Annotated in this window: 27 protein-coding genes; 19 read left to right on the top strand and 8 right to left on the bottom strand. The window is 67.6% G+C overall.

All coding sequences use genetic code 11. The annotated features are described in order from the left end of the window. Positions 1-395, top strand: a 395-nt coding sequence (locus tag LGM42_RS32010) for a DUF3400 domain-containing protein (RefSeq protein ID WP_226234327.1), incomplete at its 5' end; no start/stop codon positions are given. Positions 396-445: 50 nt separating this feature from the next. Here the strand turns inward: LGM42_RS32010 and LGM42_RS32005 are convergent. Continuing rightward, entirely contained in the window at positions 446-1198 is a 753-nt protein-coding gene (locus tag LGM42_RS32005; RefSeq protein ID WP_226234326.1) for a thioesterase II family protein, read from the bottom strand. A gap of 303 nt (positions 1199-1501) precedes the next feature. Between LGM42_RS32005 and LGM42_RS32000 the strand changes: the two genes are divergently transcribed. The 7 genes from LGM42_RS32000 to LGM42_RS31970 all read left to right on the top strand — a co-directional run bounded on the left by LGM42_RS32000 (position 1502) and on the right by LGM42_RS31970 (position 7918). Further along, positions 1502-2212: an ABC transporter ATP-binding protein gene (locus tag LGM42_RS32000; RefSeq protein WP_226234328.1), complete on the top strand. Its 711-nt coding sequence runs from the start codon at positions 1502-1504 to the stop codon at positions 2210-2212. Continuing rightward, complete coding sequence (locus tag LGM42_RS31995; RefSeq protein WP_226234325.1) at positions 2209-3600, top strand: ABC transporter permease; 1392 nt, start codon at positions 2209-2211, stop codon at positions 3598-3600. The genes LGM42_RS32000 and LGM42_RS31995 overlap by 4 nt, the downstream gene beginning before the upstream one ends. 61 nt (positions 3601-3661) lie before the next feature. Next, positions 3662-4096, top strand: a complete 435-nt coding sequence (locus LGM42_RS31990) for a FixH family protein (protein ID WP_226234324.1) — start codon at positions 3662-3664, stop codon at positions 4094-4096. 59 nt (positions 4097-4155) lie between these two features. Beyond that, positions 4156-5298, top strand: coding sequence for a DJ-1/PfpI family protein (locus LGM42_RS31985; RefSeq protein ID WP_060967281.1), 1143 nt, complete (start codon positions 4156-4158; stop codon positions 5296-5298). A gap of 109 nt (positions 5299-5407) precedes the next feature. After that, positions 5408-6190 (top strand): outer membrane lipoprotein-sorting protein, encoded by a 783-nt coding sequence (locus tag LGM42_RS31980; protein WP_059642217.1) that lies wholly within the window; start codon positions 5408-5410, stop codon positions 6188-6190. Further along, positions 6187-7458: a hypothetical protein gene (locus tag LGM42_RS31975; RefSeq protein ID WP_226234323.1), complete on the top strand. Its 1272-nt coding sequence runs from the start codon at positions 6187-6189 to the stop codon at positions 7456-7458. Before LGM42_RS31980 ends, LGM42_RS31975 begins: the two co-directional genes overlap by 4 nt. A 67-nt stretch (positions 7459-7525) precedes the next feature. Beyond that, positions 7526-7918, top strand: a complete 393-nt coding sequence (locus tag LGM42_RS31970) for a RidA family protein (protein WP_226234322.1) — start codon at positions 7526-7528, stop codon at positions 7916-7918. Positions 7919-7937: 19 nt separating this feature from the next. On the opposite strand, the gene LGM42_RS31965 is transcribed toward LGM42_RS31970, so the two are convergent. The 6 genes from LGM42_RS31965 to LGM42_RS31940 form a co-directional block, all read right to left on the bottom strand. After that, positions 7938-9164, bottom strand: coding sequence for a cytochrome-c peroxidase (locus tag LGM42_RS31965; RefSeq protein WP_226234321.1), 1227 nt, complete (start codon positions 9162-9164; stop codon positions 7938-7940). A gap of 58 nt (positions 9165-9222) precedes the next feature. Then, a complete protein-coding gene (locus tag LGM42_RS31960) occupies positions 9223-10185 on the bottom strand; it encodes an amidohydrolase family protein (protein ID WP_060315601.1) in 963 nt (320 codons plus the stop codon). Continuing rightward, entirely contained in the window at positions 10182-10844 is a 663-nt protein-coding gene (locus LGM42_RS31955; protein ID WP_059583843.1) for a GNAT family N-acetyltransferase, read from the bottom strand. The genes LGM42_RS31960 and LGM42_RS31955 overlap by 4 nt, the downstream gene beginning before the upstream one ends. A gap of 13 nt (positions 10845-10857) precedes the next feature. Beyond that, entirely contained in the window at positions 10858-11883 is a 1026-nt protein-coding gene (locus LGM42_RS31950) for a PLP-dependent cysteine synthase family protein (RefSeq protein WP_059583841.1), read from the bottom strand. A gap of 160 nt (positions 11884-12043) precedes the next feature. Next, positions 12044-13885 carry an alpha/beta hydrolase gene (locus LGM42_RS31945; RefSeq protein ID WP_226234320.1) on the bottom strand — a complete coding sequence of 614 codons (1842 nt, stop codon included), beginning with the start codon at positions 13883-13885 and terminating at the stop codon, positions 12044-12046. 10 nt (positions 13886-13895) lie between these two features. Beyond that, positions 13896-14162 (bottom strand): acyl carrier protein, encoded by a 267-nt coding sequence (locus LGM42_RS31940; RefSeq protein ID WP_060010806.1) that lies wholly within the window; start codon positions 14160-14162, stop codon positions 13896-13898. A gap of 172 nt (positions 14163-14334) precedes the next feature. On the opposite strand from LGM42_RS31940, the gene LGM42_RS31935 reads away from it, so the two are divergent. The 11 genes from LGM42_RS31935 (at position 14335) to LGM42_RS31885 (ending at position 41294) form a co-directional block, all read left to right on the top strand. Further along, the gene (locus LGM42_RS31935) at positions 14335-15081 is read left to right on the top strand and encodes a TenA family transcriptional regulator (RefSeq protein ID WP_059583837.1); all 747 of its coding nucleotides are present in this window, start codon (positions 14335-14337) and stop codon (positions 15079-15081) included. Positions 15082-15094: 13 nt separating this feature from the next. After that, a complete protein-coding gene (locus tag LGM42_RS31930; protein WP_060315612.1) occupies positions 15095-16603 on the top strand; it encodes an AMP-binding protein in 1509 nt (502 codons plus the stop codon). 67 nt (positions 16604-16670) lie between these two features. Beyond that, a complete protein-coding gene (locus LGM42_RS31925) occupies positions 16671-18944 on the top strand; it encodes an AMP-binding protein (RefSeq protein ID WP_226234319.1) in 2274 nt (757 codons plus the stop codon). Positions 18945-18991: 47 nt separating this feature from the next. Continuing rightward, a complete protein-coding gene (locus LGM42_RS31920; protein WP_226234318.1) occupies positions 18992-24601 on the top strand; it encodes a type I polyketide synthase in 5610 nt (1869 codons plus the stop codon). Continuing rightward, entirely contained in the window at positions 24598-29265 is a 4668-nt protein-coding gene (locus tag LGM42_RS33295) for a condensation domain-containing protein (RefSeq protein ID WP_226234317.1), read from the top strand. The genes LGM42_RS31920 and LGM42_RS33295 overlap by 4 nt, the downstream gene beginning before the upstream one ends. 57 nt (positions 29266-29322) lie before the next feature. Further along, entirely contained in the window at positions 29323-33684 is a 4362-nt protein-coding gene (locus tag LGM42_RS31910) for a thioester reductase domain-containing protein (RefSeq protein WP_226234316.1), read from the top strand. Between the two features lie 314 nt (positions 33685-33998). Continuing rightward, positions 33999-34775: a hypothetical protein gene (locus LGM42_RS31905; RefSeq protein WP_226234315.1), complete on the top strand. Its 777-nt coding sequence runs from the start codon at positions 33999-34001 to the stop codon at positions 34773-34775. Positions 34776-35235: 460 nt separating this feature from the next. After that, positions 35236-36486, top strand: a complete 1251-nt coding sequence (locus tag LGM42_RS31900; protein WP_226234314.1) for a metallophosphoesterase family protein — start codon at positions 35236-35238, stop codon at positions 36484-36486. 3 nt (positions 36487-36489) lie between these two features. Continuing rightward, positions 36490-39960 carry an ATP-binding protein gene (locus LGM42_RS31895; protein ID WP_226234313.1) on the top strand — a complete coding sequence of 1157 codons (3471 nt, stop codon included), beginning with the start codon at positions 36490-36492 and terminating at the stop codon, positions 39958-39960. 122 nt (positions 39961-40082) lie between these two features. Next, positions 40083-40607, top strand: a complete 525-nt coding sequence (locus LGM42_RS31890) for an HD domain-containing protein (RefSeq protein WP_060315638.1) — start codon at positions 40083-40085, stop codon at positions 40605-40607. Positions 40608-40616: 9 nt separating this feature from the next. Then, positions 40617-41294, top strand: coding sequence for a DUF429 domain-containing protein (locus LGM42_RS31885; protein ID WP_226234312.1), 678 nt, complete (start codon positions 40617-40619; stop codon positions 41292-41294). Positions 41295-41413: 119 nt separating this feature from the next. Here LGM42_RS31885 and LGM42_RS31880 read toward each other — a convergent pair whose 3' ends face one another. Beyond that, positions 41414-41851 (bottom strand): ATPase, encoded by a 438-nt coding sequence (locus LGM42_RS31880; protein WP_226226106.1) that lies wholly within the window; start codon positions 41849-41851, stop codon positions 41414-41416. Between the last annotated feature and the right edge of the window lie 357 nt (positions 41852-42208).

The raw sequence follows: 42208 nt of genomic DNA, 5'->3' as shown, positions 1-42208 counted from the left end.
ACGAGCTGATGGGTTCGGAGAAGGACGGCTACAAGATCGAGAAGAACGATCGCTGCTGCGGCGAATCGGGCACGCTGGCGGTCACGCGGCCGGACATCTCGACGCAGGTGCGCTTCCGCAAGGAAGAAGAGATCCGCAAGGGCGCGGCGAAGCTGCGTGCGATTCCGGTGGTGGCGGGCGATGCGGCGGCGCCGGCGGCCGCGGCCGGCCCGGACGTGAAGATCCTGACGAGCTGTCCGTCGTGCCTGCAGGGGCTGTCGCGCTACGGCGAGGACGCGAATCTCGAAGCGGACTACATCGTGGTCGAGATCGCGCGCCAGGTGCTCGGCGAGAACTGGATGGCCGATTATGTCGCACGGGCCAACCATGGCGGGATCGAGCGCGTGATGCTGTGACGGGATGACCTCGCAGCCGATGCCGGCGCGACCGGTTCTCGGTATCGTGGCTATGCCTGTGCGGCCAGCGTCGCGACCACGCGATCCTGTAGCTCGCGTTCCCGGGCATGGATGAAGAAATGATCGCCGTCGAACCGATGAAGGGAGAACGGTCCGTCGCTGTAGCGGCGCCATTCGCGCAGCGCATCGATATCGACATGCGGATCGTGCAGGCCGCCGAATACGGTCAGCCCGCACCGCAACGCGAATGGCGCATCGGTGCAATATCCTTCGGCGAGCGCCAGATCGGCGCGCAGCGCGCGCAGGAAATGCCGAAGCCAGTCCGGCTCCGACAGCAACGCATCCGGTGTGCCGCCCATCGTTTTCAGCCAACCGATGAGGTCCGGTTCCGGCAACCGATGAATCGAGAGCGGACGCGGTGCGACATGCGGCGCGCGGTGCGCTGCACAGAACGCATGAACGGGCCCGCGAAGCCGTCGTCGATCGAGTTCCTTCAACCATTCGATACCGACGACACTGCCGAAACTGTACCCAAAGGTGCCGAATGGCTTGTCGAGGAGCCCGCTCGCGGCCGTGGCCAACGCATCCGTCATCGCATCCAGCGACGTGGGCGGCGCTTCGGAGAAACGCGTCTGGCGTCCCGGCAGTTCGACCGCGACGACTTCGATCCAGTCGGGCAGATCGAGCGCCCAGCGCCGATAGAGCAGCGAGCCGGCACCGGCGTACGGGAAGCAGAACAGCCGGTGCGTGGCCGCGGGTTGCGGGCGATGCAGGACGAACCAGGGCGTGATCTTGACTGGCATGCCGATTGGGAACGGAAGTCGTGACGAGACGCGGCCGCGATTCGATCCGGGGCGGCGCGCCGATGACGGTGCAGCGTAATCGCAAGGGCCGGCGACGTGTGCCGTCCGACGGTACAGGTTGACGGTCCCTCCCGGCCGTGATTGTTCGCGAATGCGGGACGCGACATGCCATCCCGGCATCGCGTTCGCGCCCGGACGCTGCCCCAACGAACAGGTTTTTCCGTACACGCAAGTTGGTATTCTGCGCTGCGCGATCGTCCTGCACCGTGCTGTCGCGGCCTGCCAACTTCGTACATCGAGACCATGAACGCCGTAATACTCGAAACCGTTGAAAAGTCGTATCTGATGGGCTCCGTCAACGTGACCGCGCTGCGCGACGTCACGCTCGACATCCGTGACGGAAGACTGACCGTCATTGCCGGCGCGTCCGGCAGCGGGAAGTCGACGTTGCTGAATCTTGTCGGGTGCGTGGACCGGCCCGATCGCGGCCGCATCGTCGTGGCGGGCGAAGAGGTCGGCCGTTTGTCGGACGACGCGCTGTCGGATTTTCGTGCCCGCCGGCTCGGTTTCGTCTTCCAGAACTTCAATTTGCTGCCGGTGCTCACGGCGCACGAAAACGTCGAATATCCGCTGCTTCTCGCGGGCACGCGATTGACGGAGTCCGAGCGGGCGCTGAAGGTGCGGGACATGCTCGATGCGGTCGGCCTGGCCGACAAGGCGCACCATCGTCCGGGACAGATGTCGGGCGGCCAGCGGCAACGGGTCGCGATCGCACGCGCACTCGTCGCGTCGCCGAACCTCGTGCTGGCGGACGAGCCGACCGCCAATCTGGACAGCAAGACCGGCCAGCAGATCATCGCGCTGATGCGGCGCTTGCAGCGGGAACGGCGCGTCTCGTTCGTGATTTCGTCGCATGATCCGCAGGTCATCGCGGCGGGCGACGACGTCGTCCATATCGCCGACGGGATCGTGTCCGACGTGACCCGCACGGACGAGCAGGAGGCGTTCGCATGAAGACATTTTCGCTCGCGCTCCGCAATCTGCTGCGCAACCGCCGTCGCTCGATCACGACCTTGCTTGCGATGATCGTCGGCGCGCACGCGGTGCTGCTGTTCGGCGGCTATACGCGCAACATCACGTATGGTCTGCAAACCGATTACGTGAAGTACGGCGGCCACCTGCAGATCGAACGCAAGGGGTTCTACGAGTTCGGCAGCGGCAATCCTTCCGAGTACGGGATCGACAACTACGAAGCGATCATCGACGCGGTGAAGGCCGACCCGGTACTGGCGACGATGGTGCTCGTCGCGACGCCCACGCTGCAGTTGCAGGGCATCGCGGGCAACTTCGACGCGGGGTTGTCGCGTACCGCGCTCGCGCTCGGCGTGCGCGTGGACGACCAGAACCGGATGCGCGCCTGGAACGACTATCGCTTCCCCGTGACGATCCCGCCGATGGCGCTGACCGGAACGACGGGCGACGCAGCCGTGATCGGTACGGGCCTCGCGCGTGTACTCGAACTGTGCGGGCCGCTCAAGGTGCCCGACTGCAAACCGCCCAGGAAGTCCGTGGACGCCTCGCCTGCCTCGCCGCTTCCGGGCGATATCGCGGCCCTTGCCGAGGGAACGCGCGCGGCGCCGGCCGCCGGGACGAGCGGCCGGCGGATCGAACTGCTTGCGGCGACCGCGCGCGGTGCGCCGAACGTGGCGGAACTGCAGGTCGTGAAAGCGGAACGACAGGGCATCAAGGAATACGACGACATGTACGTCGGCCTGCATCTCGCGCAAGCGCAACGACTCGTGTACGGCACCGAGCAGCCGAAGGCCACGGCGATCGTCGTCCAGTTGCGCCACACGTCGGAATTGCCTGCCGCGAAGGCGCGGCTCGAGACGCTGCTCAAAACGAAATTCGCCGGTACGGACACGGAAGTCGTGGATTACACGGTGCTGAACCCGTTCTATGGTCAAGCGCTTGCGATGTTCGCGACACTGTTCGGTTTTGTCGCACTGCTGATCGCCGCGATCGTGCTGTTTACCGTGGGCAACACGATGAGCACGGCGGTGTTCGAGCGCACGGTCGAAATCGGAACGCTGCGCGCGATGGGGTTGCGCCGCGCCGGCGTGCGGCGCCTGTTCCTGTGCGAAGGGCTGCTGCTCGGCGTGATCGGCGCGGTGCTCGGCGTCGCCAGCGCGGCGCTGCTCGCCGGCGTCATCAATGTCAGCGGTCTGACGTGGACGCCGCCGGGCCGCTCGCCGGTGCCGCTGATCATTCGCGTGTGGGGCGAGAACGACCTGATCGTCGGCACCGCGATCGGCCTGCTCGTGGTGTCGATGCTGTCCGCGTTGCTGCCCGCGCGCCGCGCGTCGCGCATGGAGATCGTCGATGCGCTCCGCTACGCGTGATCGAGCGGCCGGATCGGGCGTCGATGAAATGTCAATGAAATCGATTCGTCGGCGGATCGTCATGTTAGCCTTCGCCGGGAGCTGCATCGCCATGCTCGGCGCATGCGGCGCACCGGCCGAGCAGTCGGTTCCCGCGGGTCTGAATCTGTCGTTGACGCGAGCGACGGCGTCGGGCGCGTACGTCGTGACGCTCGAGCCGCCCACGACACCGCCGCCGCTGAACCGGATCCATGTCTGGACGGTTAGCGTGAGCCGTGCGTCGGGCGAGCCCGTGCGCGGTGCGCGCATCGACGTGAGCGGCGGGATGCCGCAGCACGGGCACGGTCTGCCGACGCGCCCGCGCGTGGTCGAGAGCGACGGAAAGGGTGCGTATCGGCTGCAGGGGATGAAGTTCAGCATGCCCGGCTGGTGGACGATCACGCTGAAGGTCCGCGACGCGCAGCGCGACGACGACGTGACGTTCAACGTCGTGTTGCCGCCGGCGGCGGCGTCATGACGGCCGGCACGGGCGCCATGCCTGATTACTGGATGAGTTCCATACACGGAGAGGCTTCAATGCGAAAAGTCATGCTGTACTGGATGATGTTGCTGCTCGCGCCGCTTGCATCGGGCATCGCGAACGTTGCCCATGCCGGGCCCGCGAGCGAAGCGTCGGCGCCGGCAGCGGCCGCACCCGCGGCGGCACGCGCCGACCGGCTGCCCGCCTATCAGCCGCGCTTCGGGCGCACGCGCCCGATCGTCGCCGTCGTCGGCGAAAACTACTATACCGAGCTGACCGACTACGTCGTTCCCTATGGCATCGTGGCCGAATCGGGCGCGGCGGATCTCGTCGCGCTCGCGACGAAGCCGGGCCCGATCCGGATGTTCCCGGCGCCGATGAACGTCATTCCGGACGAAACCACCGCGCAGTTCGACGAGCGCGTGCCGCAAGGGGCCGACTACGTGATCGTGCCGGCCGTGCATCGCGACAGCGATCCGGCGCTGCTTGCATGGGTGGCCGGGCAGGCGAAGAAGGGCGCGACGATCATCGGCGTGTGCGACGGCGTCTGGGTCGTTGCACGCGCGGGGCTGCTGGAAGGCCGCCGCGCAACGGGGCATTGGTACTCGATGAACGATCTGCGCAAGAAATTCGCCGATACGCGCTGGGTCGACGGCAAGCGTTACGTTGCCGACGGCAAGGTCGTCACGACGACCGGCGTCACCGCGACGATTCCGGTATCGCTGGCGCTCGTCGAGGCGCTCGCCGGGCACGAACGCGCGCTGCAGGTCGCCGAGCGGCTCGGACGCCCTGCATGGTCGTCCGAGATCGCGACCGACCGCTTCAGCCTCGGATTGCCGGCGATGGCGACGATCGCAACCAACTATGTATCGTTCTGGTCGCACGAGGATTTCGGTATCCCGATCGCGCCGGGCGTCGACGAAATTGCGCTCGTGCTCGAGGCCGACGCCTATTCGACGACGTTCCGCTCGACCGCCTACACGGTGGCCGCGAGCCGCGAACCCGTGCGCACCCGGCGCGGGCTGACGATCGTTCCCGATCGTGTGGCCGGCGTCGACGCGCCGACGCGGATGCTGTCCGCACCGGTCACGCGCTATCCGTTGCATGCGCTCGATGCATCGCTGAATGCGATCTCGTCAGAATTCGGCAAGCGCACGGCCGCCTGGGTCGCGCTACAGATGCAGTATCCGGGCTACTGAGCTGCGCGTCGCAGCGTCCCCGTACGTCCTCTAGCCAGTCGGTTCTCCGCCCGTTCCGGGCGGGGGCCGCACTCGTCCCCGTCATTCCGTATTTGCCCCGGAGATTCCGATGCAGACGCATTCGATGGCGCGCCTGGGCGCCGCCGCGATCCTCGCACTCGCCTGCTGTACCGCGCACGCCGCGCCCGATCCGCAGCGCATTCTCGCCGCGAGCGATGCCGTTCGCAACCCGAGCGAACCGTTCACGCTGAATGTCACGCTGACCCAATACACCGATGGCAAGCAAACCGATTCGAACGCACTGACCGCCTATTCGCGGATCAACCCGGCGAGCGGCCAGTTTCGCAGCCTGATTCGATTCGCCGCGCCGGCGCGCGACGCGAACAAGCTGATGCTCAAGAGCGGCAACGATCTGTGGTTTTTCGATCCGGCGAGCAAGGCGACGATCCGCATTTCGCCGCAGCAACGGTTGCTCGGGCAGGCGTCGAACGGCGACGTGGTCACCGTCAATTTCGCGCAGGGATATCGTGCGCAGGTCGAGGCGGAGGAGGATGTGCAGGACGGCGAGCGCCAGATGCGCCGCGCGTACCGGTTGAAGCTCGTCCAGAGCGTATCCGACATGACCTATCACTCGATCGAGATGTGGATCGATACGACGGATTCGCGCCCCGTGAAGGCACGTTTCTTCAGCGAAAGCGGCAAGCTTCTCAAGACGGCCTTCTATCGACGCTTTCAACAGCAGCTCGGCGCGTTGCGGCCGACCGAGATCGTGATCATCGACGGGCTCAATCCGAATCTCGTGACCGTGATGCGATACGCGGACTACGTGGCGCGGGAGATTCCGGATGCCTGGTTCCAGTCCGATTTCATGGCGCGTTTCCAGCCTGAATGATGACGCGAATCGGCATCGCCTGTATCGCGTTGGCCGGCATGGCGGGCGTATGCCATGCAAACGATGCGGAAGAGGCCGGACTCGCGCTTGCCGACGCGACGCCGGTGCAGAAGGTCGACGACGGCAAGTACCAGTTCAGTCTCGAACCCGGCTTGCGTTTCGCCACCCTGCGGCCGGGCGGCACGCGCACGGCCACGCGCCTGTCGCTCGACCTGAGTGCGCGCCATGCATTCTCGAACGGCTGGGGCGTCAGTTTCGCCGATCGACTCGACCTGAACGGTCCGTGGCGCTTCGACGGCGACTCGGGCGCGATCAACACGCTGAAGGAACTGTATGTGGACGGTCGCGTGGGCGGCGGTAGCACGCTGCTGCAGGCAGGCCGCGTCAATGTGCGGCTCGGTGTCGCCACCGGCTACAACCCCACCGACTTTTTCCGCGACAACGCGGTCCGTTCGGTGACGTCGGTGGATCCCGCGAGCCTGCGCGAGAACCGGCTCGGTACGGTGATGCTGCGCGGCCAGCAATTATGGGCCGACGGTTCCGTCAGCGCGCTCGTCGCACCGCGGATCGCGGATCGCGCAACCGACGCGTCGTTCTCGCCGGACTTCGGCGCGACGAATCAGCGCACGCGCTGGATGCTCCAGTTCAGCCAGCGCGTCATCTCGGATCTGTCGCCGCAGATCGTGATCTACGACGACGGGAAGCCCGGCAGTTCGCCGCAGTTCGGCGTCAATCTGGTCCATCTCGTCAACAACGCGTGCGTCGGGTACGTGGAGTGGTCGGGCGGGCGAGGGCCGTCGACGCTTGCACGCGCGCTCGGGCAGCCGTACAGCGACGTCGCGTTCCGCTGGAAGCTCGCGACCGGCGCGACCTGCACGACGTCGCGCAATCTTTCCGTCACGCTTGAGTACGACCGGGACGGCGCCGCGCTCGATCGCGCGGGCTGGCAGGCGCTGCGCAATGGCTCGCCGGCCGGCTACGCCGCCTATCGAACGCTGGCGGCCGCCCAGCAGGACCCCACGACGCGCGACGGGCTCTTCGCGATGGTCAGGTGGCAAGATGCCTGGATCCAGCGTCTGGATCTGTCCGGTTTCGTCAGGTTGAACCTCGCCGATCGCAGCCGGCTCACCTGGCTCGAGGCGCGTTATCGCTTCGCTAGAACCGATGTCGCGCTGCAATGGCAGATCAATGCGGGTGCGTCGTCGACCGAATACGGCGCGCTGCCGCAGTCGAATCTCTTTCAGTTGCTCGTCAAGCACTATTTGTAACGCGGGAACGGATGCCCGTACGTATCGCGTGACGGGCAGCACCGCCCGATTCGAGGAGAGGAAGCGCATGAAACGCTATGTGACGTCGGGCAACGATCTGCCGCAGTGGCCGTCGCCGATCAGCCATGCCGTTGTCGCCAACGACACCTGCTATCTCAGCGGCCAGCTTTCGCTGGACCCCGACGGCCGCTACGTGCCCGGTACGCCGGCCGAAGAAGCGAGACGCGCGTTCGCGAACCTGTTCCGTGCGCTCGAAGCGGCGGGATTCAGCCCAGGGGATCTCGTGTTCGTCGACATCGCATTCTCCGACATCGGCGCGCTCGCGGAAGTGAATGGCGTGTATGCCGATCTGTTTCCCGCGGATCGCCGGCCTGCGCGGACCGTCTATCAGGCGGCTGCGTTGCCGTTCGGCGGCCAGGTCAAGGTGATGGGCGTCGCCGTGCGCGACGCATCACGCTGACGCGCGGCGGCGCGGACGATCAGCGCTCGACGACAGGGCCGGAAAACGCACCGAGCAGCGCGACGAGCTGCCGTTGCTCGTCGTCCGACAATGCGATCCGCTTCAGTTCGCTATGCCCGATCGCGGCCGCGGGTGCGTCCGCGTAGTGGCGCATCACGGCGTCCAGCGACGCGAATTGACCCGCGTGCATGTACGGCGGCCGCAGTGCGACGTTGCGCAGGCTGGGCGTCTTGAATGCGCCGAGCATCTGCGGGTCGTCGGTCGAGATGAATTGCAGCTCCTCGCACTGCTCGGGCTTCGCATCGCTGAACGGCCCCATGCAGTTGAATTCGTCGTGCAGCACCTTGTCGACCGCCGCCGCGCGACCGGTATCGGCAGCCGTCCCGCTACGCGGCGGTACGCCGATGTTGTGAAACTGACGGTCGCTCAGCATGGGCCCGGTGTGGCAGGTCATGCATTGGCCCTTGTTCATGAACAGGCGCAGGCCTGCCTTTTCGGTCGGGGTCAGCGCGGCCAGCTTGACCGGATCGCCGGTCCGGACGCCGTCGACATAGGTATCGAAGCGTGAAGGCCCGTACTGTAGCGTCGCTTCGTACGCCGCGATCGCCTTGCCGAGATTCGCGAACACGCGCGACACGTCGGTGCGGGTGCGTTCGTCGAGCCCCTGCCAGACAGCTTTCTCCGCGTCCGTGCCGAGCGGGCCGCCGTCACGGGGCAGCGCGCTCAGGTCGGGCAGCGGTCCGAACAGAGGCTCGTAGGCGTCGCGGTAGTGCTCGGCCAGCACATGGGCGGCGCGCAGCCGGGTGCCGCCGTGCTCGTTGTGATCCTCGATCGGCCCGATCGCCTGCGACCACAGGCTGTCCTTGCGGCCGTCCCAGAACAGCCACGGTGCATCGGTCGCGCCGACGACAGGCATCGTGCGGCGCACGCCGACGCCCACGCCGATCGCCAGCGGCCGCCCGTCTTCGAACTGGCGATCGGGGGCGTGGCAGCTCGCGCAGGCGATCGCGCCGTTTCGGCTGAACCGGGGGTCGGAGAACAGACGCTTGCCTAGCTGCGCTGCTTGTGCGGACGTGGCCACGCGATTCGACGGGTCAACCTTGACGCCCGCTTTCGCGGGCAGGCGCATCGATTCGAGCTGCGCCCGTTCGTCGGCGCGCCAGTGGTCAAGCGTGTCGGCGGTTTCCGCCATCGCGTCGGCCCGATGCCCGGGCCACGCGGTCCAGACGAGCAGGGCGCCGATCATCGAGGCAGCCGCGAGCCCGTAGTGCGTGCGGGACGGCCGTCGCACGCGACGGCCGGAATCACGCCATCGCATCGATCGTGCGCGATGCCGGCAGCAGTGCGCGCGCATTGCCCGACATCAGCCACTTGCGCTGTACCGGCGCGACCGACGCGAGCGGGCCGTCGGGCGCGAGGAACTGCTCCATGACCTTGCGATGGCCGCCCGAGTTGCGAAAGACCGGCCAGTCGGTGCCGAACAGAATCTTGTGATTGATGTTCATGCGGAACAGCTCCGCGAGCGCGACCGACCACCCCTGCGGATGCTGGGAGCCGAGAAACGCGCTGACGTCGAGATACACGTTGGGCCGATACGCGCACTGTCGCGCGCAGGCGTCGACGTGATGAACGGCGCCGTGCGCCAGGATGAAGTTCACGTCGGGGAAATCGAACGCCGCGCGGTCGAGCAGATCGGGGTGCGAGTACGCGAACTCGAGCGCCGGGCTGGTCGGACCCACGTGCAGAAGAACCGGCAAGCGATGGGCGCGACAGATTTCGTACAGCGGGTAAAGGCGCTTGTCGCTGGGGCTGTAGCCGCAGGGCGGGTACAGTTTCAATCCGGAGAAGCCGTACTCGGTCACGCCTTTCTCGAACAACGCGACACCGTCCGCTCCCCAGCGCGGATCCATGCCGCCGAACACGTGAAAGCGCTCGCCATGACGCTGCAGGATCGCATGATGCTCGGCATACATCTCGGCGATCGTGAGATCGCTTTTCATCACGTACGTGAAGTCGGGCAGCAACAGCACGGCCTGCCCGATGCCGGCCGACGTCATGTCGGCCACGAGTGCATCGCCGAAGTGGTCCTGACTTTGCGCGAGGTAGGTATCGAGCAGTTCCGATCGCGATTTCCGTATGCCGTTGGCGACGAGCCGCACATGGATGTTGGCGCAGAATCCCTCGAGGAACGCCGTGGGAATGAAGCGCGTCGATGCGATGTGGCAGTGCGAGTCGATGATCGGCCCGGTGTAGAGGGCGTCGCTCATGCCGATGCGCTGGCGGCGGTTCGATTGGCGTCGCGGCCCATGAGCATGCCGAGCGCGCGTTCCTTGAGGTCCGCCACGCGCTGCATCATGAAGTGGCCGGCATGGACCTTCCCGTTCGCACGGGCGTAGTCGGGCAAGGTGCCCCACGTCTGAAAGCCGTAGTGTTCCCATACGCGATGAGCGGGCGTGCCGTCTCGCACGTCGAGCGTCACCAGTTCGACATTGTCCCGATCGCATTGCAACGCGATCTCGACGAACGCGGCAGGCAGCACGCCGCCGCCGCGACAGGCGTCGTGGATCATGCCTTTCGCGAGATCGGTGATATGGCGGTTGTTGGGATTCACGTTGCGGCGCAGCGTGCACAGGCCGATCAGTTGCCCGGTGTTCGCGAAGATCGTCAGCAGGCGAACCTTCTCCGCGGCGAGATTCGAGCGCAGTTCGTCGAGATAGCGGTCCGCTTCCGCGTCCGTGATGGTCTCGGCGAAGCCGATGATCGGCGCGCTTTCGCTCGTGCGCCGCATCAGTTCGACGATCTGCGCGCCGAGCGCATCGTCGACGCCGTTGGTCCAGCGATACGTGACGTGTGTGATGTTGGCCTTCGGCAACGCGATCGGATACCGTGCGCCGTCGGCAAGCAAGGTGCGGATGGAGTCGTTCATGGGTGTCCCTGGGTCACGTGGTTTCGAGGGCCACTGCGCTTTCGGCGCGTGGCGGTGTCGCGGAGGTGCACAGGTCGTCGAGCACGGCCTGGAGGCCGTGATCGATCAGCCACTGATCGTCGTAGATCGTGTCGAGATACTTGGTACCGCTGTCGGGGAACACGAGCACGATGTTGGCCGGGCCTTGCAGGGTGGCGACGTAGCGGCGTGCGGCCTGCGCGATCGCGCCGGACGAGCCGCCGAGCAGCAGGCCTTCGTCGAGCGCGAGGCGGCGGCAGCCGATGAACGCATCGCGATCGACGATCCGCATCGTGTCGTCGACGAGGTGGATCAGGATGTTTCCGGGCTGAAAACTGAGCCCCGCGCCGTTCTGCAGATGCGGCCGGTACGTGCCGCCGAACACGACCGAGCCGTCGGGCTCGACGCCGATCACGCGCGTTGCGGGATCGCGCTCCTTCACGTAGCGGGCGATTCCGCTCAGATGGCTGCCGGTGCTGGCGGACACGATCACGGCGTCGAGCCGGTCGGCGAGTTGCGAGACGATCTCGGGCCCGGTCGAGTAATAGTGGGCGTCGATCGCGGCCGGATTGTTGTATTGATCGAGGTTCACGCAGTTCGGCACGCTCGCGGCGATCGCTTTCGCGACCGCAATGCGCTTGCGCTGATAGCTGCCCGTTTCGTCGGGGTGTTCGACCATCTCGACCTCGCCGCCGAATGCCCGCACGAGATTGGCATTCGTCTTCGGTGTCTTCGGATCGAGCACGCAAATGAAGCGATAGCCGCGCGTGGCGCACAGCATCGCCAGCGCGTGTCCCATGTTGCCGGACGTCGATTCGACGATCGACCAGCCCGGCTTGAGGCCGTGGTCGCGCTCGGCCTGGCGCAGCAACTGAAGCGCGCTCCGGTCCTTGACGCTGTTGCCGGGGTTGTAGCACTCGAGCTTTCCGTACACGCGGATTTTCCTGTGCTCGTTCGACAGGCTTTTCAGATACAGCAGCGGCGTATCGCCGATCAGTTCGACAAGGCTGTTTGCGTACATTCGAAATCTCCGACCAGCAGGTTGGCATTGGCTTGCGCGTCGTTCGCGAGCGACACGACGCGATCGGCCGCGTGGGATCCGGCTTGCTGCCACAGTGCGACTTTAGTGATCGATGCCCCGGGCCTGTAACTGTCCGAACGGGCATCGGAAGGCTCGTGCGTCACAGTTCGCCCGACTCCATTTCCATCTCCATTTCGACACGGTCGGCCGCCGGGACGATTCGCAGTCTCGGATGCGGCAGTGCGTCGGCTGTCACGGCCGGAGCGTCGACGAAAGTGCCGACGAGCCTTGCCAGGAGCGCCGCATTCTGATGAACCATGTGATGACTGCCGCCTTGAAGCTCGACCTGGATCGGACGAAGCTGTGCCGACGTAATGGCTCGCGCGCGGATCGCGCACGTCATTTCGTCGTATTCCCCGGTCACGAGCAGCGCAGGGATGCCGGCGATCGACGCGTCGCGTTCGGCCTCGATGCGGTGCGCGCGGAAATTCAGCAATTGCCCGCTGTACTCGATCATGTTCGCCGCCGACACGAACGGCGCGTGCAGCCAGTGACGGGTCGCCGAATCGGGTAGCGCGAACATCGACGCATGGCCGCCTTCGAGCGCGTCGTTTCGCGCCCGCTTGTCCAGAAGCCCCGTCATCGATCTGGCCATGCTGTCCGCGGCCTTCGGCATGCGCGCGACGAGCGAGCACATCGTGTTGAGATTGTTTTCGTAGGCGCTGTCCGCGCCGTCGTAGTCCTGAGCGCCGGCAAACGACGGGGCGATCAGGCTCATCGACGCGATGCGGCCGGGCAGGGCGCGGGCGAGCGCCAGCGCATATCGGGCGCCCCCGCACCAGCTCGCGACATGAATCGCGTCGATTCCCTCCACGTCGAGCAGTTCAGTCACGCTTCGCGCGTAGCGCTCCGGCGCATCGGGGCCCGAATAGTACGCGCGTGTCAGTCCTGCGTCGGCCGGTGCATCGCCGGCGTCGTCCGCCAGATAGAGCGAGAAATCCGGCGCCAATCCGGCCGCGAAGTCGTGCCATACGTCGTGCGGGATGCCGAATGCGTTGATCAGCAACATGGCGCGGGGGCCGCGCCCGGCACTCAGGTACGCGTGCCCGCTGCCGGTCGTGATCCGGCGCGCGGACGGCAGGTCGACAAATCGGGGCGCGTCGCGCCGTTCGTGCCGGGCGGCGTGAGCGGCGACGCGCGCGGCGATCCGGCCCTGCCAGTCGAAGCCGTCGCAGCGCAGTCGGTGAGACGGGATGCCGGGTGGCGGTACGTGCGCGCCGTCCGCGTACCCGAGCATCCGTTCGGCATGCTTCAGATTCGTTTCGAGCAGCGCGAGAACGGCGTCCGCTTCGGCCTCGGCAGCAGCGGTTCGGGTCGGAATCGGCACCCGTCGCGCGACGGTTTCGGCGAGTTCGCGCCACGCAATGCGCCGCTCGCCATGCACGACGTGAAGGCCGGGCGACGCTTCCGTCGCAAGCCACGCAAGTACGGCTTCGGCCGTCAGCAGGCAAGCCGCGCCGGCAGCGTCGGCAGGCAATGCCAGCGGCGCTTGCTCGAAGTACGTATCGATACGGCGGCGTACTTCGAACACGGTGTCGGCAACCGCGTCGGCGAGCGTGTCGACGGACGATAGCGATGACGCGTCCGCGTCGCCGAAGGCCGTCGTGCCATCGGCGAGCGCATCGCCGAGCACGACGATGCATGCGTTCGCGACGGATGCCGCCGCGACGTCGAGCGCGGCCGAAAGGGTTCGGGGCAACGACGCGAATTCGCGTGTGCGACGAAGGTCGGGATCGTCGATCACGATGGCGAGCCGCCCGGAACCGGATGCGTTCAATGCCTCGCGCAGTTTCGCGAGGCGTGCGTACGTGCCGGGTTCCGTCGTCGCATTGCCGTCGGCCGCCGCGCGCAGCGCGTCGAGGTCGTCGGCATCCAGCAGGCAGACGCGGCCGTAGCCGCTGGCCGACGGCATCATGCGTGCATCGAGCGGATGATCGTTCATCGTCATCTCGTTACGCTTTCACGGACAACAGCATTTCCACCAGATCGACCGCGTCGCCGATGGTTTCGAGGTTCGCGACCTGTTCCGTATGCGATGCAAAGCTGACGCCGAGCCGATCCTCGGTCAGCGCCATCAGCGACAGCAGCGAAATCGAATCGAGCATCAGATCCGATGTGAGCGACGTTTCCCGCGTCAGCATGTCCGGCGCGATATCGAGCGCGGCAATCTGCGGAATCAGTTCGGTAAGCGTAGCGAACACGGTCGCGTGATCGTCCATCGGATTCTCCAAGTGCCGTAGGGGTTCCGCTTTATAGCGTCATGCCATCGCACTGCCTACCTGCACTGACGTACAGGGTTGGCGTACAGGCGACACACTCGCCCGAACGGACAGGTTTCAGCCTTGAAAGCCGCCATTACATTGCCGGTTACCTCACCGACAGGGAACGATCATGACCCTCACTAACGAAGCCGTGCTGATGGACAAAGCGACGTTTTCCCGCGCGTTGCGCGACACGCTGGACGAGCAGCTCACGCTCGATCACCCGATCTTCGCGGAGTTGTTCACGCCTCAGAAAAACTGGCGGTTGCTGAAGATCATCACGCTCGAGGGTTACCAGATCACCCGGTACTTTCTCGAGTACATCGAGAATCTGTACTTCCGCTGCCCGTTTCCCGACCACAAGCGCCGGCTGCTATACAACCTGTTCGAAGAGGAAACCGGGCGCTTCTCGAAAACGAAGAACCATGTCGAGCTCATGGAAGACTTCATTCGCGCGCAAAACATCAGCGACGAGGAGCGCGACGCATGGACGCCGTCCGCGGCCACGCGTGAATTGATCGACTATCGCCTCGAGAACTGCAAGGGCGAGGGCACCTACCATATCGGCGCCGCCGCGGTGATGATCGCGAGCGAAGGGCAGAGCCTGGAAACCCGCGCGGGCGACGCGCGCCACTCCATTCTGGCGAAGTGCTACGGGCTCACCGAGGAGGACACGCGGTTTTTCTCGGTTCACCAGAAAGAGGACGTCGCGCACGTCGCCGAGGGCATCTCGCTCGTGACCGACCTGTGCACGACCGCGCAGATGCAACAGGAAGCGCTGTTCGCGGTGCGCCACACGTGCAAACTGTTCTGGAACATGTACGAGAGCGCCGCGCAAAAGTACTACGCGTCCGCGGAGGGCGTCGCGCACGCTTGACGGGAAAACGCCGATGATGACCTTCGATGATCTCGTCGCGCGTTTGCGCGGCAGCAGTCATACCCTGACCTTCGTCGACGACAAGGGCGCCGAAACCGTCCGGACCTTTCACGACCTGTTCGAGGACGTGCTCGCCACGGTCGAGCGCGGCAAGGGGCTCGGCCTCGTACCGGGCGCGCGCGTCGGCATCGCGGCGCCGAACGGCTATCCGTGGATGGTGTGGGATCTCGCGTGCATCGAGCTCGGCTGCGTGTCGGTCGCATTCCCGAACGACGGCCTGCCCGACACGTGCGGCGCGTTGATCGAGCGCTACCGGCTGAGCGCGCTGGCCGTCGACGCACGATGGCTCGATGCCGCCGAGACGATCGGCGGGCGGATCGTGGACATCGATCCGGCCGGCCGGGGCGATTCGCACACGCGTATCGAGCCGGTGCGCGTCGAGCATGTGCCCGATACCCATTCGCTCGTGTTCAGTTCGGGCACGACGGGCAGGACCAAGGGGCTCGTGATGAGCCGCGGCGGCACCGCGCACCTGCTCGGTCTGTATGGCGACGCATTCGGCGTCGCGCCCGGCGAGCGATTCCTGACGTTCCTGCCGTTCGCGAACTATCAGCAACGGATGACGTACTACTTCTGCCTGTATCACGGGATCGATCTCGTGTCGGTGCCGTTCCACGGGCTCTTTCCGGGGCTCAAGCGGCACCGGCCGACGTTCGTGATCGCGCCGCCGGTGCTGTACGAGACGCTGCATACGCTGGCGCGCGCGGCTGCCGGGCCCGGCAGCGACGCATCGGCGCTCGCCGAGCGGCTGAGCGCGCTGACCGGCGGCAACATCCGCTACATGGTCACCGGGATGGCGCCGATCAAGCGCGCGGCGCTCGATTTCTTCTGGGATTGCGGGATCGAGCTGTACGAGGCATTCGGGATCACCGAAGCCGGCATGGTCGCGTGGAACAAGCCCGGACACGTGCGCGTCGGTACGGTCGGCCAGCCGGCCGAGCCCGGCAGCGTCTCGTTGCTGGAAGACGGCGAAGTCGTCGTCACGCGAAACGCCCTGCTGTCGCTCGGCTACTTCGATGCGCCGGAAGAGGATAGTCGCGCGACCTTCATCGCGCCGAATGCGGTCGCGACCGGCGACATCGCCGAGTTCGACGGCGACGGTTTTTTGCGCGTCGTCGGCCGCAAGAAGGACGCGATCATCACGAGCAACGGCGAGAAATTCCATCCCGAGCCGATCGAGGCGCTGCTGTATCGCGATCCGCGTGTCGACGTAGCCGTCGTGATGGCGGGCCCGCAGGCGGGGCTCAGTGTCGTCATCGCGACGCGCTGGCCGGACGATCCCGAAGTCACCGACGCGCTGCGCGAGCTCGTCCGCGCGGTCAACGGCACGCTGCCGGCACAACGGCAACTGGTGAAGGTGATTTTCACCGACCGCGCATTCGACGTCGAAAGCGGATTGCGCACGCGCAACCTCAAGCTCAATCGCCGCGCGATCGCGGACGCATTCCTGCGAGACGCGTGAGATCACACCCGTGCGCGGGCTGCCGCCGTCGCGCGGCGGCTCGTACGGACCTCATTCTGGACACACCATGACGACGCATCCGAATCCGAACGTGTTTCAGATGGAAATCGAACCGACCTCCATCATCGAGACCCTCGCCCATCACACCGAGCGGGACCCCGATCGTTTCGCGCTGACCATCCTGCGCGACGGCGAAGCGATCGAAAGCGAAAGCACGTTCGGCGATCTGCATGCCGGCATGATGCGGGTTGCGCGCGGACTCGCGCAACTGACCGAGCCTGGCGCGCGCGTGCTGCTGCTGTTGCCGACGAGCGCCGAGTTCGTCTGCACCTTCTATGGATGTCTGGCATCGGGGCGCGTCGCCGTGCCGGCCTATCATCCGCAACAGGTACGCAAGGTCGCGCAATGGGCCAAGCTGCACGCGATTGCCGACAATTGCGGCGCGACGCTGATCGTCGCGCCGGCGACGTCGATCGCTACGCTCGAGACCCTGCGCGCGACGCAGCAGCTTTTCACCGGCTGCCAGCTCGTCACGTACGAGGCGCTCGTCGAGGCGGGCGCGCGGGATACGTCGGCGTTGCCGCGGCTGCCGGCGTCGGACGATATCGCTTTCCTCCAATACACGTCCGGATCGACGGGCACGCCGAAGGGCGTGATGATCACGCACGGCAACATCATCGACAATCAACGGTCGATCGCCACGCTGATGCAGCATGACCGCGACACGCGCATGCTGTCGTGGCTGCCGCTCTATCACGACATGGGACTGTCCATGCCGTTGCAGCTCGCGTCGATCGGGCTGTCCGTCGTGCTGATGTCGCCCGTGGCGTTCGTCCAGCAGCCGGGCCGATGGTTGCGCGCGATTTCCGCGCACCGTGCGACGACGTCCGGCGGGCCGAATTTCGCGTATGCGCTGGCCGCCGCCGCGCTCAACGGAACCGACGACGGGGCGCGGCTCGATCTGTCCAGCTGGCGCGTCGCCTTCTGCGGCGCGGAGCCGATTCATCGCCAGACCGTCACCGATTTCATCGACGCCGCACGCCCGCACGGCTTCGCGCCCGGGTCGTTCTATCCGTGCTACGGGATGGCCGAGGCGACGCTGATCGTATCGGGCGTGCCGTGTGGCGAAGGCGCCTACTATCTGGACGTCGATAACGTGAAGCTCGCCGCGGGCATCGTCGAACCGGTTCGGCCCGGCGACGCGAACGCGAAGAGTCTCGTGTCGTGCGGCGGCACGCCGCCCGGCACCGAAATCCGGATCGCGGGCACCGATGGCCGGCCGGTGGCCGACCCGAACGGTGTCGGCGAGATCTGGGTGCGCGGCGGCGCGATCGGCGTCGGCTACTACGGCAACCCTGAAGCGACGCGCTCGACGTTCGGCGCGCACTTCGACGACGAACCCGGCGCCGAACCCGACGCACGTCCGTTCCTGCGCACGGGCGACCTGGGCGCGATCGTCGACGGCCGCCTGTACGTGACCGGCCGCGTGAAGGACATGTTGATCGTTCGCGGGCGCAACCTGTATCCGCAGGATATCGAGGCGTGCGTGCAGGACGCCGTGCCGGCGTTGCGCCGCGGATGTGGCGCCGCCGTATCGGTGCAGGCGGACGGGGAAGAGAAGCTCGTGATCATCCAGGAAGTCGGTCGCACCGCGCGCCGGACGATGGATCTCGACGCAACGCTGCGCGCGATGGTGGTCGCGATCGGCGAGGACTTCGGCGTCACGCCGCACGCGATCGTGCTGGTCGAGCCGGCGACCATCGAAAAAACCTCCAGCGGCAAGATCGCGCGCGCGCTGTGTCGCCGTGCGTACCTGCAAGGCGAGTTGCGCGCCGTCGCCAGCTGGACCGACGGCGCCTATGCGAAGGATGCCGGCGCTTCGCGGGACGGCGCGGTGGCGCCGAGCGTTTCCCCGGCCTCGACCCTTTCCGGACCGATGCTGCTCGAGCGCGAGATCGCGGACCGTATCGTACGGATCGTCGCCGAGCGGCTCAGGATCGCCGAGACGCAGGTGTCGCGCACGGCCGCATGGGTCGAGATGGGATTCGATTCGATGAGCGCGCTCCAGTTTTCGTTGAAGGTGCAGCACGCGATCGGGCTGACGTTCGACGCGGCCGTGCTGTGGGACTGTTCGAACGTCGAGCAGCTTGCGGCGCACCTGGCGCGGATGCAGGGCGCGGCGGATGCGTTGCGATCGAGCGACGCGCCCGCGTCGGCCGCCCCGCACGCGGGTTCCGCGCCGGTCGACGGCGGCGCCGAGGCGCCGCACACCGCGGAGCAGCTTGCGGCGCTCTCCGACGAGCAGGCCGAAGCGCTGCTGCTCAAAGCGCTGCAGCGCTGAGCGCATCCCCCGGCAGTCCCGTTCCGCGAACGTCTGGAGTTGTACACATGATCGAGTCCAATCGGGCGCCTGCCGCGCCCCTTACCCCCGTGAAGCAGGCGCTGCTGAAGATAGACGCGCTGCAACGCGAACTCGCGCAGGCGCGCAGCGCGATGAACGAGCCGATCGCCATCGTCGGCATGGGCTGCCGCCTGCCCGGCGGCGCGGATTCCGCCGACGCGCTCTGGTCGATGCTCGCGGCCGGCACCGACGCCGTCGGCCCCGTGCCGGCCGACCGATGGACCGATGCGGTCTACGATCCGCGGCCGGGCCGTCGCGACACGAGCTACAGCAGGCATGGCGGGTTCATCGACGACGTCGATCGTTTCGATGCGGGATTCTTCGGCGTGTCGGAGCGCGAGGCCCCGCACATCGATCCGCAGCAGCGGCTGCTGCTCGAATGCACGTGGCGTGCACTCGAAGACGCCGGCTTTTCGCGAGAAACGATCGCGTCGTACCGAACCGGCGTGTTCGTCGGCTCGTCGGTCGACGACTACGCGCGTGTCAGCGAGAGCGTGTCGGGCGACGCGCTCAGCTATGCGCAGACGTCGCTCGGGACCGCGCGGCCCTTCGCGGCCGGACGCATTTCTTATCTGTTCGGATTTCATGGCCCGGCGCTGCATCTCGACACCGCGTGCTCGTCGTCGCTCGTCGCCGTTCATCTGGCGTGCCACAGCCTGCGCACCCGCGAGTCCGATGTCGCATTCGCGGGCGGCGTCAACCTGATGCTGTCGCCGGAGATGACGATCGCGCTGAGCGAGCTTCAGGCGCTGTCGCCGAGCGGTCGCTGCCGGACCTTCGACGCGGCCGCCGACGGCTACGTGCGCGGCGAAGGCTGCGGCGTCGTCACGCTGATGCGGCTGTCCGATGCGCGCGCGCAGGGCAGGCCGATCCGGGCGGTGATCCGCGGCTCCGCCGTCAATCACGACGGGCGCAGCAACGGGATGACGGCACCGAACGGCCGTGCGCAACGCGACGTGATCCGCGAGGCGCTCGAGCACGCCGGCGTTTCGCCGGCCGACGTCGACTACGTCGAGGCGCACGGCACCGGCACGCCGCTCGGCGATCCGATCGAGCTGCGTGCGCTCGAGGACGTGTACTGCCGAGATGCGAATCGCACCGGCGACCTGTACGTCGGCAGCATCAAGACGAATATCGGGCACCTCGAGTCGGCCGCCGCGGTCGCCGGGCTGATGAAGGTCGTTTGCGCGCTGCAAAAGGGCGAACTGCCGCGGCACCTGCATTTCGATACGCCGACCGCGCACGTCGACTGGCATGCCAACCGCATTCGCGTCGCGACCGAGCATGCGGCATGGCCGTCGTCGCGACCGGGCCGGCGCGTGGCGGCGATCAGCTCGTTCGGCATGAGCGGCACGAACGCGCATCTGATCGTCGAGGCGTGGGAGGAGGCGCGCGCTGCGGAACCCGATGCGGACGTCGCGCCAGGCGGGCACGCGCGTCACGACATCTGGCCGTTGTCCGCACACACGGCGCCGATGCTGAAGCAGACGATCGAAGACTGCGCGGCGCACGTGCGGGCACACGCATCGTTGGCGCCCGATGCGGTCGCCAGCGCGCTGCGCGTCGCGCGCGACAATCATCGACATCGCGTGGCGATCGTCGCGGATTCTCGCGACGCGCTGCTCGATGCGCTGTCGGACGCGGCGCGGGCCACGGCCGTCTTGGGCGGGCAGCCCGGCGGCGCGCGCGACCGCCTTGCGTTCCTGTTTACCGGCCAGGGCGCGCAGCGCGCCGGGATGGCTCGGCAGCTCTATCGGGATTTCGCGCCGTTTCGAGACGTATTCGACGCGTGCGACGGTCATATCGAGGCGCAAGGAGAACTGTCGCTCGCGGACGTGCTGTGGGGCGACCATCAGGACCGGATAGACGACACGCGTCACACGCAGCCCGCGATGTTCGCGCTCGAAGTCGCGCTCGCGCGCTTGTGGATGCACTGGGGCGTCGTGCCCGACGTCGTGATGGGCCACAGCATCGGCGAGTACGCGGCTGCGTGCATCGCCGGCGTGTTCTCGATCGAGGACGGCTGCCGCCTCGTGGCGGCGCGCGGGCGCTTGATGGATACGCTCACCGCGCCGGGGCGCGCGCTCGCGGTGTTCGCCAGCGTGCGTCACGTCGCCGATGCCGTGCGCGACTACCCCGGACGGGTCGCGATCGCCGCGGACAACGCACCGGAGAGCGTGCTGGTGTCGGGCGACCCGGACGCCATCGAATCGATCGCGCGGCTGTTCGCGTCGCGCGGCATCGCGACGAAGGCGCTGGCGGCATCGCGCGCATTCCATTCGCCGCTGATGGAGCCGATGCTGGCCGAATTCGGCGCGGTCGCCGCGACCGTGCGGTATCGCGCGCCGGCGATTCCGATCGTGTCCAACGTGACGGGGCGATTCGAGGTCGAGCGCCTGTGCGACCCCGCGTACTGGGTCGAGCACGTCCGGGCCACGGTGGCCTTCCGCGCGGGTGTCGGCGCGCTCCTCGACGACAAGGTGACGACGCTCGTCGAGATCGGGCCCGGCAAGACGCTTTCGAGCCTCGTCACCGCATGCATGGCGGAGCGGGCAGACCGTGACAACGTGATCGCGCTGCCGTCGATGAACAGCGACGGGCGCGAGACCGAGCAGTTGTTGCGCGCATTGGGCCATGTCTACATGTGCGGCCGTCGTGTCGACTGGCACGCATACGAGCGCTCCCGCACCGGTGTGCCGATGCGGCAGGCCGCGCGCCGCGGCGTGCTGCCGCCGTACCCGCTCGAAGCATCCCGTTACTGGGTGAATGCGCGGGAGCCGGCGCAGCGGGCGCACGTGCTGACGCGCGCGGCCGACCCGCGTCGGGCCGCCGATCGCGGCGTGCTGGGCCGGCGCCTCGCGATCCCGGGATCGGACCCGCGTCGCTACGAGAGCCAGGTGTCCGATCGGCATCTGCCGTTTCTGGGCGGCCATCGGGTGCATGGGCAACTCGTTTTCCCGGCGGCAGGGTTCGTCGAGGCGCTGCTCGATGCCGCATCGCGGCGCGATGGCGCCGACGCGGCAGCCGCGGCCGGCCGCTGGCTCGTCGCGCACGCGGTGTCGTTCGATCACGCGCTCACGCTGGAGCCGGGCAAGGCGGTGACGTTCGGCACCGTCGTGCACGCGGCCGGTGCCGAACAGCCGGGCGACGAAGGCGCGCGGATCGACATTCACGCGTGTCACGACACGGCCGTCGCCGAGCCCGAATGGACGCTGCAATGCGCCGCGCGGATCGGGACGGCGCAGGTCGTCACCGACGTGCCGGCGCTCGACGCATGGCGCGCGCAATGCCGCGACGCGTTGCCCGTCGACGGCTTCTACGCGCGCTTGCATGCGACCGGCCTCGCGTATGACGGCGCGTTTCGCTCGATTCGCGCGCTGTCGCGAGGCGGCGATGCGGCGCTGGTCCGAATCGACATGGAGCCGGATGGCACGGACGACCTCGTCCGCATCGTTCATCCGGCGCTGCTCGACAATGCGTTTCAGGCCGTCGCGGGCGCGCTGTGGGATGCGGAGCTGAACACCGCCTTCGTGCCGATCGGCATCGAACGGATCGCCTGCTTGCCGATGGCCGGCGTGCGGGCGGCGTGGTGCGCGGTGCGAGCCCGGGTGAAGCGAAGCCTGGCCACCGCGGATCTCTGGTTATACGACGACGCGGGCTGCTGCGTCGCCGTCGTCTCCGGACTGCGGCTGATGGCCGTCGACTCGCGCCGATTTCAACCGGCCGCGCGGCCTGTCGCACTGAACACGCTCGTCTGGCGCCCGCTTGCGCTCACGCATGAAGCGGCCGGCGCACGCGCGAACGTCGTGCTGATCGGCAACGGTTCCGCGCTGGATGCGATGCTGCCGCATGCATGTGAAGGCGCTGGCGACGCATGTGCGATCGCGGCGCTGCCGGCCAACGACCCGTTCGATGGAGAGGACGGCGCCCGGCGCATTCGCGCCGCGCTCGACGAGGCGCTCGCAGGCCTGGATGCGCGACCCACCGTGCTGCTCTACACGTGGCCGTCAATCGACGATGCGACATCGGAAGACGAGCTCGCCGCTGTCGGCGCAGCTTACCGGCGCTTCGCGAACGTCTGGCGCGAAGTGCAGTCGGCCCGCTGGCCGGAGGGCCCGCCGACCGTATGCATCGTGACCCAGGCGGCGCAGCGCGTGCCGGGCATCGACGTGCGCGTGTCGCCGTTTCAGGCGGCCGCCTGGGGCATCGCCCGCAGCCTGATGCACGAGAGCGGCGACATGCCGGTGTTGGCGGTCGATCTGCCGGCGCCGGATGCGACGTCGTGCGCGAACGCGCTGGCTGCGCTGGCGGGCGCCGCGCAGAGCGGCGAGACGCAGTTCGTGTCGCATGGCGACGCCGTATACGTCCCGCGGCTCGTCGCACGCGACGCCGGCGCGGCGCAACCGCTCGCGCGCGGCGCCTATCTGGTGACGGGCGGGCGCGGTGCGATCGGCACGCGGGTGATCGAGCAGTTGATCCGCAACGGCGTGCCCAAGATCGTGTCGGCCAGCCGTCAGTTGCCCGCCGACAGCGAACGCGCACGGCTGGCCTCGATCGCCGATGTGCACGGCACGATCGTCGAATTCGTGGCGGCCGACGTCGCCGCGGCCGCCGACGTGCACGCGCTCGTCCATGCGCTCGAGGCGGATTCCGCGCATCCGCTCGTGGGCGTCCTGCATGCGGCGGGCATGCTGGACGACGGCCTGCTTGCCACCCAGCCGATGACCGACGTATTGAAGGTGCTCGCGCCGAAAGTCGCGGGAACGTTGAATCTGCATCGCGCGACCGCGCATCTGCCGCTGCGGCACTTCGTGTCGTTTTCGTCGATCGTGGCCTGCATCGGCTCCCCGGGACAATGTGCGTACGCCGCCGCGAACGCCTACGTGGACGCGCTGACGGCGTTGCGCAACCAGGACGGCCTGCCCGGACACACGATGAACTGGGGCCTGTGGGGCGGCAACGGGATGGTCGATCAGCTCGACGCGCGGCAACTGCGCCGCATCGCATCGTTCGGCCTCGAGGCGATCGAGCCGGACGTCGCCCTGCGCCTGTTCGACACGCTGGTGGCCGAGCCCGACGGGCAGACGCAGATCTGGAGCGTGGATGTCGATACGTTGATCAAGCGCAGCCCGAGCCGGGCGATGGGGACGCTGTTGTCCGCGCTCGTGCCGGCGGCGCCGCCGGCGCATCGCCCGGCCGGTGCCGGCCCCGACTTGCGCGAGCGCATCGCGGGGTTGCCGGACGACGCGCGCATGCAGGTGCTGCGCGGACACCTGACCGATGCGATCGCCGCGACCCTGCATACGTCGACCGAGCGGATCGCGCCGGATATCCCGCTGATCGAGCTGGGGCTCGATTCGCTGATGGCCGCGGAATTCCGCAATGCATTGCGCGGCGAGCTGGGCGTCGACGTCCCGTTCGGACGGTTGCTCGAAGGCGCGACCATCGACGACGTCGTGCGCACCATCGTGGCGACGCTCGATCGCGGCGAGCCGCGGGCGCTCGATGGCACATCGCCGCCGCGCGCCGTGGACCGGATCGACGTGGTGTCCGCAGAAGCGACGTTCGGCGTGGAAATGGAAGGAGGAGAGCTGTGAGCTCGATCGAATTCATCAACGAACTGGCCGGGCGCGGAATCGAGCTGTGGACCCAGGACGGCAAGCTGCAATACAAGGCGCCGAAGGGCGCCGTGACACCTTCGCTCGTCGACGAGCTGAAGACCCACAAGGCGACGCTCATCGCGCTGCTCGAGCAGTTTGCGGGGACGGCGGGCACCTACCCGCTTTCGTTCGCGCAGAAGTCGCTCTGGTCGCTGCATCAGCTCAATCCCGACAGCGCGGCATACAACGTGACATACGCGACGCGCCTCGACGACGACGTCGACCTATCCACGCTGCGCCGCTGCGTCGACTATCTGATCGCACGCCACCCGATCCTGCGCACCGCGTACCGCGTGATCGACGGCGAGCCGCGTCAGCAGGTAGGGTCGCAAGCGCGCGCCCAGTTCTCGGTCGATCGCGTGTTCGTGGCCGACGAAGCCGCCATCCGCCGGTGGATCGACGAAGAGTCGAATCGCCCGTTCGACCTGACGCAGTCGCCGATCCGGCTCAAGCTGCTGCTGAACGAGCACGACGGCGCCGACGCGATTCGCGTGGTGCTGCTGTTGAACGTTCACCACATCGCCGCCGATTTCTGGTCGCTCGAGATCCTGCTCAACGAGCTGCGCGCGCTTTACCGGCTCGCCTGCGCGGGAGAGCCGCTGAAATTGCCGCCGCTGCCGGTGCAGTACAAGGATTGTGTCGAACACGAGCGCGCGCGGCTCGACGGGGCGGACGGCGAGCATCTCGCGGCGTTCTGGCGGCGCGAGCTGGCACACGGATTTCCGGTGCTGAGCCTGGCGACCGACCGGTCGCGCCCGCCGCGCAAAACCGAGCATGGCCGCGTCTACGACCGGCCGCTCGGAGCGGCGCTTTCGCATCAGGTGCGCGACACGGCCAGGCTGCTGCGGGTGACGCCGTACATGCTGCTGCTCGCCGTCTATCAATTGCATCTTCACCTTCATACCGGGCAGGCGCGCTTGATGATCGGCGCACCGACTTCCGGGCGCAATGCGCCGGGCAGCGAATGCGTGGTCGGTCATTTCGTGAACACGGTCGTGCTCGCGTGCGAAGTCCGGCCCGAGGATTCGTTCGACGCGCTGCTGCGACGCACGCGCGACATGATGCTGCGCGTGCTCGATCACCAGGACTATCCGTTTCCGCTGCTGGTCGATGCACTGCGTCCGGCGCGTGATCCGAGCCGATCGCCAATCTACCAGGTGATGTACAACTGGAACCAGGCTCGCGGCGATTTCGCGGCCGAAGGCGGCAGCGGCGCGCCGTTCTATCGTGAGCGCCTCGCCGCATCGAGCACCGGTACGCGCGGCGCGACACACGACCTGACGCTCAACGTGCAGGATCTCGGCGACGACTATCTGACCGCCTGGACGTTCAATACGGATCTGTTCGACATCGGAACGATCGAGCGATTCGCGAGCCAGTATGCACACCTCGTGGGACAGGTGGTGGCCGATGCGAGCCGTCCTTTGCACCAGTACGCGCTCGCGGCCGAGCCTGTCGACGATGCGCGAAACCGCATTGCCGCGGCCGATGCGTTCGTCGGCCCCGCCGGTTGCGCCGAATCCGATATGACGCAGGATGCATCGCGCGTGGTCTGGCAATTCGACGATCGCGCGATCCGCCACGGCGAGATTCACGATGCGGTTCGCGCCGTTCGTGCGCAACTGGATGCCGCCGGGATCGGTGTCGGCAAACGCGTCGAGCTCCGGATGCGCAGTGTTGCCGAGCGCGCGGTCGCGTTGCTCGCCATCCGCGCCGTCGGCGCGTGCCATACCGTGTCGGGCGACACGGCAGACGCCGTGTGCCGCGGGCGTGGCGACGGCTGGTCCGGGTGGGAGATCGACGCGATCGACGTGGTGCATGCGCGCGATGTCGCCGCGCGTGGCGACGGCGTTGCCGCGGGCGAAGCGTCGGCGGTCGAGCCGCTGCTCGACTATGTCGGTCAATTGCTCCATCTCGACGCCCACGCAACGGTGCTCGTTCCGCAGGGCGCGCATGGCTGGCTGTCTGCAGCGGCGCTGGCCCGGGCCGTGGCGGTCGGCGGCGCGGCGCGACTGTCCGGGCGGGCGTCGATCGAAGCGCTTGCTTCCGGCGATCCGGCGGTCGCGAACCTCGCGTACGCCGAACTCGACCGCTTGCTCGCGGACGGCCCGTCGCTCATCCTGCCGTCGCTTCTGTTGCAGCGTGCCGATGTTGCCGGCATCGGGCGAGCACGCGCGCTCGTGGCTTACGGCGAGCATCCGCACCCGTTGACGTCGTTCGCCGCAACCAGCCGGGCACCCACAGCGGCGTACTTCGTCCCGGTGCGGTGCGCGGACGCCGGTTCGGCGCTGTGCGCGTTCGCGGCGGGGCCGGCAGGCTGGCAATTGCTGGCGCCGTCGTATCCGGGGCGCATTGCGTTCGCGCTCGGCGCGTCCGGTACGTTCGCCGACGATCGTCAGGCCGGAACACTGCATTTCTTCGACGGCGCGTCCGTCCGCGCGTCGGTTGGGGGAGCTTCAATCGAAACCGCGCCACCGGACCGGATGTTGATACCCACCGGCGTGCCGGTCGTCCGCCGCGGCGACGCCCTGCTGTGCGTGGATCCTTCGCTACGGGTGGCGCATCACCGGCCCGTGCCGATCGCGATCGGCACGGTCGAGCAGGCCATCTCCGCGGTCCCCGGCGTGGCCGCCGTCGCATGCGCGTGCGTCGTTCAGGACACACAGGAAATGCTGGTCGCCTATCTCGTCGCGGATGATGGCCACGCGGATGCGCATGCACTCGAAAACGCGGTTCGTTCGGCATTGAAGCATGCGTTGCCGGATTCGATGCACCCTGACGCGATCATGGTGCTCGACCGGCTGCCGCTCGACGCGGGCGGCGCACTCGATGCAAGCGTGCTTCCGCCGCCTCGCGCGCGCGAGCGGGGCGACCGTAGCGCGTCGACCGACATCGAACGCAAACTCGCCGCGATCTGGGCCGACGTTCTCGGCCAGCCTTCGGTCGGCGTCGATCAGGACTTCTTCGAATTGGGCGGCGATTCGATTCTCGCCGCGGTCATCGTATCGCGGGCCGCGCTCGACGGCATGTACTTGAAGCCGCAGGACATCTTCCTGCATACGACCGTGGCGGGTCTGGCGACGGTGGTGCGCGAGACGCCGGGTCTCGACGTCGATCAGGGGCCCGTGCACGGCGAGACGGTGCTCGGTCCGGCGGCGCAATGGTTCGTCGAGCGCGTCGACGTCGATCGGTCGCACTTCAACCAGGCGCTGCTCGTTCCGCTCGGGGAGACGCCCGACGCGAACATCATGGCCGAAGCGCTCCGCGTCGTCGTGCGCCATCACGACGTGCTGCGCTCGCGTTTCGTCGCGCACGGCGACGGGATGCGGCACGCGTTTGCCGGCGACGGCGGCGCCGAGACCGTCGATTTTGCGATCGTTCCGTGTATCGACTCGGCCGGCCGGCATTGCGAACGCACGTGGCGCGCGGCGATCGACGCGGCGCAGAGCGGCCTCGACCTCGAGGGCGGCCGGCTCATGGCGGTCAGGTGGCTCGAAAGCACCGGCGTGTCGAGCAGCCGGCTACTGATCGTCGTCCATCACATGGCGATCGACGGCGTGTCCTGGAGCATCCTGCTGCAGGATCTGGCCGATTGCTATCTGCGGCTGCGTGCCCGCACGGCGGCGGCGTTGCCGCCGAAGACGAGCTCCGTGAAAGCATGGGTCGACCAGTGGCTTGCCCTGGCGCAGGGCGATGCGCTCGACGACGATCGTCGCTACTGGCGAAGCGTGAACGCACGGGTGCACGACGTGCTGGCCGGGCCGAAGCGAGTCGCGCTGATGCGTCACGGGCTGACCTCGATCGTTCAGCATGCTTATCAGGAATCGTCGCTCAGTTGCACGATCACGCTCGATGCCGATCTGACGCACGCGTTCCGAACCACGGCGCCGCGTGCCTATGGAACCGACGCCAACGATCTGCTCATTGCCGCGCTGCACGCGGGCTTTCATGCATGGAGCGGCTGCGACGCGCTGCTGGTGGACGTCGAGGGGCACGGCCGGGACGCACTCGACGACGCGATCGACCTGAGCCGCACGGTCGGCTGGTTCACGTCGATCTATCCGGTACTGATCGACACGCCGGCTACCGTCGCGGATCCGTCGAGGCTCATCAAGTCGGTCAAGGCACGACTGCGCGAGGTGCCGCGCAAGGGCGCGAGCTATGGCGTGCTCCGCTATCTCGACACGAAGCCGCAGGCTGGCGACGAGGCACTGACGTCGTTTCCGCGGGCGCCGATCCTGTTTACCTACCTCGGTCAACTGGAGCAATTGTCGGGGCCGTCGTCGCCGTTGTACGGCGGGCCGCCCGAGCCGGCACCGGGCATCCGCAGCCCGCGCCAGCGGCGCACGCACCTGCTGGACATCGTCGCGTACGTGTCGCGCGGCAGGTTGACCGTGGAGGCCGGCTTCTTCGGGGTGCCGGGCGTCGACGAAAGCATCGGCTGCCTCATGTGCCGCGTCGAGGAGGCGCTGACGACGCTGATTCGTCATTGCAGCGCCGACGGGGTGGGCGGCCTGACACCCGACGACGTTCCTCAACTCGATGTCGATCAGGATGCGCTTGACGCGCTGTTGAATGAAATCGACGCACTCGAGCGCTGAACGAGGCGGCGCGCGATACCGTGCGTTCGTCGAGCATGACCGCAACAGGAATTCAGGATGACCCGAAACGTCGACACGATTTACCCGCTCACGCCTCTTCAGCGAGGCATGCTCCACCATTCGCGACTCGATCCGGCCTCCGGCGTCTACGTCGAGCAATTTTCCTGCGTGCTGCACGGCTCGCTGGACCTCGAGCGATTCCGCGGCGCGTGGGAGACGGTCGTGCATCGCCACGACACACTCAAGACCTTGTTCATTCGCCTGCATGAAGAGCAACCGTTGCAGGTCGTCCGGCATACGGTCGGATTGCCGTTCGAGGTGATCGACTGGCGCGATCGGGCGGCCGACGAGCAAGCCGACCGATTCGAACAGTTGCTGGCGAGCGATCGTGCGCGCGGCTTCGATTTCAGCGTCGCGCCGCTGATGCGCGTCACGCTGATCCAGCTCGGTCACGAGCGGCATCGATTCCTCTGGACCTATCACCACGCGATCCTCGACGGCTGGTCGATGCCCTTGCTGCTCGGCGAGGTCTTTCAGCGTTATTCACGCCCCGACGCGCCGCTTCCAGCGATCGCGCGCGACTATCGCGACTACGTTGCGTGGCTGCGCACACGTGATGGCGACGGTTCGCTCGACTATTGGCGCGATCTGTTGCGCGGCTATCGCACGCCGGCGGGATTCGCGCCGTCGGTATTTCCGGCGCCGGCAAGCGATGCCGCAGCCGGCGCCGAAGCGCGCCGCACGCGCTCGACGCGGGTCGAGACGATGCCGGCCGAATGGATGGAGACGGCCGGCCGGGCATGCCGCGTCGCCCGCGTGACGCTCAATACGCTGTGCCAGGGGGCGTGGGCGATGCTGCTCGCGCGCTACGGCGGCTGCAACGACGTCGTCGGCGGCATCGTCGTATCGGGGCGTGCCGCGGAGGTGGACGGCATCGAACGCATGGCCGGCTTGTTCATCAACACGCTTCCGTGGCGCGCGATGCTCGACGGCGAGCTCGATATGGCCGACTGGTTGCGACGCTTGCAGGCCGATACGCAACGGCTGGAACAGCATGCGCACAGCGCACTCACCGACGTATTGAAATGCAGCGAAGTGCCGCGCCAGCAATCGCTCTTCGACACGCTCTACGTATTCGAGAATTACCCGGGCCGCGATGCGTTCGATCGGCTCGCCGCGGGTTGCGGGTGGCGGATCGACGACCCGCGTGCCGTCGAGGAAACGAGTTACGCATTGGCGCTCGTCGTATTGCCGACGGATACGCTGACGTTCCAGTTGACCTACGATACGGCCCGATTCGATGCGGCGTTCATTGAGCGCATGGCTGCGCAATACCGCGGGCTACTTCAAATGCTGGTCGGCGCGACCCCGCGCAAAGTGGGCGATCTCGTGCTCGATGCAGGATCGTCGACGGGGGCCGGCAGGGCGTCCGACGCGTCCGAACATGCGTCGATCGGCGGCGCGACGTTGTCGGCGCGGATTGCCGCGCATGCCGCTCGCGCGCCGGACCAAATCGCCTTTTCCCGGCTGGACGCCCGCCATTCGCCGGTCGGCGCGCACGGCGTCACCTATGGAATGATGGCCGATCGCGTGCAGCGCGCCGTTCGCCAATGGCGGCGTTTCGGCTATCGGCCGGGCGAGCGCGTGCTGATCGCATGCGACGACCCCGTCTCCGGGCTGGTGTTGCTGCTGTCCGGGCTGACGTATGGCGTCGATTGCGTGATGACCGACCCGAACCTGCCGTCGTCCGCGTTCGATGCGGTCGTCGATGGCGGTTGGTCGCCGGAACCGCTGCGAAGCTGCGTGACGACCGCGCAGCATACGCCGTTGACCGGTGTCATGTGTTACGTCTTCGACGAACACGATCCGATGTACGGGCAAATCGACGGTACGCGCGACGATCATTCGGATCCGGGGCAGGGCGCCTGTTCGTTGCTGCGGCGCGATGTCGATGGCGACTGGCGCGTCATCCGTTATACGCACGCACAACTGATCGAAGCCGCGCGCGCGTTCGAACGGACGTTACCGGGCGGCACGTCGCGCGATGTCGCGTTGGGCGAGGGGCCGCTGTCCCATACGGCGTTGTGGGCGGTACTGCGCGCGCTGAGCGCCGGGCTGTCGGTGCATCAGCTCGCAAGCGCCGGCGATCCCGCGTTTCTGCCGCGAGCGGCGTCTCCGGATGCGCACTGGCACGGTATCGTCCTGAGTCCGGAGGCGACGCGTCACATCGTCCGCGCATCCTCCGCCCTGTCGGCCGGCGCGCTTCGCACCGACTGGGTCATGGCCGACGCACGCTCGCTGACGCGTGCGGACGCCGCGCGACTCGCCGAGCTCGCGCCCCGCGCGCAACGCTTCCGGCAATTGTGCTGGCCTGCGTGGTCGCTTCCGCATGCGGTTTCATCTGCCGACGAATTCGATCGCTTCGAATCGGGCGTGGTGTCGGCGGATGAATCGGTGTTCGTCGCCGACACCCATCTGAACCGGGCCGGTACGGACGCGCTCGGTACGCTCGTCGTCTCGGGGCATTCGGTACCCGATCTGATGTTGCGCAACGGCAAGCCGGACCGTGGCAGCCTGACCGTCACGCGCGACGGTACCTGGCTGCGCACGACGCTTGGCGCGTGGCGGACGGAGCGCGGCTGTCATACGTGGCTGCCCGACCGGAGCGCATGCTCCGAAGAATGGACGGCGGACTGGCTGGATGTCGAAGCCGACATTGCACGGCGCGCGGGTGTCGACGAGGTCGCGCTCGTGGAGCGGATCGCCGAAAGCGGAGAATGGGACTATGCGCTTTTTCATCAGGACGCGACGGCCGACGCCGCGGACATCGCGCGCCGGCTGGCCGGACAGCGCGGCGTGCCGGCACTGTCGGCCGGCGCGATCGTCGCGCTCGCCGCTTTGCCGCGTTCCGCGACAGGAGGGATCGACCGCGTCCGGCTCCTGTCCGGCGACGTCGAGGTGCGCAAGCACGATCGCCATGCGGCGCCTCGCGACATGGTGGAAACGGCGATTCACGAAATCTGGTGCGGGTTGCTCAAGCAGCAACGCATCGGCATTCACGACAATTACTTCGATCTCGGCGGGGATTCGCTGCAGGCAACCGTGATGCTGTATCAGATCGGCGAGCGGCTTCAGCATGCGATCGACATGGAAACGCTGCTCGCCGCGCCGACGATCGCCGGTCTGGCTGCCAGTATCGCGAACGGCAATGTGCGTCGCGATACGGCGATCGTCGATTTGCCGGGCGAAGCCCGGCTCGACCCGGCAATCGAGACACGGCAGCCGTATTCGTGGCGCCCTTATCGCACGGTGCTGCTCACCGGCGCGACGGGATTCCTGGGCGTGCACCTGCTTCATACGCTGCTCGCGACGACCGATGCACGCGTGATGTGCCTGGTTCGCGCCGACGAGCCAGCGGCGGGCGTACGGCGCATTGAGGCCGCGATGCAGTCACATGGCTTGTGGGAAGCGCGGCACCGCGATCGGATCGTCGCCGTGCCGGGTGACCTTGCCGAGCCGAACCTCGGTTTGTCGGCGGCGGCATTCGACGCGCTCGCCGCTGAAATCGACGCGATCTACCACAACGGGGCGTTGGTCAACTTCGTTTATCCGTACGCGACGCTGAAGCAGGTCAACGTGCTGGCGACCCAGGACATCGTCAGGCTGGCGAGCCTGCATCGAGTGGCGCCGATTCACTACGTGTCCACCGTCGGCACGCTCGACCGTTATTCGGACGCGTTGCCGGAAACGCTCGCCGTGCCGTTCCACGAACACCTGACGAGCGGCTACGAACAGAGCAAATGGGTCGCCGAGCAATTGCTCGCGCAGGCGCACGCGCGCGGCGTTCCCGTCACGGTATATCGTCCGGCGCGGATCGTCGGGCACGCGGTGAGCGGGCGGATGAACCTGGACGACCTGTTCTGCCGATTGATCAAGGGCATCATCGTGTTTGGAAAGGCGCCGCGCGACGTCGGGTTCGACAACATCCTCCCGGTCGACGTCGTCAGCCGGATCATCGTACGTGCGTCGCTCGACCCGACCGCCGCGGGGCAGGGCGTGCATGTGATCAACCCGCGCTGGAACTCGCTCGACGCACTGGTCGATTTCATCGAGGACGAAGGGTTCGCGATCGAACGCATGAGCTACGACGCGTGGCTCGCGGCGCTGGCGGAACATGTCCGGCAGGACCCGGCGCATCCGCTTTCGATGCTGATCCCGGTCCTCAGAAAATTGAACCCCGTTGCGGATCCGACGGTCGGGCGCATTCTTCCGATCGACGTCACCCAACTGAAGCGGCTCGCGGGTGACGTGCTCGCATCGAGCCTGCGTCCGGCAAACGACTGGTTGCGTACGTTCTTCGACTACTTTTACGAAGACGGTTTTCTCGAGCGCCCGCATGAAAGGCTGGTCACCGCATGACGGGCGACTCGCCGGCGCGGCCGGGCGCAAGACGATGAGCCGAAGCCGGCGCCGTCGGGCCGCGACGAGCGATCCTCGTCGAATGGCGGGTGCCGGGAAGTATTGCATTCGATCCATCCCCGGATCGGGGCACCCCCTGCCCATTGCCCGCGCGCCATGCTTAAATAGCAGGGCTCCCCGACAGCCGGCCGCCGCGATGGCGGCGCCGGCCGGCACGGGCCGGCATGTCCGATCGATACCGTGACGACAGACGATACGAAAACGCCGTTCCGGCCCGCCCGGCGCGGTCCGATAACATTCCGAGGCATCACGTCATGACCCTCCTGTTCCGTCTGCTCGCGCTCGCCTGCGCGCTCTGGCTGGCCGCCTGCGCGGCGCCGCCGTCGTCTGCGCCATCCTCCAGCGCCGCCGCGCCGGCCGCCGCACCGGACGCCAGCGAACGCCGCGGGCTCGGTACCGCGTGGGGCGAATCGGTGCGATCCGAAACCCGGCAGGTCGAATTCGAACGCGCGGATCCGGCGAATCCGACGGATCTCGCGTCGGTCTACTACAACGACGCGCTGCCCGGCCATCTTTCCGCGTCGCAGGTGCGCCGGCTGCCGACCCGCGTCGCGCTCGCGAACGGCGACATCGCGCTGTCGTTTACCGACGAGAAGGGCGCGCCGTTGCGTCTCGCGCGCAGCAACGGCCGCTGGCACATGGCGGGCGTCGAGGGCTCGCGCTATATGATCGTGTTGCGCAACCAGGGGCGCCGCGCGTTCGAAGTCGTGTCGACGGTCGACGGGCTCGATGTGCGGTCGGGGCGGCCGGGCAGCTATACGAACGGCGGCTACGTGCTGTATCCGGGCCGTACGCTGACGATCGAAGGCTTTCGCAAGAGCCGCGACGAAGTCGCCGCGTTCCGCTTTGCGGCCGTGCCCGACAGCTATGTCGCGAACGCGAAGTACGGCGATGTCGCGAACGTCGGCGTGATCGGCGTCGCGCTGTTCGCGCAGAAGGAAAACGACGAGGACGCACTGCGCCGCAATGCAAATCCGTTTCCCGGCAACGACAACGGCTATGCGCCGCCGCCCGTTCCGCGCGGCGAGTAACGGCATGTAGCCGGGCGCCCGCGGGCATCGCGCTGTCCGCGGGCGATCCCGTGAGTTTTCCTGCTGCCCGTTCCGTGCTGTGCCGTTACCGTTTCGCTTCGCTCGGAACACACTCCGAAGCGCAATCGCCCCTACCGGACGCTCGCGCGGCCACCGTTTCGTGAGCGGCCCGTTCCGCGGCGCGCGGTTTTGCCGTCGTCCGCCCGTGCTGCGGCACAATGTCGGTTCGCGCCGGTATCGCGTGCTTGCCCACCATCCGGACCGACGCGGAACGGCATGTCGCGACCCGCTTTCAGGTACCATCCCGACCCGCTTGCAACGGGCGGCATGATCCGGTCCGGCCGCCGCGCCGCATGTGTCGCATGTGTTGCGGCGGGCCCCGCGGCCGGCGGGACGACGATGGACGGGACGAGCCCGTGCGAGCGGCGTCGGCCCTTCGCCATGAAACAGAGGAACCTTCGTGAAGTTCATCCACGCGGCAGACATTCACCTTGACAGCCCGTTGCACGGCCTGAGCGCGTATCCCGACGCGCCGGCCGCGCAGTTGCGCAACGCGTCGCGCGAGGCGCTGCGGCAACTCGTGGATCGTGCGATCGAAGAGGAAGTCGCGTTCCTCGTGATCGCGGGCGACCTGTACGACGGCGACTGGAAGGATCACAACACGGGCATCTTCTTCGGCCAGCAGATGGGGCGCCTGCGCAGGGCCGGCATCCGCGCGTTCGTCCTCGGCGGCAACCACGACGCCGAAAGCGAGATGACGAAGAAGCTGACGCTGCCCGACAACGTCACCGTGTTCGGCCACCGCAAGCCGGAAACCTTCACACTGCCGGAATGCGACGTCGCGCTGCACGGGCAGAGCTTCAAGGACAAGGCCGTCGTTGACAATCTCGCGATCGGCTATCCGGATCCGGTGCCCGGGTACTACAACATCGGCGTGCTGCACACGGCGCTCGAAGGGTATGCGGCGCATGCGAACTACGCGCCCTGCACGCTGGCCGAACTGCACGCGAAGGGTTACGACTACTGGGCGCTCGGCCACGTGCACGAATTCCAGCAATGGACGGGTCCGTCCACCGTCGTGTTTCCCGGGAACCTGCAGGGGCGCCATATCCGCGAGACGGGCCGGCGCGGCGCGGTGCTCGTGACGGTCGAGCGAGGCAGGACGCAGGTCGAGCGCCTGTATCTCGACGTGCTGCGCTGGGAAGCCGTGTCGGTCGATGCGTCCGATTGCCTGTCGGTGGCCGATCTGTCGAAAAAGATCGGCCAGTCGCTGGAGGCGCTGTTGACGGTCGACGGCCACGTGCCGCGCGCGGTGCGCGTCACCGTCACCGGGCGCACGCCCGCGCACGGCCTCTTTTTCGGCCGCGCACCGCAGTTGCGTGCGGAGGTACTGAACCAGATCGGCATCATCGGCAACGAGCGGCTGTGGCTGGAGAAGGTCCGGCTCGCGACGTCCGCCGCCGATCGGCAGCCGGGCGAAAGCGAGCCGCTCGAAGCGCTGGAGGACCTGAAGCAGATCCTGGCCGACGCCGCGCACGATCCGGATTTCCTCGCGCTGCTCGAACGCGACCTGAAGCCGTTCGTCGGCAAGGTCCGCAGCGACGTGAAGGAGGACGTGCCGTTGCTGACGCTGGCGCGCGCGGGCGAACTGACGGCGCTGGTCGAGCAGGTCGGGCCCGCGTTGCTCGCGCGGCTGGCGAGGGGGGAGTAAGCGATGCGCATCCGCCAGCTCGATCTGATCAAGTACGGCAAGTTCACCGACGAGACGCTGCGTTTCCCGTCGGCCGGCGAGGATTTTCATGTGATCGTCGGGCCGAACGAGGCCGGCAAGTCGACGATCCGCACGGCCGTGTCCGAGTTGCTGTTCGGGATGAAGCTGCAGACGCCGCTCGATTTCCTGCACAGCACGCCCGAACTGCGGATCGGCGGCGTGCTGGAGAGCGGTGCGGGCGAATTCGTGTTCCACCGTGCGCGCGGGCGCAGTCCGTTGCGCACGCCTGCCGACGACAAGCTGCCCGACGACTATCTGGCGTCGATTCTCGACGGCGCGACGCGCGAATTCTTCGAGCAGATGTTCGGGCTCGATCACGGGCGGCTGGTCGATGGCGGGCGCAGCATTCTCGACGCATCGGACAAGCTCGGCCAGGTGCTGTTCGAATCGGCTGCCGGCGTTGGCAGCCTCGGGCCGGTGCGCGAGGAGCTCGACGCGCGCGCGCTCGAATTGTGGGCGCCGCGCCGCAGCGGCAGCGTGTTTGCGCTGGCCGAAACCGCATTCAACGAAGCCGTGACCGAACTGAAGGCGGTCCAGGTGCGCACGCGCGACTGGGTCGATCGCAAGGAAGCGCGCGAAGCGGTCGAGCAGCAGATCGAGCGGGCGCGGGCGGAACAGCGCCGGCTCGAAGCGCTGCGCTCGAAGCTCGAACGCGTGCGGCGGCTCGCGCCGTACCTGAAGGAGCTGACGGTCAAGGATGCGGCGCTGGCCGAACTGGGCGCGGTGATCGAGTTGCCGCCGACCGCGTATGCCGATCTGCTGAAGGCGCAGGGCGATCTCGCGGCCGAGCAGAAGGTGCTCGAGGAGCGGCGGGCCGACCTCCTCGCGAAGCGGCAGGCGCGCGATGCGATCGCCGCAGACGCCGACACGCTGGCGCTCGAAGCCGATATCGAGGCGCTCGATCGGCTGCGCTCGGCGTGCACGAATCACTCGCAGGATCTGCTGTTGCTCGGCGCGGACGTCGAGCGGCACCTGTCCACCGCGTTGTCGGCGGCCGCGCAGCTCGGCTGGCCGGCGGACGAAGCGTCGCTGCGCGCCGCGTTGCCCACGGCGCTGTCGCTGAAGACCGTCGCGAACCTGCTGCGCGAACACGGCGCGCTGCACCAGGCGCTCGCCGGCGCGCGCGAATCGCTCGACGAGCGCACACGCGAGCTGGCGCAGGTGCGGGAACAACAAGCGCGCCTGTCGACCGTCGACGTGCCGGAGGCGTTGCGCGCGGCGCTGGCTGATGCGCAGGGCTTTCGCAACAGCGGCGCGCGCGAGCAGGCGCTGGCGCATGAAATCGCGGCCGCCGAACGCACGCTGGCCGGCGCGCTCGACGCGCTCGGCCAGTGGCGCATGCCGGTCGATGCGCTGCGTGCGCTCGACGTGCCGTCGGCGGCGCGGCTCGGCGCGCTGCTCAAGGAAGACAGCGAACGTGCCAGCGCGGCTGCTGCCGCGCGCGACGCGCGGGATGGCGCGCTCGAAGAGCTCGAACGGCTCGAACTGCAGGAGAAGCATTTCGCGGAGAACCACAAGGTCGTCACGACCGCCGACGTGCTGGCGGCGCGTGCGCGTCGCGACGGCGCGTGGGGCGATATTCGCAGCGGCGCCGTCGAGCTCGCCGCGGGCGCACCGGCGCTCGACGACGCGATGCGCCTTGCCGACGAGCTCGTCGATGCGCAACTCGGCGCGACCCAGGCCGCGGCGACGCTGCAGTCGCTGCGCCAGCAGGTCGAATCGGCGCGGGCCGGCGTTGCACGCAGGCAGGCCGCGCTGGACGAACGCGAGCGCGAGCTCGCCGCGCATCGTGACGCATGGGCCGCGCTCGCGACGGCGGCCGCGGTGCCCGGCATGCCGCTGGCGGCGATGGGCGACTGGCTCGCGAAGCGCGATGCGGTGTTCGCCGCACAGGCCGATCTCGATCGGCAGCGCCGTGAATTCGACACGATGCGCGCTGCCCGCGCCGGCGCGGAAGCCGTGCTGCGTGCGGCGCTGTCGAAGGTATCGCGAGGCGGCGAGTCGGACGGGCCGGTCGCGCTCGTCGCCGTCGCCGAGACGTTCGTCCAGTCGGCCGAGAAAGCGGCCGCGCAGAAGGACAGCCTGGACGATCGTGCGCGGGAGGCCGAACGCGGGTGCGCGACCGCGCGTTCGCGGGTCGATCACGCGCAAACGGCTTACGACGCGTGGCAAGCGCAATGGCGCGACGCACTGGCCGACGCGAAACTGTCCGCGAGCGCGACGACGCTGGCCGCGGCGGAAGGTGCGCTCGGGCTTGCGAACACGGTGACGGCCGAACTGGCCGATGCAGACGCGCCGCGCAACCGGATTGCCGCGATCCGCGCGGAACTGAACGCGCTCGAGGCCGGCGCACGGCGGCTTGCCGAAGCGCTCGCGCCGGAATGGCTGGCGAGCGGCGACTGGCTGGACGTGGCGCGCCGGCTGACGATGCGCCTCGCGGCCGCCAGGGAAATCGCCCGTGCGATCGATCGTGCCGACGAGGCCGTGCGGCAGGCCGACGGCAAGGTCGCGGACGCGGCTGCCGCGGTGGCGGGCGCCGACGCGCGCATCCAGCCGCTGCTGCAACTGGCCGGCGTCGCGTCGATCGACGCGGCGCTGCCGCTGGCCGAGCGCTCGGATCGCCAGCGCCAGCTTCGGCAGGCGGTCGATGCCGCGCACGACGCGCTGGTGCGCGACGGCGACGGGCTTTCCCGGTCCGCCGTCGAGGCCGAGGTGGCGGAACAGGACATTGCCGACGTGCCGGCGCATCTCGAAGCGGTGAAGCAGTCGCTGGCCGATATCGGCAAGCGGCTGAACGAGTTGGCGCAGCAGCAGGTCGTGGCCGACCAGGCGTTCGGTGCGATCGACGGCCAGGCGAGCGCGGCCGTCGCCGAGTCGAAACGGCAGGAGGCGCTGGCGGCGATGGGCGACGCGGCCGAACAGTATCTGGAGGCGGCCACGGCGAGCCGCTTGCTGAAGTGGGCGACGGATCGCTACCGCGACCAGAAGCAGGGGCCGATGCTTCGGCGCGCGGGCGAGATTTTCGCCGTGCTCACGCTGGGTGAATTCGCGAAGCTGACCGTCGATACCGAGCGGACGCCGCCCGCGCTGTATGCACGGCGCACGCGGGGAACGTCGGTCGAGGTCGCGGGGCTGAGCGAAGGGACGCGCGATCAGCTGTTCCTCGCGCTGCGGATCGCGGCGCTGGAGTTGCAGCTCGGCAGCCGCACGGCGCTGCCGTTCGTCGCCGACGATCTGTTCATCAATTTCGACGATGCGCGTGCGAAGGCGGGGCTCGAGGCGCTGCGCGATCTGTCGACGCGCACCCAGGTGCTGTTTCTGACGCACCACGACCACCTGTTGCCGCTCGTGAGGGACGTATTCGGCGCGCGCGTCAACGTGGTCGAGTTGCAGCGCGCGCCGGCCGGCGCGTGATGCGGGGCGCGTCGGAATGCCCGCGCACGGGAACGGGCGTCGCGTACAGGTAGTATGAGCGGTTCCGAAATGCACGCGGCCGGTTCAACGGTCGCGGGTCTGGCCACACGAGGGGTGAGAATATGAAGAAGCTGGTAGCCGCGATTGCGTTCGCGGCGGACAAGCATCGCAATCAGCGACGCAAGGATGAAGAGGCGTCGCCGTACATCAATCATCCGATCGCGCTCGCCGACGTGCTGGCCAACGAGGCCGGCATCGAGGACGAGCGTGTGATCGTCGCGGCCGTGTTGCACGACACGGTCGAGGATACGGAGACGACCGAGCAGGAGTTACTGCGGCTGTTCGGCAAGGACGTGGCGGACATCGTGATGGAAGTCACCGACGACAAGTCGCTGCCGAAGGACGAGCGCAAGCGTCTGCAGGTCGAGCACGCCGCCACCATCAGCCGGCGCGCGAAGCTCGTGAAGCTGGCCGACAAGATCTGCAACCTGCGCGACATCGCCCGGCATCCGCCCGCGGACTGGCCGCTCGAACGCAAGCAGGCGTACTTCGACTGGGCGAAGTCGGTCGTCGATCCGATGCGCGGCGTTCATCCCGGTCTCGAGGCGATCTTCGATGCCGCGTACACCGCACGGCCGGCGGACTGAGGCGCGCGCATGCGATCGGCCCGATCCGCCGCACGGCAACCGGTCGCGGTGGCGGGAGTCGACGTCGGCGGCGACAGGAAGCTGTGCGATCTCGTGATCCTGCGTGGCTCGACGATCGTCTGCCTGGAAGCGCGGGTCGCGCCCGAGTCGCTGCCTTCACTGTGCCTCGCCCATGATGTCATCGCCGTCGGCGTCGACGCGCCGAGCCTGTGGTGGACGGGGAGCGGCCGCCGCGCGGCCGAACAGGCGCTCGCGCGCGAACGGATCTCGTGCTTTCCGACGCCGTCGCGGGAGCAGGCCATCGCGAGCACGTCGGGCTTCTTCGACTGGATGTTCATGGGCGAGCGCGTCTACCGTGCACTCGCGCACGCCTATCCGTTACTGACCGACGCGCGCTACGCGGGCGGGCGCGCGAGTTTCGAAACCTATCCGTATGCGATCACCTGCGCGATGCTGGGCAAGGCCGTGGCGTCGGCGAAGCAGAAGCGCAACCAGCGTCGGCAATTGCTGGAGCGGCTGGGGATCGATGTGTCGACGCTGCGTTCCGTCGATGCGCGAGACGCCGCCTTGTGCGCGTTGACGGCGCAATACGTGATCGACGGCAACGCGCATGCGTATGGCGATGCGTCGGGCGGTTATATCCGCGTGCCGATGATGAGCGAGACGATCGTGCTGGATGCGCCGTAGCGGCGACGCGCGGTTCCGGGCCAGGCGGCGATCGCGGGGAAGCCGTTTCGTAGGATGAGAACGGCTGTCGGCGGGCACGACGTGAAGCTCGTGCACCGCGTGATTCCGGCTGAGCCTGCTTAATCCTCGAGGATGGATTTCGGCACGCTGGACAGGTCGCAGGCTTGGGCGTGCTCGAAGTAGCTGTCCGCATCGTCGATCATCACGACCGCGACGTCGATCAGTTCGTCCAGCCGTTGCAGCAGCGACTCCCGCCACTCGATGTCTTCGTCGCGCTCGGGCGCCTTGTCCAGCTGCTCGATGATCGAGTCGGCCGTTTGCAGGAATGGAATCGCCTGCTGATAGTTTTCGATCGAGACCAGCGCCGCATTGCGCGCGCCGACGAGCTGCTCGCGATACGTGTCCGCGAGTTCGGATTCGCCGCTGATGCGCGGCAACATGTCCGAGATGCGTTGCAGAAGCGGCGGGACTTGTTGTTCCAGCTGGATCGCACGCTCGCGCAGGGCTGCATATTCGTCGCGAAGGTCGGTGTCGCCGGGTTGAGTCGTGCTGTCCATCATCGATATGAGTGCGTGGTTCGGTCGCGGCATGATACTCGACCGCGCCCGGTTCCTTGCCCGTTCCGCCTCTTTCTATATACGGAAGGAAAGAGAGGTGTTCGTCATATCTTTGGAGGGCGGCGCGCGTTGTCCTTTCCGGCCCGTCGAGCCCAAGGCCTCTGTGCGCGACAGCGCGCGGAGGCCTTTTCAAAGTTTCTTCACAAAGAGCTTGCGTGGATGGGGGCGGGTGCTTAGAATCACGCCTCTTTCGCGCTACCGGAAACGCGGCGCGGGAGGAGGGAAGCGGTGCTGTTGGGGTTCGGTGGTAGCGAGCCGCGGCGGCGCAGGAAGTTGAGCCCCGCGGTCGCAACGAAG

The sequence above is a fragment of the Burkholderia sp. AU39826 genome (assembly GCF_020419965.1).
GTDB lineage: Bacteria > Pseudomonadota > Gammaproteobacteria > Burkholderiales > Burkholderiaceae > Burkholderia > Burkholderia semiarida.
This window is presented reverse-complemented; position numbering and strand designations above follow the sequence as displayed.

What these genes read in the sequence shown, in the direction of transcription:
- LGM42_RS31985 (WP_060967281.1), top strand. Translation starts at nt 4,156, where the DNA reads ATGCGAAAAGTCATGCTGTACTGGATGATGTTGCTGCTCGCGCCGCTT.
- LGM42_RS31980 (WP_059642217.1), top strand. Translation starts at nt 5,408, where the DNA reads ATGCAGACGCATTCGATGGCGCGCCTGGGCGCCGCCGCGATCCTCGCA.
- LGM42_RS31880 (WP_226226106.1), bottom strand. Translation starts at nt 41,851, where the DNA reads ATGGACAGCACGACTCAACCCGGCGACACCGACCTTCGCGACGAATAT.
- LGM42_RS32000 (WP_226234328.1), top strand. Translation starts at nt 1,502, where the DNA reads ATGAACGCCGTAATACTCGAAACCGTTGAAAAGTCGTATCTGATGGGC.
- LGM42_RS31960 (WP_060315601.1), bottom strand. Translation starts at nt 10,185, where the DNA reads ATGAGCGACGCCCTCTACACCGGGCCGATCATCGACTCGCACTGCCAC.
- LGM42_RS31970 (WP_226234322.1), top strand. Translation starts at nt 7,526, where the DNA reads ATGAAACGCTATGTGACGTCGGGCAACGATCTGCCGCAGTGGCCGTCG.
- LGM42_RS32005 (WP_226234326.1), bottom strand. Translation starts at nt 1,198, where the DNA reads ATGCCAGTCAAGATCACGCCCTGGTTCGTCCTGCATCGCCCGCAACCC.
- LGM42_RS31975 (WP_226234323.1), top strand. Translation starts at nt 6,187, where the DNA reads ATGATGACGCGAATCGGCATCGCCTGTATCGCGTTGGCCGGCATGGCG.
- LGM42_RS31905 (WP_226234315.1), top strand. Translation starts at nt 33,999, where the DNA reads ATGACCCTCCTGTTCCGTCTGCTCGCGCTCGCCTGCGCGCTCTGGCTG.
- LGM42_RS31990 (WP_226234324.1), top strand. Translation starts at nt 3,662, where the DNA reads ATGTTAGCCTTCGCCGGGAGCTGCATCGCCATGCTCGGCGCATGCGGC.
- LGM42_RS31950 (WP_059583841.1), bottom strand. Translation starts at nt 11,883, where the DNA reads ATGTACGCAAACAGCCTTGTCGAACTGATCGGCGATACGCCGCTGCTG.
- LGM42_RS31930 (WP_060315612.1), top strand. Translation starts at nt 15,095, where the DNA reads ATGATGACCTTCGATGATCTCGTCGCGCGTTTGCGCGGCAGCAGTCAT.
- LGM42_RS31910 (WP_226234316.1), top strand. Translation starts at nt 29,323, where the DNA reads ATGACCCGAAACGTCGACACGATTTACCCGCTCACGCCTCTTCAGCGA.
- LGM42_RS31940 (WP_060010806.1), bottom strand. Translation starts at nt 14,162, where the DNA reads ATGGACGATCACGCGACCGTGTTCGCTACGCTTACCGAACTGATTCCG.
- LGM42_RS31955 (WP_059583843.1), bottom strand. Translation starts at nt 10,844, where the DNA reads ATGAACGACTCCATCCGCACCTTGCTTGCCGACGGCGCACGGTATCCG.
- LGM42_RS31995 (WP_226234325.1), top strand. Translation starts at nt 2,209, where the DNA reads ATGAAGACATTTTCGCTCGCGCTCCGCAATCTGCTGCGCAACCGCCGT.
- LGM42_RS31920 (WP_226234318.1), top strand. Translation starts at nt 18,992, where the DNA reads ATGATCGAGTCCAATCGGGCGCCTGCCGCGCCCCTTACCCCCGTGAAG.
- LGM42_RS31965 (WP_226234321.1), bottom strand. Translation starts at nt 9,164, where the DNA reads ATGATCGGCGCCCTGCTCGTCTGGACCGCGTGGCCCGGGCATCGGGCC.
- LGM42_RS31885 (WP_226234312.1), top strand. Translation starts at nt 40,617, where the DNA reads ATGCGATCGGCCCGATCCGCCGCACGGCAACCGGTCGCGGTGGCGGGA.
- LGM42_RS31945 (WP_226234320.1), bottom strand. Translation starts at nt 13,885, where the DNA reads ATGAACGATCATCCGCTCGATGCACGCATGATGCCGTCGGCCAGCGGC.
- LGM42_RS31890 (WP_060315638.1), top strand. Translation starts at nt 40,083, where the DNA reads ATGAAGAAGCTGGTAGCCGCGATTGCGTTCGCGGCGGACAAGCATCGC.
- LGM42_RS31895 (WP_226234313.1), top strand. Translation starts at nt 36,490, where the DNA reads ATGCGCATCCGCCAGCTCGATCTGATCAAGTACGGCAAGTTCACCGAC.
- LGM42_RS31925 (WP_226234319.1), top strand. Translation starts at nt 16,671, where the DNA reads ATGACGACGCATCCGAATCCGAACGTGTTTCAGATGGAAATCGAACCG.
- LGM42_RS31935 (WP_059583837.1), top strand. Translation starts at nt 14,335, where the DNA reads ATGACCCTCACTAACGAAGCCGTGCTGATGGACAAAGCGACGTTTTCC.